General features: G+C 63.8%; 54 protein-coding genes and 1 tRNA gene (2 of these 55 cut by a window edge). 25 read left to right on the plus strand and 30 right to left on the minus strand.

Annotated features, from left to right (window positions below):
- The 10 genes from ehuA to JG743_RS10370 all read left to right on the plus strand — a co-directional run.
- Positions 1 to 643 carry the 3' portion of an ectoine/hydroxyectoine ABC transporter ATP-binding protein EhuA gene (ehuA, locus tag JG743_RS10325; RefSeq protein WP_274608530.1) on the plus strand. It extends 143 nt beyond the left edge of the window, so the window shows 643 of its 786 coding nt (coding positions 144-786); its start codon lies off the left edge, out of view; it ends in the stop codon at positions 641 to 643.
- Between the two features lie 123 nt (positions 644 to 766).
- Entirely contained in the window at positions 767 to 1,567 is an 801-nt protein-coding gene (gene ehuB / locus JG743_RS10330) for an ectoine/hydroxyectoine ABC transporter substrate-binding protein EhuB (protein WP_244673184.1), read from the plus strand.
- Between the two features lie 136 nt (positions 1,568 to 1,703).
- A complete protein-coding gene (gene ehuC, locus JG743_RS10335; RefSeq protein ID WP_202300098.1) occupies positions 1,704 to 2,363 on the plus strand; it encodes an ectoine/hydroxyectoine ABC transporter permease subunit EhuC in 660 nt (219 codons plus the stop codon).
- A 16-nt stretch (positions 2,364 to 2,379) separates the two neighbouring features.
- On the plus strand, positions 2,380 to 3,039 hold the full coding sequence (gene ehuD / locus JG743_RS10340; RefSeq protein ID WP_202300099.1) for an ectoine/hydroxyectoine ABC transporter permease subunit EhuD: 660 nt from the start codon (positions 2,380 to 2,382) through the stop codon (positions 3,037 to 3,039).
- Between the two features lie 5 nt (positions 3,040 to 3,044).
- Positions 3,045 to 3,824: an ectoine utilization protein EutA gene (gene eutA / locus JG743_RS10345; RefSeq protein ID WP_202300100.1), complete on the plus strand. Its 780-nt coding sequence runs from the start codon at positions 3,045 to 3,047 to the stop codon at positions 3,822 to 3,824.
- Positions 3,821 to 4,816, plus strand: coding sequence for a hydroxyectoine utilization dehydratase EutB (eutB, locus tag JG743_RS10350; protein WP_202300101.1), 996 nt, complete (start codon positions 3,821 to 3,823; stop codon positions 4,814 to 4,816). Before eutA ends, eutB begins: the two co-directional genes overlap by 4 nt.
- Entirely contained in the window at positions 4,813 to 5,805 is a 993-nt protein-coding gene (locus JG743_RS10355) for a cyclodeaminase (RefSeq protein ID WP_202300102.1), read from the plus strand. Before eutB ends, JG743_RS10355 begins: the two co-directional genes overlap by 4 nt.
- A gap of 38 nt (positions 5,806 to 5,843) precedes the next feature.
- The gene (gene doeA, locus JG743_RS10360) at positions 5,844 to 7,022 is read left to right on the plus strand and encodes an ectoine hydrolase DoeA (protein ID WP_202300103.1); all 1,179 of its coding nucleotides are present in this window, start codon (positions 5,844 to 5,846) and stop codon (positions 7,020 to 7,022) included.
- A 5-nt stretch (positions 7,023 to 7,027) separates the two neighbouring features.
- Positions 7,028 to 8,029: a N(2)-acetyl-L-2,4-diaminobutanoate deacetylase DoeB gene (doeB, locus tag JG743_RS10365; protein ID WP_202300104.1), complete on the plus strand. Its 1,002-nt coding sequence runs from the start codon at positions 7,028 to 7,030 to the stop codon at positions 8,027 to 8,029.
- 402 nt (positions 8,030 to 8,431) lie between these two features.
- Positions 8,432 to 8,788 (plus strand): hypothetical protein, encoded by a 357-nt coding sequence (locus JG743_RS10370; protein WP_202300105.1) that lies wholly within the window; start codon positions 8,432 to 8,434, stop codon positions 8,786 to 8,788.
- A gap of 304 nt (positions 8,789 to 9,092) precedes the next feature.
- On the opposite strand, the gene JG743_RS10375 is transcribed toward JG743_RS10370, so the two are convergent.
- The 4 genes from JG743_RS10375 to JG743_RS10390 form a co-directional block, all read right to left on the minus strand.
- On the minus strand, positions 9,093 to 10,919 hold the full coding sequence (locus JG743_RS10375; protein WP_202300106.1) for a patatin-like phospholipase family protein: 1,827 nt from the start codon (positions 10,917 to 10,919) through the stop codon (positions 9,093 to 9,095).
- 330 nt (positions 10,920 to 11,249) lie between these two features.
- Positions 11,250 to 12,065 (minus strand): oxidoreductase, encoded by an 816-nt coding sequence (locus JG743_RS10380; RefSeq protein WP_202300107.1) that lies wholly within the window; start codon positions 12,063 to 12,065, stop codon positions 11,250 to 11,252.
- Between the two features lie 67 nt (positions 12,066 to 12,132).
- Entirely contained in the window at positions 12,133 to 13,434 is a 1,302-nt protein-coding gene (fabF, locus tag JG743_RS10385; protein WP_202300108.1) for a beta-ketoacyl-ACP synthase II, read from the minus strand.
- Positions 13,435 to 13,480: 46 nt separating this feature from the next.
- On the minus strand, positions 13,481 to 14,059 hold the full coding sequence (locus JG743_RS10390) for a TetR/AcrR family transcriptional regulator (protein WP_202302557.1): 579 nt from the start codon (positions 14,057 to 14,059) through the stop codon (positions 13,481 to 13,483).
- Between the two features lie 132 nt (positions 14,060 to 14,191).
- On the opposite strand from JG743_RS10390, the gene JG743_RS10395 reads away from it, so the two are divergent.
- Both JG743_RS10395 and JG743_RS10400 read left to right on the plus strand, forming a co-directional pair.
- A complete protein-coding gene (locus tag JG743_RS10395; protein WP_446720906.1) occupies positions 14,192 to 15,256 on the plus strand; it encodes an efflux RND transporter periplasmic adaptor subunit in 1,065 nt (354 codons plus the stop codon).
- Positions 15,256 to 18,366 (plus strand): efflux RND transporter permease subunit, encoded by a 3,111-nt coding sequence (locus tag JG743_RS10400; RefSeq protein WP_202300110.1) that lies wholly within the window; start codon positions 15,256 to 15,258, stop codon positions 18,364 to 18,366. The genes JG743_RS10395 and JG743_RS10400 overlap by 1 nt, the downstream gene beginning before the upstream one ends.
- Positions 18,367 to 18,496: 130 nt before the next feature.
- On the opposite strand, the gene JG743_RS10405 is transcribed toward JG743_RS10400, so the two are convergent.
- Positions 18,497 to 18,573, minus strand: a tRNA-Met gene (locus JG743_RS10405).
- A gap of 235 nt (positions 18,574 to 18,808) precedes the next feature.
- Here JG743_RS10405 and JG743_RS10410 point away from each other — a divergent pair.
- The gene (locus tag JG743_RS10410; protein WP_202300111.1) at positions 18,809 to 19,774 is read left to right on the plus strand and encodes a Gfo/Idh/MocA family protein; all 966 of its coding nucleotides are present in this window, start codon (positions 18,809 to 18,811) and stop codon (positions 19,772 to 19,774) included.
- Between the two features lie 40 nt (positions 19,775 to 19,814).
- Here JG743_RS10410 and mnmA read toward each other — a convergent pair whose 3' ends face one another.
- The gene (gene mnmA / locus JG743_RS10415; RefSeq protein ID WP_202300112.1) at positions 19,815 to 21,005 is read right to left on the minus strand and encodes a tRNA 2-thiouridine(34) synthase MnmA; all 1,191 of its coding nucleotides are present in this window, start codon (positions 21,003 to 21,005) and stop codon (positions 19,815 to 19,817) included.
- A 260-nt stretch (positions 21,006 to 21,265) separates the two neighbouring features.
- On the opposite strand from mnmA, the gene sciP reads away from it, so the two are divergent.
- Positions 21,266 to 21,541, plus strand: a complete 276-nt coding sequence (sciP, locus tag JG743_RS10420) for a CtrA inhibitor SciP (RefSeq protein WP_006203587.1) — start codon at positions 21,266 to 21,268, stop codon at positions 21,539 to 21,541.
- A 68-nt stretch (positions 21,542 to 21,609) separates the two neighbouring features.
- On the opposite strand, the gene JG743_RS10425 is transcribed toward sciP, so the two are convergent.
- Positions 21,610 to 22,536 (minus strand): NADP-dependent oxidoreductase, encoded by a 927-nt coding sequence (locus JG743_RS10425; RefSeq protein WP_202300113.1) that lies wholly within the window; start codon positions 22,534 to 22,536, stop codon positions 21,610 to 21,612.
- An 89-nt stretch (positions 22,537 to 22,625) separates the two neighbouring features.
- Here JG743_RS10425 and JG743_RS10430 point away from each other — a divergent pair, with 89 nt between their 5' ends.
- The gene (locus tag JG743_RS10430; protein WP_202300114.1) at positions 22,626 to 23,030 is read left to right on the plus strand and encodes a winged helix-turn-helix transcriptional regulator; all 405 of its coding nucleotides are present in this window, start codon (positions 22,626 to 22,628) and stop codon (positions 23,028 to 23,030) included.
- Between the two features lie 60 nt (positions 23,031 to 23,090).
- On the opposite strand, the gene JG743_RS10435 is transcribed toward JG743_RS10430, so the two are convergent.
- The gene (locus JG743_RS10435; protein ID WP_126058593.1) at positions 23,091 to 23,468 is read right to left on the minus strand and encodes a flagellar export protein FliJ; all 378 of its coding nucleotides are present in this window, start codon (positions 23,466 to 23,468) and stop codon (positions 23,091 to 23,093) included.
- A gap of 450 nt (positions 23,469 to 23,918) precedes the next feature.
- On the opposite strand from JG743_RS10435, the gene ctrA reads away from it, so the two are divergent.
- The gene (ctrA, locus tag JG743_RS10440) at positions 23,919 to 24,614 is read left to right on the plus strand and encodes a response regulator transcription factor CtrA (protein WP_006203583.1); all 696 of its coding nucleotides are present in this window, start codon (positions 23,919 to 23,921) and stop codon (positions 24,612 to 24,614) included.
- Between the two features lie 79 nt (positions 24,615 to 24,693).
- Here ctrA and JG743_RS10445 read toward each other — a convergent pair whose 3' ends face one another.
- Together JG743_RS10445 and chpT are read right to left on the minus strand one after the other, a co-directional pair.
- Complete coding sequence (locus tag JG743_RS10445; RefSeq protein WP_202300115.1) at positions 24,694 to 25,062, minus strand: response regulator transcription factor; 369 nt, start codon at positions 25,060 to 25,062, stop codon at positions 24,694 to 24,696.
- Positions 25,063 to 25,311: 249 nt separating this feature from the next.
- Entirely contained in the window at positions 25,312 to 25,941 is a 630-nt protein-coding gene (gene chpT, locus JG743_RS10450; RefSeq protein ID WP_202300116.1) for a histidine phosphotransferase ChpT, read from the minus strand.
- Positions 25,942 to 26,302: 361 nt separating this feature from the next.
- Here chpT and JG743_RS10455 point away from each other — a divergent pair, with 361 nt between their 5' ends.
- The 3 genes from JG743_RS10455 (at position 26,303) to JG743_RS10465 (ending at position 28,538) form a co-directional block, all read left to right on the plus strand.
- The gene (locus JG743_RS10455; RefSeq protein WP_202300117.1) at positions 26,303 to 26,884 is read left to right on the plus strand and encodes a DUF1134 domain-containing protein; all 582 of its coding nucleotides are present in this window, start codon (positions 26,303 to 26,305) and stop codon (positions 26,882 to 26,884) included.
- A 151-nt stretch (positions 26,885 to 27,035) separates the two neighbouring features.
- Complete coding sequence (locus JG743_RS10460; protein ID WP_202300118.1) at positions 27,036 to 28,196, plus strand: hypothetical protein; 1,161 nt, start codon at positions 27,036 to 27,038, stop codon at positions 28,194 to 28,196.
- A 54-nt stretch (positions 28,197 to 28,250) separates the two neighbouring features.
- Positions 28,251 to 28,538, plus strand: coding sequence for a hypothetical protein (locus tag JG743_RS10465; RefSeq protein ID WP_202300119.1), 288 nt, complete (start codon positions 28,251 to 28,253; stop codon positions 28,536 to 28,538).
- Here JG743_RS10465 and JG743_RS10470 read toward each other — a convergent pair.
- The 6 genes from JG743_RS10470 to JG743_RS10495 all read right to left on the minus strand — a co-directional run bounded on the left by JG743_RS10470 (position 28,523) and on the right by JG743_RS10495 (position 33,423).
- Complete coding sequence (locus tag JG743_RS10470; protein WP_202300120.1) at positions 28,523 to 29,317, minus strand: TrmH family RNA methyltransferase; 795 nt, start codon at positions 29,315 to 29,317, stop codon at positions 28,523 to 28,525. The two genes, JG743_RS10465 and JG743_RS10470, sit on opposite strands and share 16 nt — an antisense overlap.
- A gap of 112 nt (positions 29,318 to 29,429) precedes the next feature.
- Positions 29,430 to 29,768 (minus strand): ArsR/SmtB family transcription factor, encoded by a 339-nt coding sequence (locus JG743_RS10475; protein WP_202300121.1) that lies wholly within the window; start codon positions 29,766 to 29,768, stop codon positions 29,430 to 29,432.
- Between the two features lie 159 nt (positions 29,769 to 29,927).
- Positions 29,928 to 30,704 carry a HugZ family pyridoxamine 5'-phosphate oxidase gene (locus tag JG743_RS10480; RefSeq protein ID WP_202300122.1) on the minus strand — a complete coding sequence of 259 codons (777 nt, stop codon included), beginning with the start codon at positions 30,702 to 30,704 and terminating at the stop codon, positions 29,928 to 29,930.
- Between the two features lie 39 nt (positions 30,705 to 30,743).
- The gene (locus JG743_RS10485) at positions 30,744 to 31,916 is read right to left on the minus strand and encodes a CaiB/BaiF CoA transferase family protein (RefSeq protein WP_202300123.1); all 1,173 of its coding nucleotides are present in this window, start codon (positions 31,914 to 31,916) and stop codon (positions 30,744 to 30,746) included.
- A 4-nt stretch (positions 31,917 to 31,920) separates the two neighbouring features.
- Positions 31,921 to 32,682, minus strand: a complete 762-nt coding sequence (locus JG743_RS10490; protein ID WP_202300124.1) for a 3-hydroxyacyl-CoA dehydrogenase — start codon at positions 32,680 to 32,682, stop codon at positions 31,921 to 31,923.
- A 204-nt stretch (positions 32,683 to 32,886) separates the two neighbouring features.
- Entirely contained in the window at positions 32,887 to 33,423 is a 537-nt protein-coding gene (locus JG743_RS10495; RefSeq protein WP_202300125.1) for a GNAT family N-acetyltransferase, read from the minus strand.
- A gap of 274 nt (positions 33,424 to 33,697) precedes the next feature.
- Between JG743_RS10495 and JG743_RS10500 the strand changes: the two genes are divergently transcribed.
- Entirely contained in the window at positions 33,698 to 34,687 is a 990-nt protein-coding gene (locus JG743_RS10500; RefSeq protein WP_202300126.1) for a glutathione S-transferase family protein, read from the plus strand.
- A gap of 2 nt (positions 34,688 to 34,689) precedes the next feature.
- Here JG743_RS10500 and JG743_RS10505 read toward each other — a convergent pair whose 3' ends face one another.
- Complete coding sequence (locus JG743_RS10505; protein ID WP_202302559.1) at positions 34,690 to 35,163, minus strand: NUDIX domain-containing protein; 474 nt, start codon at positions 35,161 to 35,163, stop codon at positions 34,690 to 34,692.
- A gap of 98 nt (positions 35,164 to 35,261) precedes the next feature.
- On the opposite strand from JG743_RS10505, the gene JG743_RS10510 reads away from it, so the two are divergent.
- On the plus strand, positions 35,262 to 36,197 hold the full coding sequence (locus JG743_RS10510; protein ID WP_202300127.1) for a metallophosphoesterase family protein: 936 nt from the start codon (positions 35,262 to 35,264) through the stop codon (positions 36,195 to 36,197).
- On the opposite strand, the gene JG743_RS10515 is transcribed toward JG743_RS10510, so the two are convergent.
- The 4 genes from JG743_RS10515 to leuA all read right to left on the minus strand — a co-directional run bounded on the left by JG743_RS10515 (position 36,187) and on the right by leuA (position 41,484).
- Positions 36,187 to 36,804 (minus strand): hypothetical protein, encoded by a 618-nt coding sequence (locus tag JG743_RS10515; protein WP_202300128.1) that lies wholly within the window; start codon positions 36,802 to 36,804, stop codon positions 36,187 to 36,189. The two genes, JG743_RS10510 and JG743_RS10515, sit on opposite strands and share 11 nt — an antisense overlap.
- Positions 36,805 to 36,879: 75 nt before the next feature.
- Positions 36,880 to 37,680, minus strand: coding sequence for an alpha/beta fold hydrolase (locus tag JG743_RS10520; protein ID WP_202300129.1), 801 nt, complete (start codon positions 37,678 to 37,680; stop codon positions 36,880 to 36,882).
- A 130-nt stretch (positions 37,681 to 37,810) separates the two neighbouring features.
- Positions 37,811 to 39,568, minus strand: a complete 1,758-nt coding sequence (locus tag JG743_RS10525) for a tetratricopeptide repeat protein (RefSeq protein WP_202300130.1) — start codon at positions 39,566 to 39,568, stop codon at positions 37,811 to 37,813.
- A 194-nt stretch (positions 39,569 to 39,762) separates the two neighbouring features.
- Entirely contained in the window at positions 39,763 to 41,484 is a 1,722-nt protein-coding gene (gene leuA, locus JG743_RS10530; protein ID WP_202300131.1) for a 2-isopropylmalate synthase, read from the minus strand.
- A 414-nt stretch (positions 41,485 to 41,898) separates the two neighbouring features.
- Here leuA and JG743_RS10535 point away from each other — a divergent pair, with 414 nt between their 5' ends.
- Both JG743_RS10535 and JG743_RS10540 read left to right on the plus strand, forming a co-directional pair.
- The gene (locus JG743_RS10535; RefSeq protein ID WP_202300132.1) at positions 41,899 to 43,065 is read left to right on the plus strand and encodes an ATP-grasp domain-containing protein; all 1,167 of its coding nucleotides are present in this window, start codon (positions 41,899 to 41,901) and stop codon (positions 43,063 to 43,065) included.
- 3 nt (positions 43,066 to 43,068) lie between these two features.
- Positions 43,069 to 43,845, plus strand: a complete 777-nt coding sequence (locus tag JG743_RS10540) for an esterase family protein (protein ID WP_202300133.1) — start codon at positions 43,069 to 43,071, stop codon at positions 43,843 to 43,845.
- Positions 43,846 to 43,962: 117 nt separating this feature from the next.
- On the opposite strand, the gene JG743_RS10545 is transcribed toward JG743_RS10540, so the two are convergent.
- The 4 genes from JG743_RS10545 to JG743_RS10560 all read right to left on the minus strand — a co-directional run bounded on the left by JG743_RS10545 (position 43,963) and on the right by JG743_RS10560 (position 46,853).
- A complete protein-coding gene (locus tag JG743_RS10545) occupies positions 43,963 to 45,051 on the minus strand; it encodes an AbrB family transcriptional regulator (RefSeq protein WP_202300134.1) in 1,089 nt (362 codons plus the stop codon).
- A 65-nt stretch (positions 45,052 to 45,116) separates the two neighbouring features.
- Positions 45,117 to 45,425: a putative quinol monooxygenase gene (locus JG743_RS10550; protein ID WP_202300135.1), complete on the minus strand. Its 309-nt coding sequence runs from the start codon at positions 45,423 to 45,425 to the stop codon at positions 45,117 to 45,119.
- A 145-nt stretch (positions 45,426 to 45,570) separates the two neighbouring features.
- Positions 45,571 to 46,344: an SDR family NAD(P)-dependent oxidoreductase gene (locus tag JG743_RS10555; protein ID WP_202300136.1), complete on the minus strand. Its 774-nt coding sequence runs from the start codon at positions 46,342 to 46,344 to the stop codon at positions 45,571 to 45,573.
- 71 nt (positions 46,345 to 46,415) lie between these two features.
- Positions 46,416 to 46,853: a DsrE family protein gene (locus JG743_RS10560; RefSeq protein ID WP_202300137.1), complete on the minus strand. Its 438-nt coding sequence runs from the start codon at positions 46,851 to 46,853 to the stop codon at positions 46,416 to 46,418.
- Between the two features lie 105 nt (positions 46,854 to 46,958).
- Between JG743_RS10560 and JG743_RS10565 the strand changes: the two genes are divergently transcribed.
- Entirely contained in the window at positions 46,959 to 48,041 is a 1,083-nt protein-coding gene (locus JG743_RS10565; protein ID WP_202300138.1) for a hypothetical protein, read from the plus strand.
- A 233-nt stretch (positions 48,042 to 48,274) separates the two neighbouring features.
- Entirely contained in the window at positions 48,275 to 49,207 is a 933-nt protein-coding gene (locus JG743_RS10570; RefSeq protein ID WP_202292791.1) for an IS110 family transposase, read from the plus strand.
- Positions 49,208 to 49,394: 187 nt separating this feature from the next.
- Here JG743_RS10570 and JG743_RS10575 read toward each other — a convergent pair whose 3' ends face one another.
- The 5 genes from JG743_RS10575 to JG743_RS10595 form a co-directional block, all read right to left on the minus strand.
- Positions 49,395 to 50,324 (minus strand): cation diffusion facilitator family transporter, encoded by a 930-nt coding sequence (locus JG743_RS10575; RefSeq protein ID WP_202302562.1) that lies wholly within the window; start codon positions 50,322 to 50,324, stop codon positions 49,395 to 49,397.
- A gap of 23 nt (positions 50,325 to 50,347) precedes the next feature.
- On the minus strand, positions 50,348 to 52,537 hold the full coding sequence (locus tag JG743_RS10580; protein WP_202300139.1) for an anthranilate synthase: 2,190 nt from the start codon (positions 52,535 to 52,537) through the stop codon (positions 50,348 to 50,350).
- 256 nt (positions 52,538 to 52,793) lie between these two features.
- The gene (locus JG743_RS10585) at positions 52,794 to 53,849 is read right to left on the minus strand and encodes a succinylglutamate desuccinylase/aspartoacylase domain-containing protein (protein WP_202300140.1); all 1,056 of its coding nucleotides are present in this window, start codon (positions 53,847 to 53,849) and stop codon (positions 52,794 to 52,796) included.
- A 100-nt stretch (positions 53,850 to 53,949) separates the two neighbouring features.
- Positions 53,950 to 55,329: an FAD-containing oxidoreductase gene (locus JG743_RS10590; protein ID WP_202300141.1), complete on the minus strand. Its 1,380-nt coding sequence runs from the start codon at positions 55,327 to 55,329 to the stop codon at positions 53,950 to 53,952.
- On the minus strand, positions 55,326 to 55,538 hold the 3' end of the coding sequence (locus JG743_RS10595; RefSeq protein WP_202300142.1) for a DUF4126 domain-containing protein. 249 nt of this gene lie beyond the right edge of the window; the window shows 213 of its 462 coding nt (coding positions 250-462); its start codon lies off the right edge, out of view; the stop codon is at positions 55,326 to 55,328. The genes JG743_RS10590 and JG743_RS10595 overlap by 4 nt, the downstream gene beginning before the upstream one ends.

Consider the following 55,538-nt stretch of genomic DNA (forward strand, 5'->3'; position numbering starts at 1 on the left):
GCGCATCCTGATGACGCTGGAGAAGATCGACGGCGGCCACATCCAGGTCGACGGCGAGCAACTCTACCACATGGAGCGCAACGGCCAGCTTCTGGCTGCCGACGAGCGCCATTTGGCGAAGATGCGCCAGAAGATCGGCATGGTCTTCCAGCTGTTCAATCTGTTCCCGCACAAATGCGTCATGGACAACGTAACGCTGGCACCGATGCTGACCAAGGGCGTGCCCCGCACCGCCGCCGAGAAGCGGGCGATGGAGCTGCTCGACATGGTCGGCATGGCCGACAAGGCCAAGGCGATGCCGGCCCAACTTTCCGGCGGCCAGAAGCAGCGCGTGGCGATTGCCCGCGCGCTGGCGCTGTCGCCGAAGATCATGCTGTTCGACGAGGTCACCTCGGCGCTCGATCCCGAACTGGTCGAGGAGGTGCTCAACGTCATGCGCAAGCTCGCCGCCGAGACCGACATGACGATGCTGCTCGTCACCCACGAAATGGGCTTTGCCCACGACTTCGCCGATCGGGTGCTGTTCTTCGACCGCGGCAAGATCGTCGAGGAAGGCAAGCCCGACGAGATTTTCCGCCATCCCAAACAGGAGCGCACGCAAGGCTTCCTGAAGAAGATCATCGCGGCCGGACATCGCGTCTGACCGCTTTGCAAAAGGCGACGCAGACGCCCCGAAGCAACGCAAACCAAGACAAGAAACAAGGACTTGGGAACAATGAAGAAGCTTGCCATTCTAGCCGGCGTCGCCGGCCTCGCGGTGACCACGATGCTGCTCGCCTCTGGCGCGCGTTCGGCCGACGACGCCAAGCTCGAGCAATTGAAGGGGCAGGGCTTCGCCCGTGTCGCCATCGCCAATGAGCCGCCCTATACCGCGGTGGCCGCCGACGGCAAGGTCTCGGGCGCAGCCCCGGACGTGGCGCGCGAGATTTTCAAGCGCCTCGGCGTCAACGACATCGTCGCCTCGATCTCGGAATACGGTGCGATGATCCCGGGCTTGCAGGCCGGCCGTTTCGACGTCGTCACCGCCGGCCTGTTCATGAAGCCGGAGCGCTGCGCGGCGGTCGCTTATTCCGAGCCGGTGCTTTGCGATGCCGAGGCGATGCTGGTCAAGAAGGGCAATCCGAAGGGCTTCAAGAGCTATGAGGACGTCGCCAAGGACTCGTCCGCAACCATCGGCGCGCCGGGCGGCGGCACCGAGGAGAAGCTGGCCCTCAATGCCGGCGTGCCGCGCGAGCGCGTCATCGTCGTGCCGGACGGCCAGAGCGGCCTGAAGATGCTGCAGGACGGCCGCATCGACGCCTATTCGCTCCCCGTCCTTTCGATCAACGACCTGGTCAAGAAGGCCAACGATCCGAACCTCGAAGTCATCGCCCCGGTCCAGGGTGCGCCGGTCTATTGCGATGGTGCGGCCTTCAAGAAGGGCGATGAGGCCTTGCGCGATGCTTATGATGTCGAACTGGCCAAACTGAAGAAGTCGGGCGAGTTCGCCAAGATCATCGAGCCCTACGGCTTCTCGGCCGCCGCCGCGATGTCGACGACGCGCGACAAGCTCTGCGCGGCGAAGTAGGCGCGTCCTTCCTTCTCCCCGTTCACGGGGGAGAAGGTGTCACGAAGTGACGGATGAGGGGCGGTGCCAGCATTCGAAGGTTAGTGCTGCCCCTCATCTGCCTGCCAAGACCCAACGTTTGGAAACATCTAGTTCAATGACCCAGTGGTCCGGCTATCTCGGCCTGATATTGCAGGGGGCGCTTGTCACCATCGAGCTGACGCTGATGGGGTCGGTGCTTGCGCTGATCATGGCCTTCCTGGCCGGCATGGGACGGCTGTCGCGCTTCTTCATCCTGCGCGCGCTCGCGACCGCCTATATCGAATTCTTCCGCGGCACCTCGATCTTCGTACAACTGTTCTGGGCCTATTTTGTGCTCCCCCTTGCCGGCATTTCACTGACGCCGCTGCAGGCCGGCGTGCTGGCGCTGGGCCTCAATGTCGGCGCCTATGCGGCGGAAGTGGTGCGCGGCGCCATCCAGTCGGTCGGCCGCGAGCAATATGAGGCCTGCATCGCGCTCAATCTCGGCCGCTGGCAGGGCATGCGCCATGTCATCCTGCCGCAGGCTTTGCTGGTCATGCTGCCGACCTTCGGCAACAACGCCATCGAATTGCTCAAGGCGACCTCGGTCGTCTCGCTGATCTCGCTCGCCGACCTGACCTTCCAGGCGCAGGTGGTACGCTCGCAGACCGGCAACACGCTGATGCCGTTCACCACCATTTTGATCATCTATTTCGTGCTGGCGCTCGTCATCTCCTGGGGTGTGCGCTCGCTGGAACGCCGCATGGCGCGCGGCATCGACGGAGTGCGTGTCTGATGGATTGGGCTCCGTAATGGATTGGGATTGGAATTTGGTCTGGGAAATCATGCCGACGCTGATCCAGGGTGTGAAGATCACCATCCTGGCGACGCTGCTCGGCTCGGTGCTGGCGGCGATCGTCGGTCTGGCCATCGCGCTGGCGCGGCGCTCGCCGAACCGGGCGGTATCGCGCTCCATCGGCTGGCTGGCCGAATTCATCCGCGGCACACCGCTTTTGGTGCAGCTCTATTTCATCTTCTACGTGCTGCCGGATTTCGGCATCCTGTTGCCGCCGCTTGTGGCTGGCGTCATCGGGCTCGGCCTGCATTACGGCACCTACACGGCGGAGGTCTACCGCGCAGGCATCGACAATGTGCCGCGCGGCCAGTGGGAAGCCGCCAAGGCCTGCAATCTTGGCGCCGGCCAAACCTGGACCCACATCATCCTGCCGCAGGCGATCCCGCCGATGATCCCGGCCTTGGCCAATTACTTCATCGCCATGTTCAAGGAGACGCCGCTGCTCTCTGCGATCACCGTGCTGGAGCTGATGAACCAGGCCAAGAGCGTCGCCAACACCTACTACCGCTATGTCGAGCCGATGACGCTGGTCGGCGCCTTCTTCCTGATTATCAGCCTTTTCTCGGTCGTGCTGCTGCGCTGGCTGGAACATCGCTACGGCAAGATCGAAAGGTAGTTTTGATGAAACCGCTGCCCGAAATCAGGCTGATGCCGACGAGGCCGACCCTAGACCTCCGCCCGCTGGAAAAGCGTGTCGGCCTGATCATCCTTGCCACCGACCACACCAGCGAACCGGATTTCCGCCGCATGGTGGCGAGCGACAAGATCGGCGTCTATGTCGCCCGCATCCCCTACAAGAACCCGACGACGCCGGAAAACCTGCGCAAGATGCAGCCTGAGCTGGAGGCCGCCGCCGCGCTCATCCTGCCGGACGAGTCGCTCGACGCCATCTGCTATTCCTGCACCTCCGCCTCGGTGGTGATCGGCGACGCCAAGATCGAGGCGGCGGTGCATGCCGCCAAGCCCAGCGTTGCAGTAGTGACGCCGCCGATGGCCGCCGTGCACGGACTGAAGGCGCTGGGCGCAAAAAGGATCAGCATCCTCACCCCTTACACCGCCGAGACCAGCCGGCCGATGGCGGCCTATTTCGCAGCGCGCGGCTTCGACATAATGAGCTTCTCTTGTCTCGGCTTTGAGGACGACCGCGAGATGGCCCGCATTGCGCCGGCCTCGCTCGTCGAACTGGCCGGCAAGGCAACCGATGCCGAGGCCGACGCGCTGTTCGTGTCCTGCACCGCGCTACGCTCGGCGCTCGCGGTCGCCGGCATGGAACGGGCCATCGGCCGCCCCGTCGTCACCAGCAACCAGGCCACTGCCTGGACCTGCCTGCGCCTCTGCGGCGACGCCACTCCACGCCCGGAATTCGGCCGCCTGATGACGCTGCCGCTGGGCCAGTCATGACGCGCGCCATCACCCTCAGCGACATCCGCGCCGCCCGCGAGCGCATTGCCGGCAAGGTCGAGCGGACGCCAACCCTGCAGTCGCAAAGCCTCTCGGATCGCGTCGGCCACCCCATCCACCTCAAGCTCGAGCACCATCAGACCACCGGTGCGTTCAAGCTGCGCGGCGCTTCCAACGCGATTGCTTCTCTGAGCCCAGAAGAAAGATCACGCGGCGTGGTCGCCGCTTCGACCGGCAATCACGGCCGCGCATTGGCGCATGCGGCGAGGCTCGAAGGCATCCGCGCCGTGATCTGCATGTCGCGGCTGGTGCCCGAGAACAAGCTCGACGCGATCCGTCGTCTCGGCGCCGAAATCCGCATCGTCGGCAACAGCCAGGACGATGCGCAGAAGGAGGTCGACACACTTGTCGCCGAACAGGGCCTGGTCATGCTGCCGCCCTTCGACCATGCCGACATCATTGCCGGCCAGGGCACGCTCGGTCTCGAGATCATCGAGCAGGTTCCGGACGCGGGTAGCGTGCTGGTGCCGCTGTCGGGCGGCGGGCTGGCGTCCGGTGTCGCCGCTGCCGTGAAGGGCGTCAGCCCCGGCACCAAGGTCATCGGCGTGTCGATGGCGCGTGGCGCCGCGATGAAAGCGAGCCTCGACGCCGGCCGCCCGGTTGAGGTCGAGGAACCACCGACGCTGGCGGATTCGCTCGGCGGCGGCATCGGTCTCGACAACCGGCTGACCTTTGGCATGTGCCGCGACCTGCTCGACGATGTTATTCTGCTTTCCGAGGACGAGATCGCCGCCGGCATCCGCCACGCCTATCAGGAGGAGCGCGAGATTGTCGAGGGCGCCGGCGCGGTCGGCATCGCCGCGCTGCTTGCCGGCAAGGTCGGCGTGAGCGGCCCAACGGTTCTCGTCCTCTCCGGTCGCAACATCGACATGGGCCTGCATCGCCGGATCGTTTGTGGTGAGAACCCCTCATTTGCGGAGCGTGCTGCATGAACCGGATGATGATCCTCACCGAGGCCGAACTGCGCAACATCGTTGCGCTGGATCTCGATGCCGTCGCCTGCGTCGAGAACGCCTTCCGAGCGCTTGCTACCTTGCCGGTGGCGATGCCGCCGATCTTGCGGCTCGACATTCCCGAGCATCACGGCGAGGTCGACGTGAAGTCCGCCTATGTGCCCGGCATCGACGGCTTCGCCGTCAAGATCAGCTCCGGCTTCTTCGACAATCCGAAGCTCGGCCTGCCAAGCGGCGGCGGCATGATGGTGCTGCTCTCGGCGAAGACCGGGCAGGTCGAGGCGCTGCTGCTCGACAATGGCTATCTCACCGACATCCGCACCGCCGCCGCCGGCGCGGTCGCGGCGAAACACCTGTCGCGGCCGGACTCCGCCGTCGCCGCGATCTTTGGCGCCGGCCTCCAGGCCGGGCTGCAGCTCGAGGCGCTGCGCCTCGTGCGGCCGATCGAAGAAGCCCGCATCTGGGCGCGCGATGCCGCCAAGGCCGAGGCCACCGCTGCCCGCCTGCGCGAGAAACTGGGCATCATGGTACGCGCCGAGCCGGACGCGGCAAATGCGGCTGGCGGCGCCGACATCATCGTCACCACCACGCCCTCGACCGAGCCGTTGATCAAGGCCGGTTTCATCGTGGCTGGCCAGCACATCACCGCCATGGGCTCGGACGCCGAGCACAAGAACGAGATCGCGCCGGCGATCCTGCGCATGGCGGATCTCTATGTCGCCGACAGCGCCAGGCAAACGCGGCGTCTCGGCGAACTGCATCACGCCATCGCAGCCGGCGTGATGGAAGCCGACGCCGATGTGACCGAACTCGGCCAGATCATCGCGCGCGATAAGCACGGCCGGCGCACGCCCGCCGACATCACCATCGCCGACCTCACGGGCACCGGTGTGCAGGACACGGCGATTGCCACGCTCGCCCGCGACCGCGCGCGGGCGGCCAAGTCTGGAACCATTCTCGAAAGCTGATGCTGGCCGCGGGGCCTAACAAACGAGGACCAAGAACAATGCAGCCTGCCTTGAAATTTTCGCGAGGGGAGTATGCGGAACGCCTCGCCAAGACCCGGAAAGCTATGGAGACCAAGGGCGTCGATCTTTTGATCGTCAGCGATTCCTCCAACATGGCCTGGCTGACCGGCTATGACGGCTGGTCGTTCTACGTCCATCAGGCCGTCATCGTGCCGCCCTCAGGAGAGCCCGTCTGGTATGGGCGCGGCCAGGACGCCAATGGCGCCAAGCGCACTGCTTATCTCGCCCACGACAACATCGTCGGCTATGCCGACCACTACGTGCAGTCGACCGAACGCCATCCGATGGATTACCTCGCCATTGTGCTTGCCGAGCGCGGCTGGGGCAAGCTGACCATCGGCGTCGAGATGGATAATTACTGGTTCTCGGCCGCCGCCTTCGCCTCGCTGCAGAAGCATCTGCCCAATGCCCGCTTTGTCGATGCCACCGCCCTGGTCAACTGGCAGCGCGCGGTGAAGAGTGCGACCGAAATCGACTATATGCGCAAGGCCGCCCGCATCGTCGAAGCCATGCACCAGCGCATCGTCGACAAGATCGAGGTCGGCATGCGCAAATGCGATCTCGTCGCCGAGATCTATGACGCCGGCACGCGCGGCGTCGACGGTATCGGCGGCGACTATCCGGCGATCGTGCCGCTGCTGCCCTCGGGTGCCGATGCCTCGGCGCCACATCTGACCTGGGACGACAGGCCGATGAAGTCGGGCGAGGGCACCTTCTTCGAGATCGCCGGCTGCTACAACCGTTACCACTGCCCGCTGTCGCGCACCGTCTTCCTCGGCAAGCCGACGCAAGCCTTCCTCGATGCTGAGAAGGCGACGCTGGAAGGCATGGAGGCCGGGCTTGCCGCGGCCAGGCCCGGCAACACCTGCGAGGACATCGCCAACGCCTTCTTTGCCGTGTTGAAGAGATACGGCATCGTCAAGGACAACCGCACCGGCTATCCGATCGGCCTGTCCTATCCGCCAGACTGGGGCGAGCGCACCATGAGCCTGCGCCCCGGCGACCGCACTGAGCTGAAACCCGGCATGACCTTCCATTTCATGACCGGCCTGTGGCTGGAGACGATGGGCCTCGAGATCACCGAATCCATCCTGATCACCGAGACCGGCGTCGAGTGCCTGGCCAATGTGCCGCGCAAACTGGTGGTGAAGGATTGAGCCCGATGTCCAGCCTTCGTCCCTCGCCGATCGCCCCGACCGTCGATTTCGACCGCGATGGCGTGCAGCACGGCTTCCTGCGCCTGCCCTACAGCCGCGACGATTCGGCCTGGGGTTCGGTGATGATCCCGATCTGCGTCATCCGCAACGGCAAGGGACCGACCGCCCTGCTCACCGGCGGCAATCATGGCGACGAGTATGAAGGGCCGCTGGCGCTCTACGACCTTGCCCGCACGCTCGATCTGAAAGAGGTCAGCGGCACGGTGATCATCGTGCCGGCGATGAACTACCCGGCCTTCCGTGCCGGCACCCGCACCTCGCCGATCGACAAGGGGAACATGAACCGCAGCTTCCCCGGCCGTCCCGACGGCACGGTGACGGAAAAGATCGCCGATTATTTCCAGCGCGAATTGCTTCCCCGCGCCGACCTCGTGTTCGATTTCCACTCCGGCGGCAGGACGCTGGATTTCGTGCCGTTCTGCGCCGCACACACGTTGCCCGACAAGGCGCTGGAGCAGAAAGCCTTTGACGCGGTCGCGGCATTCTCGGCACCGTTCTCGATGCGCATGATCGAGATCGACTCCGTGGGTATGTACGACACGGCAGCAGAGGAGATGGGCAAGGTCTTCGTCAGTACCGAACTCGGTGGTGGCGGAACATCTCGAGCCGAAACCGTGCGAATCGCACGGCGCGGCATTCTCAACGTGTTGCGCCATGCCGGCATCGTCGATGGTGCGGTCGAGAGGACTCAAACTCAGTGGCTCGATATGCCGTCCGGCGATTGCTTCTCCTTTGCCGAGGACGACGGAATGATCGAGACCATGGTGGATCTCGGGGAGACGGTGGAAGAGGGTCAAGTCGTGGCGCGCGTTCACTCAACCGGCCGCACCGGTAACGCTCCCCAGGAAATCAAGGCAAGACTATCGGGCCTGCTGGCCGCGCGTCACTTTCCGGGCTTGGTCAAAGCGGGGGACTGTGCCGCTGTGATTGGCGTTTTAGTCTCGTGATCATTTCGCCCTGTCCCAATTGCGCGCCAGTGCGCCGGCATCTCAGTTCCGGAACGAACTAGCTCCTCCGATCGCGCGCTGCCGCCGCGATTAACATGCGAAGAGCAAGATGGAGTTGTCTGCCAAGATTCTGGCAGACAACTCCATTGGTCTAGCTGGATGGCAACCAGGGCCTGGGCAACGACGGGTCAAGGTGCCCGGGCAGCCACGCCGTCGCCTCCAACCCCGACGCCCGCGCCAAGCTCATCGACAGGCCGCCGCCCGGCGTGTGGGAGGGGGCAGCTGCAGAGCGGATGCTTTTTGTCAGCAGACATGTGATCGCGTTGTAGTTCACCTCTGCGAACCGCTGCGCCGGTGCTACGGTGTGCCAGTATTCATGATCAGTCGGCAAGGATATGAGGCATGCCCAGAGTCACCCGCCGTACACTTCTTGCGTTCACCGCCGGTGCGTCTTTCGTTGAACCGACTTATGCTGAAGAGGAAGGTACCTCGCGCGAATTGCAGGCCCTGATCGCAACCCACGGGACCGCCTATGACGCGCTCCATAGGGTCGTCCACCAAGCGGACAGCAGCTGGCACGACCGCAAGAGTGCAGACCGAATTGAAGAGGAAGCACTGCTGGCCATCTGCTCCTATCCTGCGACCAGCCGAGGCGACCGCCGGGCCAAGGCCGAGTACCTGTTGACTGTTGAGTCACGGGGTGAACTCGACCTGCAAGAGCACATGCAGGCCATCTTGCACTCCATTGTGCGGACCTGATGGATCGCCCCTTCCCCGGTCAACCCGAAGGGCCGGGCAGGGGGGATCGAATGTGGGGCCCGATCATCCTCGAATGATTGCTCGTGGCGGATAGGAGCATCCTGTCGGTAGCGTCAGTCGTGCTGAAATTATTGAAAAATGTGGGGATTGGTAGCGGGAGACCGCTACATCGCGAGACCCAATATCGAAGAGGCATTCTTTTGCTATCGGAGGCACGCGGCTTAGTCGAAATTTTCCAATTTTGGGTACAGAGGTTAGCCGATAGCCTCCGTGAACCGCTTGAGCATAGTGGGACTGTGGTGCGCTAAGTATGTGCGTTACCGAGCACCGCCCGGAGCCCCGAGTCGTTCTGGCGGAGACGTTCCTCGATCCATTGCGCCGTGCGGTCGTAGGCCTCCGAAAACAACTCGGAATGCCGGCTCCAATCCATGAAGGTGCTCGAAACCTGCGGACAGACCAAGACATCCTCGTCGCCGACGGCAATGTCCTGCGGCCCGTGTGCCAGCATACTCGCAGCAATAACCTGAAGCATGCTCGGAACCTGCGGCAGGCGGGCACGGCCGAAAGGGTTCAGCAGGGCGACCGCCAGTTCCGATCTTCCGGGGATGCGGTCATAGTCGATGTGGTATTTTTGCGGTCCACTGGACCCAAAGCTCACGATGACATTGGGGCCGGTCTTGAGTTCCCTCATCTGTTCCAGCGGCAAATTGTTCATGATGGCGCCGTCCACCAGCATATCGCCGTCAGACGTAAAGAACGGCGGAAGGACACCCGGGAGCGAGCCGGATGCCCGAACGGCTTGCCAGAGTTTTCCACGACGGTGGACATGGGGCTGACGGCTGCTCAGATTGGTCGAAAGCGCAAAGAACGGAAGCCAAAGATCTTCGATCAGAACGTCGCCGTATTCCTCCCGAAGGGCTCGATCGAAGGCTTTGTGATCTAGAAGCGCGAAACGCGGCAAGGTGGGGCGCCGAAACGCCCGACTCTTGACAAATACGTTGTGCGTGCCGCGGTCGATCTGCTCCGCGTCCAACCCTCTTGCGAAGCCGGCCATCATCGCCGCTCCGGAACTCGTCCCGCCGAGATAGTCGAAGCGCCCGCCCGCCTCAACGAAGGCCTTGTAGACGCCCAGATGGGCGCTGCCCAGGGACCCACCCCCCGCCGCCACGAAGCCACGTGCTTTGCAGGAAATAAATCGGACCAGGCGCTGGATATCAGACGCGTCCTCCAGCGCAACATGATGATGCTGGCCGACATGGGGACGCTCATCGAGCCATGCAGAGGTGCCGGAGACCGCAGCCGAGCGATTGTCGTGAATCAAGACAAGCCGACCGGTCGATGGTGGATGGACCGATAGCGCCAATTCCTCGGATGTGTTCAAGCGAGGCGAGGAGGACGCGTTCGCTAGCAGCAGGACGGTATCGGCCTGGCGAATGCAGACTCGTGTCCATTCATTAGGTTCTTCATCGGCGACGTAGACAACGAATTCAGCTTGCGCCTCCAGTTCGTTCAACCAGTTAAGGACCGGCTGGTCGTCGATCGGACGACCTGCGAACTTCGCGTGGACGTCAAGCCGGGAAACGAACTGAGTGCGTGTGACCGCGCCGAACTCTTGCTGTAGGTGCCCGATGAAGACCGGTGAGATGCGACTTCCGCCGGCTGCGATGATGGCAAGCGTTCGGATCTTGGCAGGTTTCTGACGTGACAAAATCGGAGATTGCGTGGCGAACCGGCGCGCCAGAGATATTGTGACCGCCTCTCTCAGGTTCGGCAGAGCCTCGGCCGCCTTCTCGAAATGATTACGACTGATTTCAAGGACGATCGAATCGCGCGCTGCAAGTACAGTGGCCGTACGGGGCAGCCCTGCAAAGAAACCAATTTCGCCAACCAGTTCGCCCTGTGCGATCTCGGCGACCGAGCCAATCTGATCTCCTTTGTGTACCGTAAAGCGACCGGACAGCACGACGAAGAACCTGTCCGATGGATCGCCTTCGCGAACCAGGACCTCGCCGCGCCTTAGGACCCGACGGTCGGATTCGGCAGCCAAAGCCTCGAGCGCCAGCAACGACGCACGATCGAACATCAATGTCGCCGACAATAATCTCGCGGCGAGAGAATCGACGGAGGACATTTGAGCCATCCCGGGGACGCATTCGCTCCGGCAATTGTATCCCGTACCGCTCGTGTTTGCAGCGTCGCAAGGCCATGTCGCGTCCCATGTCGCACGGACTCGCCGATAGTCGCAGGAAACCCTTGGAAATCAACGGTAGCCAGTTGCGACATGCCGCGACATGAAATCAGCCGATCAGATGCATTCGATGGCACCTAAACGTCTGATTATTTTGAGAGAAATTTGGTAGCGGGAGCGCGCTACCGCCTTTCCCCCCACTCATCAGATCGGCGGTTCCGGCTCCGTTGTCTTGGATGAGGATTCATTGTGAATTGCCCGCAGCCGAAATCGTCAGACCGGCAGCCCGAGCTGCTTTCGAAGGCTTTTGTCGAATGCGGACGCGGGGACGAAGCGGCGCAGGAGACTGACCTGGCGCGCCATTTTGCCCGCCGCATAGCGCCTCTTGGGCGCGGGATCCGTCGCAGCCGCCAAAACGGTCTTGGCTACCACTTCGGGCGCATCGCCTTTCTCCATCGATTTCCGCACGGCTATGGTCATGCCAGCGCGCGCGGAGTCATAGACATCAAGCAACTGATCGGGGGCGGCCAGATTGTCCTCGAATGACGTACGGGTATAGGCGGGCTCCACCAACGACACGCGAATGCCGAACGGGCGCAATTCGTGATCGAGCGATTCGGAATAACCCTCAATGGCATGTTTGGTCGACGCGTAAAGCGCGAAATAAGGGGCGGGGATAAACCCCTGTACCGAGCTCAAATTAACGATTCTGCCCTTCCCTTGGCGTCGCATTGCCGGCAACACCGTGTTGGTCACGCGGAAAACGCCGAAGACGTTGACGTCGAACAGCGCCTGGGCCTGGGCGGTCGAGGATTCCTCCGCGCCGCCAAACAGACCCATGCCAGCATTGTTGACAAGCAGGTCGATGCGTCCGGCTTTGGCCAAAACGTCTTCAACCATTTTCGCAACGGACGCGTCGTCGGTCACGTCGCAGGTCAGCATGGTAACGCCGTCGGATTGTTTGGAGGCCGTGCGACGGCTGGTTCCGAATACGTGAAAGCCCGCGTTCCGTAGGGTGTTGGCGGTTGCGCGCCCGATGCCGGAGGACGCCCCTGTGACTAGGGCGACGCCAGGATTGGTCTTGTTCATGGAAATCATTTCCTTCTTTGCGTTGGATCGGGGTGGGAGAAAGCGTGAAAAGTCGGAGCAAAGGACGTCAGTCCTGACTGCCTCTGGCACTCGCGTCGGGCTGGTGGTTCCAGCGCCTGAACAAGGCGCTGGCATTCACGCCGCCAAAGCCGAAGCCATTGGAGATCGCGTACTCCATCTCCATTGGCCGGGGCTCGTTTGCGACGAAGTCGATGCCATCGGCGGCCGGATCGGGAGCGTTCAGATTGAGTGTCGGCGGCGCCACCTGGTCCCGGAGCGCCAGGATCGAGAAAATGGCACCAAGCCCGCCGGCCGCGCCCAGCAGGTGTCCGGTCGCGGATTTCGTTGCGCTGACAGCTATCGCGAAATCGCGCCCGAATACGCTCTTGATCGCTTCGATTTCACCCATGTCACCGACTGGCGTGGAGGTCGCATGCGCATTGAGATGACGAACCTCGCGCGCCGAAATCCCTGCCTGGGCAATCGCGATCTCCATGGCCCGGCGCGCACCGCCGCCGTCCTCGGGGCCAGAGGTGACGTGGTGGGCATCCGCCGTCGTGCCGTAGCCGACGAGCTCGGCGAACGGTTTTGCGCCGCGCGCCAGCGCATGGCTCAACGCCTCGATGACCAGCACGCCGGCTCCTTCGCCCATGACGAAGCCGTCCCGCGATATGTCGAAGGGACGCGAGGCTTGAGCCGGCGCCCAATTGAAGCCGGTTGAAAGAGAGCGTGCGGCAGCAAACCCGCCGAGACTGACTATGTTCATGCATGCTTCCGTGCCCCCGCACACGGCAATATCAGCCTCGTCCGCGCGGATGAGACGGGCGGCGTCGCCGATCGCCTGGATGCCGGCCGCACACGCCGTCACCGGTGCGCCCAATGGACCTTTGAAGCCATGACGGATTGAGATCTGGCCGGCTGCGAGGTTCACCAGGAAGGACGGCACCGTAAAGGGCGACAGGCGGCGGGCGCCACGCAGGTCGACAGTGCGCACCGCCTCGGTGATGGCGGGGAAGCCGCCAACCCCTGAGGCGATGATCGTTGCTGTGCGCAGGCGATCCGTTTCCAAGACAGGCTTCCATTTCGCCTGCGCAAGCGCCTCTTCCGCCGCCGCCAGCGCAAAGAGAATGAACCGATCTACCTTGCGCTGATCCTTCGCGGACAGGACGTCATCAGGATCGAAACCAGCGTCCGGATCTTCATCCAAGGAGGGAACCACGCCGCCGATCTTCGCCGGCAGGTCTCCCACCACATCGTCCGGAAGCCTACGGATGCCCGAACGACCGGCCAGCAGGCGCGACCATGAGGCTTCGACATTGGCAGCTAGGGGCGTGATCGCTCCCATGCCTGTAACAACAATCCGTCGCATCTATTCTCCTATCACTTGGGTGCGCCGACAGCGCTGCCCACGCCGTTCAAGCGGCGACTGCTGCGCGAACCTGATCGGTCGCCGCATCCAGAAAAGCCTGCGCAAGATCGGGATCGTTGACGACGCGCGAGAGGAGGACCGCGCCGACCATTGTCGAGAGAATGGCCTTGGCCTTGCCCCCGGCCTCATCATTGTCGGCCCCGCCAACCCAACTGCCGAGCATTTCAAGGTATTCCCTGATCCCGGCCTCGAATGACGCCTTCACCTCGGCGCCCTGTCTGGCAGCATCCGAGCCGAGCGCAACGACCGGGCAGCCGTCCATCCTTTCTCCGCGATGGCCCATGCTGAGATAGAATGAGGTCACTGCGTCGAGCGGATTCTCAGGGTTTGCCGCTGTTGCGGCCGACCATCGCTGGGTGGCGCTCTCCATCGCCCGCCTGGACGCCTGCGCGGCCAGATCCTCCTTTGACTCGAACTGCTTGTAAAAGGCGCCCTGGGTCAGCCCTGCACCCTTCATCAGATCCTTGAGGCCGATGCCGTCAAAGCCACGCTCCCGAAAAAGGCGGCTTGCCACATTGATCACGGTCTCGCGGTTTTCCGCGGCTTGAATTCGGCTCACGCGCATCATCGGTCTCCTTTTTTTTGATTGCGTTCGTAATCTATAATCGATATAGAAATCGAACGCAATCTAATTTGAGGCGAGGCGACGAGCGTGAAAAAGAGAACCGTTATCGTATTGGGATCGACCCTGACGGCGATGTCATGGGCGGCGGCATTCGCCACGTTTGCCACTCCCGCGCAGGAAGCCCCCTTGGTGACCGACCCAAGGCAGGAAGCGCCTTTCGTCAGACTTGTGTCGGCAGCGCCAGTGACCGGATCAGAGCGCGGCTTCACCGGCGTCATCGCGGCGAGGGTGCAGAGCAATCTCGGCTTTCGGGTTCCCGGCAAGATCGTGGAACGGTTGGTAGACGTCGGTCAGGAGGTCAAAGCCGGTCAGCCGCTGATGCGAATTGACGATACCGATCTGCGCCTCGCGCTTTCGGCGAAACGCAATGCCGTTGCTGCTGTGCGTGCAACAGTCGTTCAGACACAGCCGGATGAACGGCGGTACGCCAGTTTGCTCGCCAGTGGGTGGGTTCCAAGGCAGCGCTACGAGCAAGCGAAAGCTGCGTTGGATACTGCCCAAGCGCAACTTGCCGCCGCCGAAGCCGACGCACGGGTCGCCGAGAACGAGGCGGCCTATGCAGTTCTGTTGGCGGACGCGGATGGAACGGTGGTTGAAACGCTAGGCGAGCCGGGGCAGGTCATCGCTGCCGGCCAGCCAGTGATCCGGACCGCCAAGGCCGGCCCACGCGAAGCGGTTGTCGCACTTCCCGAAACGATCCGGCCGGCGATAGGCTCTGTAGCCGAGGCCAGCGTGTATGGTGGCGATGAGCGCCGCTATTCAGCGCATCTGCGGCAGCTGTCGGACTCCGCCGATGCCCAGACCCGCACGTATGAGGCGCGCTATGTGCTAGACGGCGAGGCTGCCACGGCACCGCTTGGCGCGACGGTAACCATTCGGCTCGCAAGCCAGGTGAAACAGCCGGAGGTTCAGGTGCCACTGGGAGCCGTGCTTGATGACGGCCGGAAGACCGGCGTTTGGGTGTTGGACAGCGCCACCTCAACCGTACACTTTCAGCCCGTCCAGCTTGTTCGTGTTACCAGCGAAACCGCCGTGATCTCCGGATTGAACTCCAACGTTCCTATTGTGTCGCTCGGCGCCCACCTCCTGCAGGAAGGCGCTCGCGTCCGGACTGAGTCCGAAAGTGGGAGCAACTGATGAGCTTCAATCTTTCCGCGATCGCTGTTCGCGAACGCGCCGTCACCTTGTTCTTCATCCTTCTGCTGGTGGCTGCCGGCGCCTACGCCTTCCTGATGCTCGGCCGGGCGGAGGACCCTAGCTTCACCATCAAGACCATGACGGTCACGACGGCGTGGCCGGGCGCGACGGCGCGCGAGATGCAGGACCTGGTCGCCGAACTGTTGGAGAAGCGCCTTCAGGAGCTGACTTGGTACGACCGGGTGGAGACGACCACACGGCCAGGTTATGCGTATATGACGATCACGCTCAAGGACAGCACACCGTCATCAGCCGTGCAGGAGGAGTTCTACCAGGCTCGCAAGAAGCTCGGGGATGAAGCCCGCAACCTGCCGCCCGGCGTCTTCGGCCCCTTCGTGAACGATGAATATTCGGATGTGAGCTTCGCCCTTTATGCGCTGAAGGCCAAAGGCATGCCGATGCGGGAACTGGCGAGGCAGGCGGAGGTGATCCGCCAGGATCTCTTGCACGTGCCCGGCGTCAAGAAGATCAACATCCTTGGTGAACGTCCTGAACAGATATTCGTGGAGTTTTCCTACGCCAAGCTGGCAACCCTCGGCGTGTCGGCACAGGACATCGTCGCTGCCTTGCAGCGGCAGAATACCGTCACGCCCGCAGGCTCGATCGACACCCTGGGGCCGCGCCTCTTCATTCGGGTCGACGGCGCCTATGACAGCGTTCAGGCGATCGCCGACACGCCGATTGTCGCTGGGGGGCGGACGCTGAAGCTCTCCGACATCGCAGAGGTCAGCCGCGGCTATGAGGACCCTCCCACATACCTCATCCGGCGCCAGGGCGAGCCCACCATCATGCTCGCGGCAGTTATGCAGGAGGGCTGGGATGGTCGTGCGCTCGGCAAGGCCCTAGAGGAGAGGACTGCCGCGATCACACAGACACTGCCGCTCGGCATGACGCTCGACAAGGTAAGCGACCAGGCCGTGAACATCACCTCGGCGGTCGACGAATTCATGTTGAAGTTCGCGATGGCGCTCGGCGTCGTGCTGCTGATCAGCCTGCTCAGCATGGGCTGGCGCGTCGGGATCGTCGTAGCGGCTGCCGTCCCTCTGACGCTCGCCGTCGTGTTCCTCATCATGCTGGAAACAGGCCGGTTCTTCGATCGCATCACGCTCGGCGCCCTCATCCTGGCGCTTGGTCTTCTCGTGGACGACGCCATCATCGCCATCGAGGTGATGGTGGTGAAGATGGAAGAGGGCATGGACCGCATCAAGGCGGCGGCCTATGCATGGAGCCACACTGCGGCGCCGATGCTATCGGGAACCCTGGTGACGATTGCCGGATTCGTGCCGGTGGGTTTTGCGCGCTCGACGGCCGGCGAATACGCCGGCAACATCTTCTGGGTCGTGGGGTTCGCCCTCATCGTCTCATGGATCGTAGCAGTGGTCTTTACGCCCTATCTCGGCGTCAAGATGCTGCCCGCGATCAAACCGGTCGAAGGCGGTCACCACGCTATTTACGACACGCGTAATTATCGACGTTTGCGGCGGGCCATCACGTTTGCCGTGCGCCATAAGTTCGTAACCTGCGGTATCGTTGGCATCGCCTTCGCGCTTTCGGTCGTCGGGATGGGCGCCGTGAAACAGCAGTTCTTCCCGACGTCCGATCGCCCCGAAGTGCTGGTGGAGGTTCGCCTGCCGGAAGGTGGTAGCATCGAGACAACGACCGCAGCCGTCGAGAAGCTCGAAAATTGGCTGGACAGCCAGCCCGATGCCAAGATCGTCACGAGCTATGTCGGTCAGGGCGCTCCGCGCTTCTTCTTCGCGATGGCCCCGGAGCTTCCTGATCCCGCCTTCGCCAAGATCGTTGTGCTGACCCCGGACGCCGAGGCGCGTGAGGCGTTGAAGAACCGGCTCCGGGAGGCGGTGGCGCAGGGTCTGGCGCCCGAGGCGTATGTCCGCGTTACGCAGCTCGTGTTCGGCCCCTACACGCCGTTCCCGGTCGAGTTCCGGGTCATGGGACCCGATTCCACGCAACTCTACAGCATTTCCGAAAAGGCCCTCGACATCATGCGGAGCGTTCCGGATGTGCAGCAGGCCAACCGCGACTGGGGCAATCGCACGCCCGTGCTTCGCTTCGTCCCGGATCAGGATCGGCTGAACCTCATCGGCCTCTCGCCGGCGGAGGTGGCACAGCAACTGCAATTCCTTCTCACCGGCATCCCCGTTACGCAGGTTCGCGAGGACATCCGCAATGTCCCCGTCGTGGCACGCAGCGCCGGTGGCGAGCGGCTGGATCCGGCGCGTCTGGCGGACTTCTCACTCGTGAGCCGAGACGGCCGCTCGATTCCGCTCGACCAGATCGGGCATTCGGAAATCCGTCAGGAAGAGCCAATCCTGAAGCGCCGCGACCGCACGCCCGTTGTCACGATCCGCGCGGACATCAATGAGGCGACCCAGCCTCCGGAGGTCTCCAAGCAAATCATGAAGGCCCTTCAGCCGCTGATTGCGTCCCTTCCGGTCGGCTATCGCATCGAAATGGGCGGCTCAATCGAAGAGGCTGAAAAGGCCAACACCGCGCTGGGCAAGGTCTTCCCAGCTATGATAGCCGCCATGTTGATCGTCATCATGCTGCAAGTGCGATCCTTCTCGACGATGTTCATGGTCATGCTGACGGCACCGCTTGGCCTTGTCGGCGTCGTACCGATGCTGCTCACCTTTCACCAACCCTTCGGGTTCAACGCCATTCTGGGCATGATAGGACTGGCTGGCATCCTGATGCGCAACACGCTGATCCTGACCGAACAGATCAAGGAGAACCGTGCTGCCGGCATTGATGACTATCACGCTGTCATCGAGGCCACGGTGCAACGCACACGGCCCGTCATTTTGACCGCACTTGCCGCTGTGCTCGCCTTCATCCCCCTCACGCACTCCGTCTTCTGGGGATCGATGGCCTATACGCTGATCGGGGGAACGGCGGCCGGCACGGCGTTGATCCTGCTCTTCCTTCCCGCGCTCTACACCGCGTGGTTCCGAATCAAGCCGACCGCGGATGAGATCCAGGAGGTTTCGACGGAGGAACCGGAACAGCGACTAGCGATGGCTGCCGAGTAGGGCACTGTTGTCGAGCCTCGTTTGTCTGCACGGGGCGACTGGCGGATACGTGTTGTCGATGTGAGTGAGAGTAATCAGTGTGGCTGACGGTAGCGGATGTCAACGTAACTGGTTGATCTTGTTGACCAAATGGTAGCGGGAGAGGGACTTGAACCCCCGACCCCAGGATTATGATTCCCGTGCTCTAACCAACTGAGCTACCCCGCCAGGGCGGCGACAGGCCCGAAATCTGCCTCAAATCGCAAGGCATTCAGGACGTTCACCAAGGTCGGCGCGGATATAAGGTTGGCAGGGCAAGCCTGTCAAGCTTCGATACGATCGCCCGGCATATTCGCGCAACCGCAAAAGCTTTGCCGGGCAGGCATCTGATCTGGGGCAGCGGGGTTGAGTTCGACCGGGCACGTCGCTATGTCTCGGCCACGAAATTCAAGAGTTTGAACGAATGAAGCCGCGCATTGCAGTCCTCGGATGCGGATACTGGGGCAGCAACCACATCCGCACCCTCAAGGCGCTGGGCGCCTTGCACGCGGTTTCGGATCTCAACCGCGCCCGCGCGGAGGGCTTTGCCAGCGAGCAGGACTGCCTGGCGATCGAGCCGGAGCAGTTGTTCACCCGCGACGACGTCGACGCCATCATCATGGCGCTGCCGCCGCAGCTCCACGCCGACATGGCCGTGCGCGCCATCGAGGGCGGCAAGGACGTGCTGGTGGAGAAGCCGATCGCGCTGACGGTGGCCGACGCCGAGCGTTCGGTTCAGGCGGCCAAGGACAACGGCCGCGTCTTCATGGTCGGCCATGTGCTGCGCTTCCACCCCGCCTTCGAGACGCTCAAGGGCCTGATCGACAATGGCGAGCTCGGCGAGGTGCGCTACATCCATTCGCACCGCCTCGGGCTCGGCAAGTTCCATACCGAGAACGACGCGCTGTGGGACCTTGCGCCGCACGACCTGTCGATGATCCTGGCGATCACCGGCACGGAGCCGATCGAGGTCAGAGGCGAGGGCGCGGCGCTGCTCGACAATCTCAGCGACTTTGCGCATCTGCACATGCGCTTTCCCAACGGACTGCGCAGCCATCTGTTCGCCTCGCGGCTCAATCCCTATCGCGAGCGGCGGCTGACGGTTGTCGGCACCAAGGCGATGGCGGTGTTCGACGATGTCGAGCCTTGGGAGCGCAAGCTGGCCGTCTATCGCCACGCGGTGTGGCAGGACAGCGGCCAGTGGGCCTTCACCACCAACGAGCCGTCCTATGTGGCGGTCGGCGAAGGCATGCCGCTGACGCGCGAACTCGCGCATTTCATGCAGTGCATCGAGACGCGGGCCGAGCCGCGCACCAGCGGCGAGGAAGCGATCAGGGTGCTGCGCATCCTGACGGCGGGCACAGTCACCCACACCGGATCTTCATCCTGAGCCTGGCTTAAAACCGTCCAGAGGATCGCGGCGATGCGCGCTATTCGGCGGGGATCTGCGCCGGGCGGGCGGCAAGCCGTGTCAGCATGGCCTCGGCCTCGGCGCCGCGCTCGGAACGTCCGATGAAGCCGCCGCCGAACACGCGCGCCTCGTTGCCGTCGTCGGAATAGAGCACGCAGGCCTGGCCGGGCGCGATGCCCGACTCGCCGTCGACCAGCTCCACCGAGGTGACACCGTCGCGGTGATGCAGCACCGCCGGGCGTGGCGGACGCGTCGACCGAACCTTGGCGAACAGTTCCAGCCCGCCGGCGGGCACGTCGGACAGCGGCCCGTCGCCCAGCCAGTTCATGTTGCGCAGATAGATCTTGTGCGTCTCCAGCGCCTCGCGCGGGCCGACGATGACGCGGGCCCGGTCGGCGTCGAGATGAACGACATAGAGCGGCTCGCCCGAGGCGATGCCGATGCCGCGGCGCTGGCCGATCGTATAGCGCAGGATGCCTTCGTGGCGGCCGAGCACGCGCCCGTCTATATGGACGATGTCGCCGGGATTGGCGGCGGCCGGCTTCAGCTTGGCGATGATGTCGGAATACTTGCCCTGCGGCACGAAGCAGATGTCCTGGCTGTCCTGCTTGGCGGCGACCGTCAGCCCCATCTCCTCGGCGATCGCGCGAACCTGCGGCTTGGACAGGCCACCGAGCGGAAAGCGCAGATAGTCGATCTGCGCCTGGGTGGTGGCGAACAGGAAATAGCTCTGGTCGCGGTCGGCATCGACCGGGCGGTAGAGCGCGCGATGGGCGCCATTGGCATGGGAGCGGATGTAGTGGCCGGTGGCGAGCGCGTCGGCGCCAAGGTCCTGCGCGGTTGCCAGAAGGTCGGCGAACTTCACCGTCTGATTGCAGGAGACGCATGGGATTGGCGTTTCACCAGCGACATAGCTCTCGGCGAAGGGGTCGATGACCGCCTTGCGGAAGCGCTCCTCATAGTCGAGCACGTAGTGCGGAATGCCGAGCGTCTCGGAAACGCGGCGGGCATCGTCGATATCCTGGCCGGCGCAGCACGAGCCGGCGCGATGCGTCGCCGCGCCATGATCATAGAGCTGCAGCGTGACGCCGACAACGTCATAGCCTTCGCGCTTCAGGAGGCCGGCAACGACTGAGGAATCGACGCCGCCCGACATGGCGACGACGACGCGGGTGTTTTCGGGGCGTCCGGGAAGGTCGAGGCTGTTCATGGTTCTTTCGTTCTGCGTGGCGTCTGAATGCCAATGGCCGGAATATAGGTCAAGCACCCGCGTGGCGCCAGCGTCTCCCGGCCCGGCCGAATTTTGCCAGCAAAATCAATATCCGGCGGCACATGTTTCAAATGCCAGCGAAAAGGCTAACGCGGCGTTCATGATCCTTACCTAGCTATTAGGGTTCGCTTAGGCAATTTTTAAAGCTGTGGCGGTACTGTGGCGGGGATTGGGTCTTTGAGTTTTTAGTAGAGAGTACGATGACCGATCTGGTTAGACCGCGAGTCAAGTATGTTATCGGGCCTGACGGCAGCCCTCTTACGATTGCCGATCTGCCGCCGACGAACACACGGCGCTGGGTTATCCGGCGCAAGGCGGAAGTGGTGGCTGCGGTGCGCGGCGGACTGCTAAGCCTCGAAGAGGCTTGCCAGCGCTACAAGCTCACCACCGAGGAATTCCTGTCCTGGCAGGCATCGATCGACGAATACGGCCTTGCCGGGCTGCGCACGACGCGCATCCAGCAATACCGGCACTGAGTCCGGCTTCAACGAACAAAAGGGCGCGGTAAGCCGCGCCCTTTCTGTTTTGCCGAAGCCATAGCCGGTCAGATGGCCAGCACCACCTTGCCGATCGGCCTGGTGGAAAGGAAGGCATGAGCCGCACCCGCCTGCGCAAGCGGAAAGGTCTGCGCCACATGCACGGCGAGTTTCCCGGCGTCGACCAGCCTGCCCAGTTCCACCAGCCCGTCGCGATCCGGCACCACCGACATGCGCTCGACGCGGATGCCGCGCGCTGTGGCCTTCGCCCTGGTGGCGTCGTGGACGTTGAGCAGCGACACAAGCACGCCGCCGTCACGCACGACCTGCAGTGACCGGTCGGCATGGTCGCCGCCAATCGCGTCCAGCACCAGATCGACGTCGTCGACCTTTTCGGCGAAATCACCCGCGGTGTAGTCGATGACCTCGTCGGCGCCGATAGAGCGGACGAAGTCGAGCTTGTCGGGGCTGGCGGTGGCGATGACATGGGCGCCATGGGCCTTGGCGATCTGCACCGCCAGATGGCCGACACCGCCCGCCGCCGCGTGGACCAGCACGCGCTGACCCTCCCTCACACCGCCATGGCGGACAAGACCTTGCCAGGCCGTCAGTCCCGCCAGCGGCAATGCGGCGGCATGGGCATGATCGATGCCTTCGGGTTTCGGTGCGACCTCCTTGGCCGGCGCGGCGACGAGCTCGGCATAGGCGGCCGCCTGCTTGGGAAAGCGCGGCATGCCGAACACCTGATCGCCGATCTTGAGGCCGTTCACATCGGGACCAAGCGCCTCGACGGTTCCGGAAATGTCCCAGCCGAGGATGAAAGGCGGCTCGCCGAGCAGCGGGTAGTTACCGGCGCGCACGGCGCCGTCGACGGGATTGATGCCGGCTGCGCTGACACGGACGAGGATTTCGCCGGCCTTCGGCGCCGGGTCCGGCTGATTGGCGATAGTGAGGACGTCGGGTCCGCCGACGGCATTTTGGGTAACGGCACGCATGAGAGGCTCCTCGATGTTGGTGTGCCGCTATCATTTGGATAGTAATATTCTGTTGTCTAGTATGTACCTTTTCTATATATAGGCACCTCATGGATAGTGAAAGCAACTGCCCCTTTGGCTACGACGCGTTCCGGCGGACCTGCCCTTCGCATACCGTGCTCGAAATGCTGGCCAGCAAATGGGTGTATCTGACCGTCTGTGCGCTGCGCCGGGGGCGGATGCGCAATGGCGAGCTGGCGCGCAAGCTCGAAGGCATCACACCGAAAATGCTGACCCAGACGCTGCGCGTGCTCGAGCGCGACGGGCTGGTGCGGCGCGAGATCTTTCCGGTGATCCCGCCACGGGTCGAATATGAGCTGACCGATCTCGGCCGCAACCTTGCCGGGCTGCTCCATCAGATACGGTCCTGGTCGGAAGAGCATGCGCCAGACATCAAGCAAGCCCGTGCCCGGGCAACAGGGGGCGGCCAGGCTGAGCTTGTGACGCTGGACTGAAACTGCCGGCCGCTTGCACCGGCCGGCTTGCGCCGCGGGAAGGGCCCGCAGGCCAGGGGTTTACCCGATCATGGCGCTGCGCCCGCCGAGCTCGGCGTCGCGAATCTTGGTGTCGCGCGATTCCAGCATCTCCGCCTTGGAAAGCTCCGCTTCAGCTTCGCCGAGTAATGATTCGGCTGTGCTTCGCTGCTGGGCGAGGTCGCTCTGGGAATTCCTAAGGTTGTCGCGGCGCAGGCGTGCCGCTTTGGCGAAGGTCGGATAGGCAAAATGGTTGATGTCGGTGATGCCGGCCTTCTTCTCCTCGGCGGCGATCTGCACCTCCAGCTCGACGGCCATGCGTTCGAACTCGGCGATCATCATGTCGAGCTGCAGCAGCTGCCGCCGCTTCTCATTCACCTGAAACTGTTTCAGCCGAACGAGGTTTTCACGTGACTTCATGATTCGGTACTCCCGGAAACGCACACCCGCACATATCGTCCAAATCCGCCCGGAAAGGCCCAAGCGCTGCCCGTATCCCCTGGCTTTCCCCCCACTATAGGAAACAAACTCCTAAAGTTTTTTGCCGTTGGTAACCATTCGTTTACGGGCATTGTTAATCATACGGCCGAGGACTTAAGGCCGGGTAAAAATTCCGGCTTTCGACGGGAAGCCGACCAGCGAGTCCCTGGAGTCACTTAGGCTGACTTATTAATGTGGTGCGTTAGCGGTTTTGGTCTGTGATTCGTTATTAGATTCAAGAGGGTGTAGAAAGGGGTTAAAAAATCTGGTATCGTCCTCGGCACGAAATTAGGTTTTGTTAACCATTCGATGGCACCTTCTGTTCAGGCAATCACTGCTCCGGTCCCGGACGGGTCGTGACATGGTCCGGCAGCAGAAAAGGGGAATGAAATGCGTGTTCTGCTGATAGAAGATGACAGTGCAACCGCACAAAGCATCGAATTGATGCTGAAATCGGAAAGCTTCAACGTCTATACGACCGATCTCGGCGAAGAGGGTGTCGATCTCGGAAAGCTCTACGACTACGACATCATCCTTCTCGACCTCAATCTCCCGGACATGTCGGGCTATGAAGTCTTGAGAACGCTTCGCCTGTCCAAGGTGAAGACGCCCATCCTGATCCTGTCCGGCATGGCCGGCATCGAGGACAAGGTACGCGGCCTCGGCTTCGGCGCCGACGACTATATGACCAAGCCATTCCACAAGGACGAGCTGGTGGCGCGCATCCACGCCATCGTGCGCCGTTCCAAGGGCCACGCCCAGTCGGTCATCACCACCGGCGACCTGGTGGTCAACCTCGACGCCAAGACCGTCGAAGTCGGCGGCCAGCGCGTCCACCTGACCGGCAAGGAATACCAGATGCTGGAGCTGCTCTCGCTGCGCAAGGGCACCACGCTGACCAAGGAAATGTTCCTCAACCACCTCTATGGCGGCATGGACGAGCCGGAGCTGAAGATCATCGACGTCTTCATCTGCAAGCTGCGCAAGAAGCTCGACGCGGCCTCCGGCGGCCAGAACTACATCGAGACCGTCTGGGGTCGCGGCTATGTGCTGCGCGAGCCGGAAGACATCCGCGTCAGCGCCTGACAGGCTCGTTCGATCGTTTTCAAACAAAAAACCCGGCTCAGGCCGGGTTTTTTGTTGAATGGCTGATCCTGGCCGGCCGTCAGGCGGCGATCTTCAGGACGCGGAAGCGTTCCAGCAATTGCGGCCGGTTGAACGGCTTCAAGAGGTAGCCCTGGGCGCCGGCTCGCTTCGCCCGCATGATCGATGCGACATCGACCTCGACCAGGGAAATCAGGATCTGCGGCTTGACCTCGCTTTCCATGGCGCGCACCCGGCGGATGAAGTCGACCGCCTGCATATCAGGCAGGCCGCCATCGACGACGATGACGTCCGGCATTTCGGCAGCGCACACCTCGACGGCATCAAGTCCGCTGGCAGCTTCGACCACGGTGAAATCGGAGCCGCCAAGGATGCGTTTTGCGACTTTCCTGATGACGCTCGAATCGTCGACGAACAGGCAGCGTTTCATTTCCGGGTCCTCTTTGCCATTCCGGCGAACCGGCAACCTCCGGGTAACCGTGGCCACCATAGGGCAATCTGGTAAAGAAGCGGAAAAGCCGTTAGGTAAAGTTTTTGCAAAGACGCGCCCTGTCCGCTTTTTCGTCGCGAACCCGACATGGATTGGCCAGTAAAACTTTCTTCGCCCGAATTTCGGGTTCCATCGCAAATATTATCTGCAATAAATACTTGATCTGTTCTTGCCGATGGAAAAAGGCAGTCAGGCCGCCGACAGCACGATTTCCTCGGCCGTCGCGTGGATCGATATCGTCATGTTCGCCTCGCGCGCCAGGAGCAGCGTGTAGTAGGGCTGAACCGAATGGGCGTCGATCGGCTCCTCGGGCTTGTGACCGGAATGCAGCTCCAGGAATTTCGGCGGCACGCGCAGCATCGGGCCGCTGGCCGACAGCGCAAAACGTGGCTCGGCGTCGAGATTCTCGAGCGTGACGACAAGCCTGCCGCCGCGTGGAATGGCGGCGTTGGCGACAAGAATGAGGTTGAGCAGCAGCTTGACCTTGTTTTTTGGCAACAGTGCGCGGGTACCGTTCCAAACCAGGTCCGGCTTCTCGTTCTTCAGGAAGGCGATGGCGACAGCCTCGGCGTCGCCGGTGTCGATCATCATGCCGGCGGAGCCGGCGGCGCCGAAGGCTATGCGGGCAAATTGCAGCCGGGCCGAAGCGTTCTTGGCGCTCTGGCGGATCAGCTTCATGGCGTCTTCGTCGGCACCGCCCTCATCGAGCAATTCAAGGCCGTTGTTGATCGCGCCGACCGGCGAGATGATGTCGTGGCAGACCCGGCTGCAGAGAAGCGCGGCTAGGTCGGGTGCGGAAAGGGTGAAAAGCTCGGCCATAGGCGAAGTCCCTGCTAAAGTTCACGTATTCACGGCCGAGCGATCAGTCGTTGCGCCCCGCCACACGAATCACGCGCTCTCCCTGGGCACTCTGAATACACAGCGCCTGTGCGTGCAGCAACAAATCCAAAATTGTCAGCGGCGAAAATGGTGCTTTCGCGCAGAAAGGCCCGGCCTGCGCGGCGTCTCGTGCCCGGAGGTGGGGCTTCCCGGCCTTCGAACCGCCATCTTCATGTGAGAGCTTAATGGTTGAAAAAGGATTACGGCATAGTTTGCCCGTGATAGTCACCTTAAGCGGCCGCCAAGAGCCGTAGGGGGTGCGAGGCGTCGGCGAAAGTGCTCCCTGACGGAGATTGGAAGCATGTTTTCCCGATACTACGACCGGAATCTCTTCCGCGTCATTTCCATGGCGATTGCCCTCATGGGCGTTCTCGTCTTCTCAACCTCCGCGCTGCGGGCCCAGGAATATACCGCTCAGGAGATCGTCGATTCCGGCCATAAGTTCTTCGGCGCGACCTCCGGCGGCCTGGCCACGGTCGTCGAGAAGATCTTTGCGTCCTACGGCCTGCCGAATGGTTACCTGCTTGGCGAGGAAGGGTCCGGCGCGCTGATCGGCGGCCTGACCTATGGCGAGGGCACCCTCTACACCAAGAATGCAGGCGACCATAAGGTGTTCTGGCAGGGCCCTTCGCTCGGCTGGGACTTCGGCGGCGAGGGATCGCGCGTCATGATGCTCGTCTACAACCTCGACGACATAAACAATCTCTACAACCGGTTCGGCGGTGTCGCCGGTTCCGCCTATGTCGTGGCTGGCGTCGGCTTCAACGTGCTGCAGAACAACAGGGTCCTGCTCGTCCCGATCCGGACCGGCGTCGGCGCCAGGCTCGGCGTCAATCTCGGCTATCTGAAGCTTACGCAACGGCCGACCTGGAACCCGTTCTGACAAGGTCATGGCGGCGCCAATCCGACAACAGTGCATCGGCCTGTTGCAGGTCCTGCCGCGGCATGCTCTTGCCGCGGCACTGGATTTCCGTCATGCCAAGGTGGCAAAGTCGAGCTTTGGCGGTCGCCGCCATCCATAGCGGATAGTCACCTTGGTTCAGTCGATCCTGTTTTTCGCCCTCGGCTTTCTTTGCGCCGGCTTCCTGGCACTGCTGGTCGCCCCGGCCATCTGGCGCCGGGCGGTGGCGCTGACGCGTCGGCGGCTCGAGGCTTCGATGCCGCTGACCCTGGCCGAAATCCAGGCAGACAAGGATCAGGTCAGGGCCGAGTTCGCGATGTCGACGCGACGGCTGGAGATGACGGTCAAGGCCCTCCAGGAGAAAGTCGCCGAGCAGTTGGTCGAGATCGGCCGCGGCCGCGAGGCGCTCAAGGGGCTGGCGGTCGAGCGAAAGGACAAGAACCAGGCGCTTTCCGACCTCGAGGCGAGGACCGGGGAGCTACACCAGCGCGAGGAGCAGTTGCACCAACTGTCCGAGAAACTGGCGCAGATGGAACGCATGCTCGAGAAGCGCGCGCTCGAGCTCGAAAAGCTGGAACACATGTATGACGACGCCAGCTTCGCCTCCAGCAACCGCCAGATCGAGCTGGTGGCGCGCGAATCCGAGCTGGACAAGCTCGCCAATGACATCGCCGTATTGCGCGCCCAGCGCAAGGAGGCGGACAGGCGCAGCCAGGAGACGGCGGCCGAAAGCAAGGCCGCCCGCGAGGCCCTGAAGGCGGAGACGAAGAGAACCGGCGACCTGGACAAGAAGGTCGAGCGGCTGCTCGCAACGCTTGCCGATCGCGAGGAGAAGCTCGACCGCCGCGAGAAGGAACTGGCGCGGCTTCGCGAGCGGGCGAAGGGCGAGGCCGCAGCGCCAGTTGCCGTCGCGTTGACGGTCGACGCTAGCGGCAACGACATCGACAAGGCGATCGCCAGGCTCGACGGTGACCGCGAGCGGCTGGAGGCGCGGCTGATGACGCTGGCACGCGAGAACAAGCGCCTCAAGATCGACCTTGCCGCCCGCGAAGCATCGAAGTCCGGTGCGGGCAATGATGCACGCAACGCAAGCGCTGCCTTGCGCGACCAGATGAACGAACTGGCGGCCGAGGTCGTCAGCCTGACGATGAAGCTGGATGGACCGGATTCGCCGATCGCCAAGGCGCTCGCCGCTCCGCCGCGCGAAGGCCGGCCGGCGAATGGGGAAAGCGTCACCAGCCTTGCCGATCGCGTGCGGGCGCTGCAAAAGGCGCATTCGCCGAACGGAAACTAGAGCGCGCCGGCACCCTGCTTGCACCTATGGCCGGGCATCACCACGTTTGGTGCCATGGTCCTCTACGCCGTCCTCGCAATTTGCCTGCTGGCTGCCTGGCACTTCCATCCGGTGCTTTTTGCGCTGTTGGATGCCGCGACGTCGCTGTGGAGCGCCACGGAAATAGCTGGCGACGCGCGATCGAAGGCCACCGGTGCTCCGGTGCCGCTGGCCGACGATATGGAGGCCTTCAGGATGGACGTCGCGCCGAGTGAGACCGGCACGACGCGCTTTGTCGGGAAACCAGTTCAACCTTCGATCAGGCTCACCCCTGCAGGCGAGACGCATCAGCGCGAGAAATGATGCAGCGCGATGGCCGAGGCGGCGGCGACGTTGAGGCTGTCGAAGCCTTGCGCCATGGCGATCCGCACGGTGCGCAGGCGGGAGAGCAGGCCTGCGGGCAGGCCCTCGCCTTCGGTACCGAGATAGAGCGCCAGCCGGGCGGTCCTCGGCGCATCGCGAATATCGGTCTCGCCGCGTGGCGACAGCGCGAATTGGCCAAAGCCCAGCCGGTCGAGCAGGGCGGTGAAGGTGGCTGTGTCGTCAAAGGATGCGAAGGGGACTTTCAGCGCCGCGCCGACCGACACGCGAATGGCTTTTCGGTACAGCGGATCGCAGCAGGTGGCGTCCATAAAGACCGCATCGGCGCCGAAGGCGGCGGCGTTGCGGAAGATCGCGCCCATATTGTCATGGTTGGCAATGCCGACCAGAACGACGATCAGCGCGCCGGCGGGCAAGCTGTCGAGCAAGGCCTCGGCGGACTGCACCTGGCCCCTGCTGCCGATCGCCAGTATGCCGCGATGCATGTGGAACCCGGCGATCCTGTCGATGATCTCGCCGGTGGCGACATAGACCGGAAGGTCGGCCGGGGCCTTGCGCAAGGTGCTGTCGAGACCGGCCAGCCGGTTTTCGAGGACCAGCACCGATTCGGCACCGAAGCGGCCGGCCGAGAAAAGCAGGTCGAGCACCACCTTGCCTTCGGCGACGAAACGGCCGTGACGGCCAACGAGATCGCGCTCGCGGATATCGAGATAGGCGGCGACACGCGGGTCGCCCGGATCGTCGATGCGGATAAGGTCCATGCGCTGCCCAGCCGATGATCAAATTGCCAGCGCGCAGCTCGTGCGTCCGTACGGACCCACAAGCTGCGCCCTGGGGATAGTCAGCGAGGTAAGGGGCGATCGGGCCTGCCGGTCAAGCCCCGGCGCGCCGCAGGCGATGGGCCATCTGGGACAGATCGCCGTCGCCGAAGATACCATCCAGCATGCGAAGCAGCTCGCGCGCGGCTTCGGACTTGCAGGAATAGTAGATCATCTGCCGGTCGCGGCGGGTCTCGACAAGGTCAAGTCCCCGCAGCTTCGCCAGATGCTGAGACAGGGCGGACTGGCTCAGCTGGACCCTTTCGGCGATGGCGCCGACCGACATTTCACCGTCGACCAGATAGCTCATGATCAACAGCCGTTTCTCGTTGCCCATGAGCGTCAGAAACGTGGCTGCCGATTCGGCGTTTGCGATTAGCTTGCTCGAGATCATCGATGCCCCATGTTTTTCAGCTCATCCAGACGCTATGGGGGCAATAGCGCCTGATTCCAAGAGTTCACGTATGGATGCGCGCTGCTGAATCAGCGCCACACCAAAGGGTAGAACATTTCTTCCAAATCTCAAGACTTGCTTTTGATTCAAGTCGATTAACTACCGTCCTTGTGAATAGCCGGCTGCGCGACCGGTCCTTGCCATGTCGACAAGGACCGGCCGCAACTCACGCGCGGCCTGCAGTGGCTCAGGAAAGAAGACCCGGCACACCGCATCTCCAGCCGCGAGATCCATGCCCTCGACGTCGAATCCGGTGGCAATCCAGCCGTCACCTTCGGCTTTTGCGAAGTGGCGCGCATAGACGGCGATCGCGTCGAGATGGTCGGCATTCATGTGGTCGAGTGCCGATTGCTCGCCATCGGCCAGTTCCTCGACAACCGGTCCGGCGATGATGAGGTCGGCACGGTCGAGCAGATAGGCCTTGCCGAAGCCGCCATTAAGGCTGGCGCGCTCGGGTTCGAGACGGAAAATCGAGAAGTCGCCGAGCCCGACGTAAAGTTTCGCCTTGGGGTTGCGATTGAGATAACGCCGCTCGGCGCGCGTATGTTCGGCCGAACCGCGCTCCAGCCGCCGTGCCCTGCAGATCAGCGTCAAACGCGGATGCGCCAGCGGATCGCCCTTGCCGGGTTCGCCGACGAGCAGCGAGCAGCGCGGGTCTGCAAGGATCGCGCCGGTGTGCGCCGACAGCATCGAGACCAGGATCAGCGGCGCGCCGTCACTGTCGGTGGCGACGCCGACCCGGCTCGCCAGCGGCGCTCCGGTCTCACGGTCGATCACCGCAAGGGCGCCGAAACGGGCGCTGCGGATCAGCGTCCCGGCCAGCCTGACCGCCTCGGCGTCGGTCTCGCGGATGACGTCTTGTTTCCGATTGACCAAAAGCGCTCCCCGTTTAAGCTGATTTTTCTGCTCCGCTTATCATCCGATCACACCGGATTTGACAAGGGCGGCAATCTCGCTCTCAGCCATGCCGAAGCGTTTCAGTACGGTCTGCGGCCGGCGATCATGATCGGCCGGCGCGGCGGCGACCGTCGAGGGTGTTTGCGAGAAACGCGGGGCCGGGGCAGGGCGCTCCAGGGTGCCTGATTTCACAAAGGCGCCGCGGGCGCGATTGCGCGGATGATCCCTCGCCTCCAGCAAGGACAGTACCGGCGCGACGCAGGCATCGCTCGCGGCGAAAAGCGCCTCCCAGTCGCTACGCGTCTTCTGTTTCATCCGCCCGGCGATCTCGGCGCGCATCGCCGCCCATGTCGTCCTGTCGTACTGGCCGTGCACGAAGCGCTGGTCGAGCGGCAGCAGCCTGGCGAATTCGGCGAAGAAACGCGGTTCGAGGCAGCCGACCGCGACATGGCGCGCGTCCGCCGTCTCGTAGGTGTCGTAGAAGGGCGCGCCGGAATCGAGCAGGTTCTCGCCGCGTGCGTCGCTCCACAGGCCGGCCGCCATGAAGGCGTGCACCGGCGTCGCAAGCATGGATGCGCCTTCGACCATGGCGGCGTCGATCACCTGGCCTTTGCCGGAACGCGAGCGCTGGAACAGTGCGGCAAGCACGCCGGCAATCAGCATCATGGCGCCGCCGCCATAGTCGGCGACGAGGTTGAGCGGCGGAACCGGCGGGTTTCCCCGCCTGCCGATGGCGTGCAGCAGGCCGGAATAGGCAAGGTAGGTGATGTCGTGGCCGGCACGATCCGAAAGCGGCCCGTCCTGGCCGAAGCCGGTCATGCGGCCGTAGATCAGCGCCGGATTGCGCGCCAGCGCCGTGTTTGGCCCGAGGCCAAGCTGCTCCATGACGCCAGGGCGATAGCCCTCGATCAGCATGTCGGCCTTTTCGGCTAGACCGAGCAGCAGTTCGGTGCCTTCGCCGCGCTTCAGATCGACACGCAGGATGGAGCGGCCGTGACGGTCGAGATCGTATTCGGCCGGCAGGTTCAGCAAAGCCGGACCGGAGCCGGCGCGCTCTACGCGCAGGACCTCGGCGCCCATTTCCGACAGCATCAGCCCCGCCAGCGGCACCGGGCCCAGGCCGGCCATCTCGATCACCGTCAGGCCGGCCAGCGGACCGGTCTTCCCGGCAGCGGGGATGCCGGCGTCCATCGGGCTATTTGGGCGCCATGCGGATGGCGCCGTCGAGGCGGATGGTCTCGCCGTTCAGCATCTGGTTCTCGACGATATGGAGCGCAAGTGCCGCATATTCGGACGGCTCGCCGAGGCGGGATGGGAACGGCACCGCGGCACCAAGCGAATCCTGCACCTCCTGCGGCATGCCGGCCATCATCGGCGTCCGGAAGATGCCGGGCGCTATGGTGCAGACGCGTATGCCGGAGCGGGCGAGGTCGCGGGCGACCGGCAGCGTCATGCCGACCACGCCGCCCTTGGAGGCCGAATAGGCGGCCTGGCCGATCTGGCCGTCATAGGCGGCGACCGACGCCGTGTTGACGATGACGCCGCGCTCGCCGCCTTCCAGCGCATCGAGCTTCGCGGCGCGGTCGGCGACAAGGCGGATCATGTTGAAGGTGCCGATCAGGTTGATCTCGATCACCTTGCGGTACTGGTCGAGCGGATGTGGGCCGTCTTTGCCGATCGTCTTCACGCCGATGGCGATGCCGGCGCAATTGACGAGGATGCGCGGCTCGCCAAGCTTCTGTGCCACCTCAGCGACCGCGACAACGCCGCTGGCGTCGTTGCTGACGTCACACTGGACGGCGATGCCGCCAATATCGGCCGCCACCTTTTGCGCGCGCTCGACGCCGACATCGAGGACGGCGACGCGAGCGCCCCTGGCGGCAAGGGCGCGAGCCGTCGCTTCGCCGAGGCCGGAGCCGCCGCCGGTGACGATCGAAATCTGGCCATTCGGGTTCATGCGGCGTCCTCCACGCTTTTCCCGGTCATGCTACGAAGGACGTCACGACGGCGCAACGGGAGACAGGATTAATCGAGGCTTCGATTGATCGGGATCAATCGAAAGTTCGATCGAGCGGGATCAATCGTCGCCGATTGACCCTTGGATCAATCGGCATGCGCCGACTGACCGGGATCAATCGGCATGCGCCGATTGACCCTTGGATCAGGCCATTGCCGGAACTTGCTCGGACACACGCGCCTGATCCGCATGGCCGACCTCGCCCACGAATTTGGCCACGGCGCCGGGTGTGATTTCGTGGTGAAGCAGCCTGTCGAGGTCGACCGGGCGCGGCATGGAAATCTGACCGCGCGGGAACCGCTTGAAGCCGAGCGGGCGATAATAGGGCTCGTCGCCGACAAGGATCACCGCCGGTGCTCCGGCCTTGACGGCGGCGTCGAGCGCAATCGCCACGAGCCGGCGGCCGATGCCGAGATTCTTGAAGGCGGGGCGCACGGCCAGCGGTCCGAGCATCATGGCGCGTCCGGCGCCGGCGGCGACGCGTGTCATGCGCACCGAGGCAATGACGGTATCACCGTCGACGGCGACGAAGGACATTGCGCGTTCGTGCCCTCCCGCCTCGCGGATCTTGTAGGCGGCAAGCACGAAACGGCCCGGCCCGAAGGCTTCGTCGTTGATGGCTTCGATTTCGGGATCATGCCCCGGGGTTTCCGGCAGGTATTGGACGTCGGCAAGGCTCATGGTCTTCGCGTTCCGGTATGCGAGGAAAGGTTTGCTGCAAGCGGCAGCGTTCGCCAGTCAGCGCTTCATCAAGCGCGGGCGCCCTTTCGTCGTCGGTCGAACCGGATCATGGCAAAGTCAAACATGCGGAGTTCCCGCTAGCATCAATTTCCACCCGCTGCAATCCGCCGTTTTTGTCGACCGTTCCGGTCGAGTGACGGTCTGTTCAGCACATCGCGCCTTCGCGATCGCAACCCCGCGCCTACATTGGCGCCAGGGCGTGAAGGAGATTTGCATGGGATTGCTTGTCGAAGGCAGGTGGCAGGATCGCTGGTACGACACGGCCGACAATGGCGGCAGGTTCGTGCGGGCCCAGTCGCAATGGCGTGACTGGATCACGCGCGACGGCGCGCCGGCGGAAGGCCGGGCGCGCGGCTTCAAGGCCGAACCTGGCCGCTACCATCTTTATGTCTCGCTGGCCTGCCCGTGGGCGCATCGGACACTGATCTTCCGGGTACTGAAGAAGCTGGAAGATGTCATTTCGGTCTCGGTGGTGCATCACTTCATGGGCGCGCACGGCTGGACCTTCCTGCCGCAGGAGGGCGCCACCGGCGATACGCTCTACGGCCTCGATTTCCTGCACCAGATCTACAGCAAGGCCGATCCTGCCTATTCGGGCCGGGTGACGGTGCCGGTGCTGTGGGACAAAAAGGAAGAGACGATCGTCTCCAACGAATCTTCCGAGATCATCCGCATGCTTAATTCGGCCTTCGACGAATGGGGCGACAAGAGTCTCGATTTCTATCCCGAGGCGCTGCGCGCGGAGATCGACCGCGTCAACGCGCTGGTCTATCCGGCCATCAACAACGGCGTCTATCGCGCCGGCTTCGCCACCACGCAAGTCGCCTACGAGGAGGCGTTCGGTGAATTGTTCGCAGCACTCGATACGCTGGAGGAGCGGCTGTCAGAACAACGCTATCTCGTGGGCGACCGTATCACCGAGGCGGACTGGCGGTTGTTCACCACGCTGGTGCGCTTCGACCCGGTCTATGTCGGGCACTTCAAGTGCAATCTGCGCCGCATTGCCGACTATCCGAACCTGTCGAACTATCTGCGCGACCTTTATCAGGTGCCCGGCGTCTCCGGCACGGCCAACCTGCACCACATCAAAGCGCACTATTACGGCAGCCACAAGACGATCAATCCGACGGGCATCGTGCCGGTCGGACCGGAGCTTGACTATGGCGTGCCGCACGACCGCGCGCGGTTCGGGAAAGCCGCCTAGGGTTACCAGTAGGGCGAGATATCAGCGCCCGAAAAAACTTCGGCGATGCGCCGCAGCGTTGCCGGCGTCGTCGCTTCCGGCAAGCGGTCGAGCGGGAAGAAACCGGCTTCGGCGATCTCGTGGTCCGGCAGCTTTGGCGACGCCTGGCTGAAATTCTCGATCAGATAGAAGCCGACATGATCGCGGTTGCTGGAGCGGCGGTTGAAATGCACCGACTTCAGCACTGGCGGCGCCGCCATGGTGATGTTGCCCTCCTCGGCAAGCTCGCGCGCCAGCGCCTCGACCAGCGTTTCGGCGACCTCGACGCCGCCGCCCGGCAGCTGCCAGCCGGGCACATAGGTGTGGCGGATCAGGAAGATGCTGTTGGCGGCGCGGTCGTAAACCAGGCCGCGCGCACCGAGCGTCATCGGCCGCCTGAGCAGGAAAAACAGATGGAACAGCCGTGCCCTGAGGCCCGGCCAGCCGGTCTGACGCATGGCCTGTTCGGGATCGAGTGGTTCCGTCACCGGGAGAACCGCCAGCGGGGGCAAAACCATGAGTGGAAAGCAGGCACGGGCTCGCTTATGAAAGAGCAATGTTCAGGCTCGCGCATATTTCCGATGTCCATCTGGGGCCGCTTCCCGGTGTAACCTATCGCGAACTCGCCTCCAAGCGCGTGGTCGGCTATGTCAACTGGCAGCGCAATCGCCGCCGCCACATGCACGATGCGGTCATCGACACCATCGTCGCCGATCTCAAGGCTAGCCAACCGGACCACCTCGCGGTCACCGGCGATCTGGTCAATCTGGCGCTCGACGGCGAGATCGAGATGGCCAGACACTGGCTGGAGACGCTGGGCTCGCCCGATGACGTGTCGGTCGTCCCCGGAAACCACGATGCCTATGTGCCGGGCGCCTTCGACAAGGCCTGCCGATCATGGGCGGCGTGGATGACCGGCGACGGCGTCAGCGGGCCGGTCGACCGCAACGCCTTTCCCTATCTGCGCGTGCGCGGCAATGTCGCTCTGATCGGCGTCTCGACGGCGCGCGCCACCGCTCCTTTCATGGCCAACGGCTTTTTCAGGGCAGGCCAGGCGCGACGGCTCGGCAAGATACTGGACGCAACGGCCGGCAGCGGTCTGTTTCGGGTAATCATGATCCACCATCCGCCGGTGCGTGGCGCTGTTTCCCCATACAAGAGGCTGTTCGGCATCGAGCTCTTCCAGCGGACCGTAAACCGGCATGGCGCCGAGCTTGTCCTGCACGGTCATTCGCATGACCCGACGCTGTTCTTCATCGGCCGGCGCGGCGTCAGGATCCCGGTCGTCGGCGTCGCCGCGGCGGGGCAAGGGCTTGGCGGCAGGCACCCGGCGGCGCAGTACAATCTCATCGATATCGACGGCGCAAGAGGCGACTGGCTGGTCCGTTTGACGCGACGCGGCCTGACCGGCCCTGCGATGCCGCCTTCGGACCTGCAGGTGCTTGAACTGGGGGCCGATGCCGAGGCACCGCGCCAAATGGTCAGAAGCTGACCTTGATGGCCGCGAGGCGGTCCCAGAACAGCACCAGCGACACGGCAAGCCCAACCAGCGCGCCGGCGGCGATCAGGCCCAAACCGGACAGGACGGCCGACCAGGCCTTGCCGCGCCGAGCCGCCCGCAGCGGCGGATCGGCCTCCGCCACCAAGGCGCGCTGCAGCCTCGGAACGGCATGCTCGACGCCGCCTTCCATCATCCGCTGGCGCTCGACGACACGCTCGGCCACATAGCGCGTCACCTGATCGGCGACGATCTTCATGTCGACCGATTCGGCGAGCACCACGCGGCCGATGCGCGTATCCTTGAGGAAGCGGTAGGTGCGGCGGTCCCGCCCCATGGCGACGTGGCTGACGGCGTCAATCCACAGGCGCGGCTGCAGGCCGGACGAAACGGCGAAGTCGAAATTGTCCATGTCGGCGGGCACCTCGGCGAAGACAGGCGCGAGCTCGGCGGCGAGTAGATCGAGCCGCATCCGATGCGCCTCGCGCATATCGACGACGACATCGTCGCGATCGGCAAAAGCGTTCTTCACGTCGCGGATGGCATCGGACAGTTTGTGCGATTGTTCGATCGGGGTGGTTTTCTCGCCTACGTCCTTCATTGGCGCTGCCTCGCGTTGGTTAACAGCGAGTTAACACAGTCGCCGGCAAAATGCACTGGCGAGATGGTGTCGAGGTCAGCTCGCCGCCGCGCCAAGCAGCGGACGCGCGCGCCTGCCACGGCGCCTCGTGTTTCGGCGCACGATGTCGGCGATCAGGTCGGGCGCCTCCTCGACGAGCATGTGGCCAGCTTCCAGCACATGGTGGAGGTGGAAATGCGCGGGCAGGTCGTCGGCTTGGGTGAATGGCAGCATGGCATCGTCCGTCCCCCAGACCACCATCACCGGCATGGCGAGTGTGTCCAGCTGTTCGCGCGGAATGGCGCCTTGCCGATCGTCCCTGGTCATGGCGGCGGCGATCTCGACGAGTTTCTGCAATTGTCCGGGGCGTTCTCGCATCTCAGCAAGCGTGTCGACGATGTCTTCCGGGGGCAGTCCCCCTGGCCCGGACATGGCTGCCATGCAGGTGCGGATCTCGTCTCTATCGGCGGCAGCGGCATAGCGGCGCAACAACGGCCCATTGATCTCCGTGCCGAATCCACCCGGAGCCAGAAGTGTCAGCGAGGCCACCGTATCAGGCTCGCTCAACGCCATCAGGGTCGCGACCGCGCCGCCCATCGAATGGCCGACGAGATGCACCTTTTTCCTTCCGCGTGTCGCCAGGTCGGCGAGGATCGCCTTGGCCGCGGCCCTGGCTGATGTGCCTGGGACGCCAAGCGAAAGCCCGTGGCCGGGAAGATCGTAGGCAATCGTCCGCATGCCTGGTGGCAGCGTCGAGATCACCTCGCGCCAGATATCGCGGCACCCGCCAAAGCCGTGCAGGAATACGACAATCTTCGAGCCGGCGCCCCGTTCGGCGGCGTAAAGGGATGGATCCATGAGTTTAATGAGTTACCGCATGCCCCGGCGACCGGACGGCCGTCCAGCGACAGATTGTGGCTGAAATGCTCTTTGTCCAGAGCAACGGCCAGTAAAGTTTTTGCGATCAGCCGCGCCGTTCCAGTAAAGTTCAGCTGGCGTTGCCCAGGCCTGCTGCACGCAAGGCCTCGACCAACCTGTCGGTGAGATCGGCGGGGTATTTCCGGTCGACGAAGGTCGCGCGCGGATTGGCGGCGAATTTCGGGAATTTGGCGACGAGCTCATCGGCCAGCTGGCCGGCCAACTGGTCGCGGCCGGCAGCCTTGGCGCCGATCAGGCGCGCGGCCAGATAATGCGACTTGGTTGCAGTCGTGCGCAACGATTCACTGGCAATGGCGGCCTGCCGCGTATCGCCCAGCATGAATGCGCCGACAAACAGGCCGTAGTCCCACCATGTCGGGTGGCCGCTGAAGGTTTCGACGGCGTGCGCCATGATGGGGGTGCCTTCGCTGTACCTGCCAGCGAAGATCAGCCCATAGCCGTAGGCCGCGGCCATGCCGAGATCGTAAGGATTGAGCTCGTGGGCCTTACGCATCCAGCGGATCGCTTCATCCGTGTTGCCGAGGCGCGAATTGAGATAGCCGTAGGCGCGATGCGCGTAGGGGCTGGTCGGCCCGATCTGCACGGCGCGGTGGGCAAACGACATCGCCTGTTCGATCGTTGCCCCGGAAGGGTAGGCGTAGTGATCGGTGACGGTCTCGAGATGCAGGGACGCGAGTTCGGAATAGACGAGCGACGATTTCGCGCCCTGGTTGGCAAGTTTCTCGAGGCAGCGATAGGCAGCCTCATGCGTCGCTGCGCTCTGATCGAGATAGTATCTGTCGTTGAGCGCCAGGCACTCAGTCAGGCCGGTGCCGATGCCGCTTTGCTCGATGTAGCCGTAGATCGGTCCGGAGGCCGGAATGGTCGAGGTCAATATGTTGGCGATGCTGTCCTCGACCGCGTCGGGCGCACTGTCCTCGGCCGTCAGGTTGCGTGATAGGAGCACCCGGCCGGTGGCGACATTTTGCAGTTCGATCGTGACGTCGCTTGGCGCGGGTCCGGGCAAGATGTCGAATACGAAGCTGGTGGCGTCGGCGGCCGGATCATGCGTGCCGTCGGCGTCGCGCCCGATGAAGTCTATCGTGTCGAAACCGGCAAGGCCGGTGCGCAGCGAGGCAGCCACGCGTGCCGCCTCGGGACCACTCGCCTTTGTGGCGATGTAGATCAAGGGCAAGGTCTCCACCGGTGGCGACGCGATGCTGCCCGTCGCGGCCCCTGTTTCGACCGCCGAGGCCGCATCCCCGCCGCCGAGCAAGACATCGCCGCCCTGGCGGAGGATGAGCACGCCCAGCATGGCGATGACGACGGCGATCGCGCCCCAGAAGAACAGCAGATGGCGGGTCAGCGACGGGCCAGGAGCCGCAGACGCGGCCGGCGACATCAGCGGCGCGGACTGTGCGGAAGCGGGCTCCTCCGGCAATCCGGGCGCAACGATGGCCGGCTGCTCGCCGGCCGGCAGGCGAATTGCGTTCAGCTCATAGGATGGAACATAGCCGCCGCGCGGAATGGCGATACGCACTGGTTCGGCAATGCCTTCATTGGCGAAATAGTGCTGCAGAAGCTCGCGCAGCCTGCCCGCCTGAACCCGGACCACGGCATCGGTCGACGGATCGAAATCGCCGTCCCGGCCGAAAACATCCATTGCGATGGAGAAGCCCTTGAGCCGGTCGGCTTCGCCGGCCTGCTCGCGCTCGACCAGATAGCGCAGCAGCTTTCGGGCACGCTCCGAGCGTCCGAACGTTTCGCTGGCAAGCAGTCGCTCAAGTGTCTCGCGCACTGCGGGGGCGGCAGGCGTGGCATGCTGCAAGTGTCGATCCTCTCGAATTCGGCACAGGTTGAGGCGCGATAATATAGCGATGGCACTGCCGCACAAGCGTACTTGTATTATGCGATCGCGTAAGCCACCGGATAATTGCCCATGGTTAATGCGCGAAGGCCGGAATCGCAATGCATGCAGGGCGTCCTGGAGCGCCGCGGACGGGCGCTCCAGGCCAGAGAGGATCAGCCGGCCTTGCGGCCGACGATGCGGTTGGCGGCCGAAACAACCGCTTCCAACGAGGCGGCGACGATGTTGGTGTTGATGCCGGCGCCGAACAGCTTGCCGCCCGGATATTCCATCTCGACATAGGAGATCGCCGAGGCGTTCGAACCGCGCTGGAGCGAATGTTCGGAATAGTCGAGCACGGACATCTCGACGCCGACATGGCGTGACAGCGCGTCGACGAAACCGTCGATCGGGCCGGTGCCGGTGCCGGTGATGGTCATTTCCTTGCCCTTGTCGAGGATCACCGCCTCGATCACGCGCCGGCCTTTCACCTCAGTGTCGGGATAGGTGTGATGGTCGATGAATTTCATCCTAGCGCCGGGCTGGTCGACATAGGTCTCAAGGAAGCGCTCATGGATGCGCTTGACCGGCACCTCCTTGCCCTCGGCGTCGGTGATGGCCTGGATCTCCTGGCTGAACTCGATCTGCAGGTTGCGCGGCAGATTGAGGCCGTAGTCGGCCTGCAGCACATAGGCGATGCCGCCCTTGCCGGATTGCGAGTTGATGCGGATGATCGCCTCGTAGGTGCGGCCGACATCGGCCGGGTCGATCGGCAGATAGGGCACTTCCCAGAGCGGCTTGTTGGCCTTCTTCAGCGCCTTCATGCCCTTGTTGATGGCGTCCTGGTGCGAGCCGGAAAAGGCCGTGTAGACCAGTTCGCCGACGTAAGGGTGGCGCTCGGGGATCTTCAGCTGGTTCGAATACTCGTAGACGTCCTTCATCCGGCTGATGTCTGAGCAGTCCAACTCGGGATCGACGCCTTGCGTGTACATGTTGAGCGCCAGGGTGACGATGTCGACATTGCCGGTGCGCTCGCCATTGCCGAACAGTGTGCCTTCGACGCGGTCAGCGCCGGCCATCAGGCCGAGCTCGGTGGTGGCGATGCCGGTGCCGCGGTCATTGTGCGGGTGCAACGAAATCAACAGGTTCTCGCGGTTGTCGAGGTTGCGGCACATCCATTCGATGCGGTCGGCATAGATGTTGGGCGTCGACATCTCGACCGTCGAGGGCAGGTTGATGATCAGCTTGTTGTCGGGCGTCGGCTTCACGATCTCGGTGACGGCGTTGCAGATTTCCAGCGCGACTTCGAGCTCGGTGCCGGTGAAGCTCTCCGGCGAATATTCGAAGCGGTAGCCGCCGCCGGCCCTGGCCGCCATGTCGGTGATCATCTTGGCGGCATCGGTGGCGATGCGCTTGATGCCGGCGACGTCCTTCTCGAAGACGACGCGGCGCTGCAATTCGCTGGTCGAGTTGTAGAAATGCACGATCGGGTTGGTGGCGCCCTTCAGCGCCTCGAAGGTGCGTGTGATCAATTCGGGACGGCACTGCACCAGCACCTGCAGCGAGACATCGGCTGGCACGTTGCCTTCCTCGATGCACCAGCGGGCGAAATCGAAATCGGTCTGCGAGGCCGACGGGAAGCCGATCTCGATCTCCTTGAAGCCCATGTCGAGCAGCAGGCCGAACATGCGCGCTTTGCGCTCGTGGCCCATCGGGTCGATCAGCGCCTGGTTGCCGTCACGCAGGTCGACCGAGCACCAGATCGGCGCCTTGTCAATGACCTTCGACGGCCAGGTGCGGTCGGTGAGGCCGACGGTCGGGTAGGGCTGGTATTTGCGGGCGGCGTCCGACATGCCCTTCGCGGCATGATCGGCGCCGATGTCTTCTCGTGCGTTCATCGTCGTCTCTCCCGGCGGCTCGCGGACCCGCCTTCAGGCGGATTTGGTGCCGAGCGGCGCCTTTACCAAAGTTTCGTTCGCTTGATGTGACTTGCCAATTGGCCAAGGAGCGTGCGCGTCAGCGGCGTTTCGACCGCCGGGCGCTCCTTCAGCGAACCCGGCGATCGCCGATAAGGCCGAGAAGAAGCAGGGTCGAATGCAGCGCGCGCACGGTCTCGCCGGCAAAGCCAGCCGGACGGGAAGCGACGGAAGAGGCGCGCGTGTTCATGGCGGCTCTCATACAGGAGCGGCCTCCCCGAGGCAAGTGGGCCGTGCCTTGGCCTGCGGCAGGTGTCCTCTTTCGCGCAGGCTGCAAATGCGCCAAAGTTGAGGTTCGACGGGGCCGCAGTGCCTCGCTGCAGGGGGAGGTCGTCCGTGAATTTCGTGTTCTTCTCGCCGCATTTTCCCGCCAACGGCGCCGATTTCTGCGACCGGCTGAAGAAGGCCGGCGCCACCGTGCTCGGCGTCGGCGATGCGCCCTATGAGGCGCTGAACGGAAAACTGAAGGTGGCATTGTCGGAATATTACCGTGTCGCGGACATGGAGGACTACGATGCCGTGTTCCGGGCCATGGGCCATTTCATCCACAAATGGGGGCGTATCGACCGTTTCGAGTCGCTCAACGAGCACTGGCTGGAGCTGGAAGCCAACATCCGCACCGATTTCAACATCTTCGGCACGAAGCTCGATTTCGTGAAGAACCTGAAGCGCAAGAGCCGCATGCGCGCCTTCTTCCGCAAGAGCGGCGTCGAGACCATTCCGCAGCGCAAATGCTCCGACCGCGCCGGCGCCATGACCTTCATCCGCCGCGTCGGCTACCCGGTGGTGGTGAAGCCGGATTCGGGCTCCGGCGCCTCGAACACGTTCAAGATCTCCAACGCAAAGGAACTCGACCAGTTCTTCCGCGACAAGCCGGAGGACGTGACCTTCGTCATGGAGCAGTTCATCGAGGGGCTGGTGGTGACCTTCGACGGGCTGGTCAACCGCGCCGGCGAGGTGGTGCTGGCGGCCAGCCACCGCTACGACCAGAGCATCATGGAGGCGGTCAACCACGACCGCCACATGAGCTACACCTGCTTTCCCGAGATCACCCCGGCGGTGGAGGAGGCGGGCCGCAAGATCCTGAAGGCGTTCGACGTGCGCGAGCGCTTCTTCCACATCGAACTGTTCGAGACCAAGGACAAGCGCATCATCGCGCTCGAGGTCAACATGCGCCCGCCCGGCGCCTGGATGACCGACGCCATCAACTATACGTTCGACATCGACGTCTATGCCGCATGGGCCGACATGGTGGTCAAGGATGCCGCCGGCGGACCTTACAAGGGCAAGTATTTCACCGCCTATGCCAGCCGCAAACGCCACATCGACTATTTGCACAGCCATGAGGACGTGCTAGCCGCCCACGGCGACAAGATCGTCCACCACCAGGCCATCGAAGAGGTTTTCAGCCGCGCCATGGGGAACTACGCCTATCAGATGCGCTCGAGGGACCAGAAGGCGTTGCGCCAGGCGGTCGACTACATCCACGCGGAAAAGGCCTGAGCGATGGACGTCTCCTATCACAAGGGGTTTGCCCGCAATCTCGGCCGCGACATGGAGTACAAGCGCTACGGCCATGCCGGCCGGCCGGTGGTGGTGTTCCCGACCTCGCAGGGGCGCTTCTACCAGTTCGAGGATTCCGGCGGGGTTGGCGCTCTGGCCGACTTCATCGACACCGGCCGCATCCAGCTGTTCACGCTCGACGGCATCGATTCGGAATCCTTCTTCGACAAGCATGGCGATCCGGCGCACCGCATCGGTCGCCACGAAGCCTATTTCCGCTATGTGCGCGAGGAAGCGCTGCCGGAACTGCAGGCGGTCGCCGCCAAGGCCAATGGCGGACGCAATCTGAAGCCGCTGTTTTCGGGCTGTTCGATGGGCGGCTACCACTCGTCGAATTTCGTCTTCCGCTTTCCGGAACTGGCGAGCGGCGTGATTGCGCTGTCGGGCGTGTATTCGACCCGCGATTTCTTCGGCCGGACGCTCGAGGGCAACATCTTCTTCAACTCGCCGCTCGACTATCTGCCGGGCATCGTCGACCAGAAGCTGCTCGGCCGGCTGCGGGCGCTACGGCTGATCTTCTGCTGCGGGCAGGGCGCATGGGAGGAGCGCATGCTGGTCGAAACGCGCGAGCTGGAACAGGTGCTGCGCGACAAATCGATTCCGGCCTGGGTCGACTATTGGGGCGGCGACGTCAGCCATGACTGGCCGTGGTGGCACAAGCAGCTGGTCTATTTCTTCGGCCGCTGGCTGGACGAGGACCTGATGAAGCGGCTGGACTAGGATGCGTTGATATTCGGGTGATGCCGGCCTGCCACCTTGTTGACGAGCAGATCGACAGGGCCGAGCCTAACCGCCGCGCACTTTTCCTGGAATTGCTTTTGCATTGGATATCAAAAATCAGTCCCTGACGTTTCTAGCCACCAGCCTGGCTATGCTTGGCCCAATGAGCAGCACGACGAGGAAGCGTGCCGACTGCAGCGCCATGACGAAGGAGATGTCGACGTTCTGCGCCGCGGCGGCGATGATGGCGACACTGTCCATGCCGCCGGGGCTGGTCGCCAGATAGGCCGTGAGCGGATCGATGCCGAGCACGCGGCTGATTACGAATGCCATGCCGCCGCAAAAGGCGATCAGCGCCACGATCGAGCCGACGATCTGCGGCAATGCGCGGGTCGCATGGCGCAGGATCGGCCGGGTGAAGTTCAGTCCGATCGACCAGCCGATCAGGCCGTAGCTGACGGCCAGCAGCCATTGCGGCAACTGCATATCCACGCCGAAGCCGAGATGGACGATGGTGCCGAGGATGAAGGTGCCAAGGAAGAACGGCGACGGCAGCCGGCAAAGCCGGCCGAGCAGGCCGCCGACCACCGCCACGCCGAGCATGGCGGCAAAGGCGGTCCATTCGATCGGCGGGAACCAGACGATGGTTGGGGATTCGACGCCCGACGTGTCGACCCACATGCGCGCGATCAAGGCAGCGGTCATCGAGACGAAGATGACGCGCAGATACTGCATGAAGGCGACGAGCCGTTGATCGGCGCCGAAGGCGCCGGCCATCAGCACCATAGCGGTGGCGGCACCCGGCGAGGAGCCCCAGACCGCCGTCGTGCCGGGCAGGATGCGCCAGCGGCTGATCAGCCAGCCTAACAGGCTGGAGGCGGCGACGGTCGCCATTACCGCGCCAAGGAACAGCGGCCATTCCTTGTAGAAGACGGGAAAGATGTCGGCGGAGATCGAGGCCGCAACGAGACAGCCGACGACGGCCTGCGCCGAGCCGAACAATGGGCGCGGCACGCGCACCGTGGCCCCGTTGGTGCCGGCGAGGATCGCCGCCAGCATCGGGCCAATCAGCAGCGCCGCCGGCAAGGCGGCGACTTCCAGCGCGCCGGCGAACAGCAGCGAGAACACCAGCAGCACCAGCCACTGCCGGGGCCGACGCAGTCGCGCCATGCGTTCAACGGGCGGTTGTTCCGTTGGGGAGTCCATATCCGGCTCTTAGACCGGGCACGGGCAAATGCGAACCCGCCTTGTGGAGAAAATGATTGGCGTCTTCAGCCAGCCTTTTCGGCGGGCAGGCCGAAGCCGCCGACAGGATGGGTCTCGACCTGGAATTCGAAGCCGGCGATGAAAGGCCGCGCCTTGGCGATCGCCGCCTGGACTTCCGGCAATTGCAGCGAAGCCTTGTGGCTCGCCTGATCGGTCCACACTTCGGTGACCCAGATGGCGTCGGCGTCGGCCGGGTCGGTGGCAATGATGTAGTTCAGGCAGCCGGGGAGCGCGGCGGTGCTTTCGCGCAGCACGTCCATGACCGCGTCGCGTTGGCCGCGCGCCGCCCGCATCTTGCCGATCAGTCCGTACATTCCTTGTCTCCCCTCTCAGCGTTTGGCGTTTGACCAAACGCCAAGCGCTTCAGATCTCCGTTTGTGCATGTCGTCGTCCCCAAAACCGCTGCGCACTTTTGGGCGACATGCCTAGGTTGCTCGACCAGAGTATGCAGTCGGCGCGTCACGGCATCAACTGGCCGCCATTCACCTCGATCACCTGGCCGGTGATGTAGCCGCTGAGCAGGTCGGACGACAGGAACAGATAGGCGCCGACGCAATCCTCGGGCGTGCCGGCGCGGCCCTGCGGAATGGTGGCGACCATGCCCTTGATCTGCTCTTCGGTCGAATAGCGCTCGTGGAAGGGGGTCAGGATGGTGCCGGGCGCCACGGCGTTGACGCGGATGCCGAAGCCGATCAGCTCCTTGGCCATGCCGCGCGTCACGTTGGAGACGAAGGCCTTGGCCGAGCCGTAGAGGCCGGCGCCGCCGCCGGCGCCGTTGCGGGCGGCGATGGAGGAGGTGTTGACGATGAAGCCGCCCTGGCGCTTCAGCCACGGTATCGCCTTGCGCGAGGCGGTCAGCACGGATCGCGCATTGAGGTCCATCACCGCATCGTAATGCGCCTCGGTCTGGTCGGCATAGGCAACCCGGCCGAGCATGCCGCCGGCATTGTTGACGAGACCGTCGAGCCGGCCAAAATGTTCGGCACTTTCCTCGACGACGCGCTCGACATCGGTGGGCTTTGAGAAGTCGCCCTGGGTCAAGAAGATCTCGCCGCCGCTGTCGCGTATGGTTCCGGCAAGCTTTTCGGCGGCCTCACGGCTTGAATTGTAGTGCAGTGCGACGCGGCATTTCTGCGCGGAATAGGCGCGGGCAAGCGACGCGCCGATCCCGGTCGACGCGCCGGTGACGAGCACCGCCTTGCCGGCGAGGTCGGGAATGACAAGTGTCGTCATGTTGGCTGGTCTCCGAAATCCCCGCGCCTTTCGTAGGCCATCGGCGCCCAGGCGTTCAAGCCCGATCGCCGTCAAGGCCGGAGATAGACGTAACCCTGGCGCTGCAGTTCGGCGAGCTTGACGACGCCGCCCTTGTCGGCGACTTGGAAGCCGTCGAGCAGGTCGGCCAGTGTGATGTCCATGCCATGCATGGTGTTGCCGCAGGCCTGCGGAACGAGCCCCTGCTGGACAAGGCCGGCAAAGCGGCTGGACGTCGCGCCGGAAGCGGCTTTCGCCTTGAAGGCCGCAAGGGCCGGCCCATGCACGACAAGCACGATGTCGACATTGTCGCCGGTGCCTTCATAGTGGTTCTTGATGTTGCCGAGGACGAAATTGACCTTGTCGACGTCGCTGAGGTGATAAGCGACCTTCAGCCTTTCTTCGTCCGTGGCGGCCGCTTTGACCTGGCGCAAGCCGACGAGGCCTGCGGCTCCGGCCAGGCCGGCGCGGAAAATATCACGGCGCAGCATCGCATCCTCCTCGATCCGGCGGCTCCCGCAATTTTGCATGGTCCGGACTTCGCGCCTAGACTAGCATAAGTTGCGTCAGCGTCTTGCGGTGCGAGGAGGGATCACATGACGTCGAGGATGGTGGTGGCCATTGCTGCGGGTGCTGCGTTGTTCCGCGTCGGCGCGGCGCTTGCCGACGATGCCCCCAAGCTTCCCGAACTCAGCCCCAACGGCGCTGATGCCTGCTTTGGGCGTGTCTACGATGCCGCCCATCTCAAGGCGCATCCGAAGCAGAAGGTGGCGCGGATCTTCTTCTTCTATGGCCACGACCCGGTCAGCCGTCCGAACGAGGAGCCCATGGCAAACGCCGACACCTCCTACAACGGCTTTCTCACCACCACGGTGCGCGGCGCCAAGAAGCCGGAATGGGCCGCCGGCTGGTGCAACAAGGAGGATCCGAGCGACAAGGCGAGCGGCATCCGCTGCGGCATGGAATGCGACCGCACGCTTGCTTCACTGAAGGTCGACGACAAAGGGCGGCTGATCGTCTCCAACGTGCAGCCCGATGTCTATCTCGACGCGGGCGCCGAGGAGGATCTCGGCACGGCGCAATACAACAAGCAGGCGCTGGGCAGCGAGGACGACAATTTCCGCCTGGACCCGATGCCGGCCGCGACCTGCAAGGCGGAGTTCGCGCGCATCGATCCGATCGATCCGGCGCTCGGAGCCCCGCTGCGCGAGCGGCTGAAGCCCGACCAGCCCTTCTGCTACGGCCGCGACTACGACGCCGCGCATCTCGCCTCGCATCCCGACCAGGTGACGCAGTCGATCCGGGTCTTCCGCGGACCGGTTGAGCTGGCCTCCTTTGCTGCCGGCGGCGACGTGGCCAACTGGCCCGATGGCGCCGACATCGCCGTTTCGGTGACGACCAGGCAAAAGTCGGGCAAGGTCACGCAGACCTATGCCTGCCAGGGCGAGGCCGACCAGTGGCGCTGCTCGGCAAGCTCGAAGATGAGCGACTTTTCCTGCGACATCTCGCAGAAGGAGATTTTCCTCAAGCGCGGCGCCAATGGCACCATGATGTTGGCCAACCCCAACAGCGCGCTTGCCATCGTCGACCTCTGTTCGAAGGCAGCTGAGGGCAAGACGACGTCCGACGACAAGGTTTATCGGCTGAATCCGATGCCGCAGTCGGCCTGTTCGCCGTAACCAGCGCTTCGTCATTCTATGGCGGAGCAAGGAGCGAAGCGACGCGGCGCAGACCGTAGAATCCTGTGTGTTTGCTCAGTCCTATGGTTGAAGTGGGAAGGAGGCCGAGAGGATCCTGGTCGTCCCTTCGAGGACAGGCCGCGGCATGGCTCGGTCCCTTCCCACCAATGAACCATCAACCTGAACAGTTGCACGGGGCTGTCTTCAGCAGACCCCGCACCACAGGAAGAGGCATGGCCATGATAGTGCAGAACTATGTCGGCTGCGACATCTCCAAAGCGAGGCTCGACTTCTTTGATGAGGCAAGCGGCCGCTACCAGCGGATCGCCAACCAGGCTGAAGCGATAGAAGCCTATGTGGCAGGCCTTTGCGCTGGTCGTGACTTCGTTGTCATGGAGGCGACCGGGGTCCATGACCGGCTGCTGCGCCATGCGCTGGGCAAGGCCGGCATTGCGTTCTCGCGGCACAATCCGGCGCACACCCACCACTACGCGAAGTCGGCGACCCAGCGCGCCAAGACCGATCGTCTCGATGCCCGGATGCTGAGCAGCTACGGTCGTCGCTACCAGCCTGCGGCCGAGGCGGCACCTTGCGAGAAAGGCGAACGCCTTCAGTCGCTTGCCCGCCACCGCGACCATCTTGTTGAGATCCGGGCAAGGTTGAAGAGATATCTCAGCGAGGCCTTCGATGAGGACGTCATAACCGAGACTGAAAGTCTGATCGCCGACTTCGACACACGCATCGATGCACTCGAAAGCCGGATTGCCAAAGCCATTCGCGAAGCCGAGGACACCGCTCTCGACTACACGCTGATGGTCTCTGTACCAGGCGTCTCCACCATCACCGCGCTTTCGCTGCTGGCCCACATGCCCGAGCTCGGCCGGCGCTCGCCCAAGTCGATCGCGGCACTTGCAGGCCTTGCCCCGCTCGACAACGAGAGCGGCAAGGCCAAGCGCAAGAGCAAGATCAGCGGTGGCCGCCCGCGCGTGCGCCGCGCCCTCTACATGGCGGCGCTGGGCGCCATCCGCGCCAACGATCGCTTCAGAACTTTCTACACTGCGCTCGCCGCGCGCTCCGGATCGAAGAAACTTGCCATCGTCGCTGTCGCAAGGAAGCTCCTAGTCACTCTCAATGCCATCATTCGAGACAAAACGGCCTTCGCATGAACACAGTTGCCATGCCGTGACTTCGAAGCGTTGCGGCGGTGCAGAATTCTGCTCCGTTGCATTCCTTGGCGAAGGTAACGGCATGGATTCTAGGGTCTTCGCGACGGAGCTTCGCTCCTGCTCCGCCCTAGAATGACGAAGTTGGAAGGCTTCGTCGAAACTTCCAAGGCTGCGATATGAAATCGCCTTACGCGAAAGGCACCGCCGTGGTGCCTTTCGGCAGCTTCGCCTCGTCGTCCGGCTCGACATGGATGGTGACGCGGACCGAGGGGATTTCGGCCTTCAGCGCGTCCTCGATGCGGTCGCAGATGACATGGCTGTCGCCCACCGTCATATCGGCGTCGACGACCATGTGGAATTCGATGAAGGTGGCGCGGCCGGCGATGCGCGTCTTGAGGTCGTGGACCTCCAGCGCGCCCTTCGAATTGGCCGAGATGATGTCGCGGATGCGCATATGCTCCTGCGTATCCACGGCACGGTCCATGAGGCCGCTCAGCGATTCTCCGGTGAGCTTCCAGCCCTGGTAGAGAATGTTCAGGGCCACGAGAAGCGCAAGCAGCGGGTCGAGGATGTGCCAGCCGGTCATCACCGCGGCAACAAGGCCGACGATGACGCCGACCGAGGTCAGCACGTCGGTCATGATGTGCTGACCGTCGGCGACCAATGCCGGCGATCGTTCGGCGCGGCCGTTGCGGATCAGCACCAAGGCCCATGCGGCGTTGACCACAGCAGCGCCGCCGTTGATCATCAAGCCCTGCCAGGGCTGTTCGATCGACGCCGGGTTCTGCAGCGACTGCCACACCTTGGCGATGATCAGCATGGCCGCCACGACGATCAGCACGCCCTCGAGCACCGCGGAAAAATATTCGGCCTTGTGATGACCGAACGGATGGTCGCTGTCGGCTGGTTTATGGCTGATGCGGATCGCCCACAGAGCGGCGGTCGCGGTGATGACGTTGACGATCGATTCCAGCGCGTCGGAGTAGAGGGCAACGGAGCCGGTGATATGCCAGGCGACAAACTTCAGCCCCATCACCAGGAAGGCGATGACGATCGACCAGAAGGCAAGGCTGGCGACCTTGCGCTTGGCTGCGGCTTTTGCCGCGGCCGCCGTCATGTCTTCCGTTGCGGCCATCGCTGCTAGGCTGCCTTTTCCTTGGCCTTGCGCGGCAGGTGCGCGACGATGTTCTCGATGATGCGCATGCCGGCATTGTGGCCGAGCGTCATGATCGATTCCGGATGGAACTGCACGGCGGCGATCGGCTCCTTGCGGTGCTCGAAAGCCATGATGATGCCGTCCTCGGTCTCGGCGGTGACCAGGAAATCGTCGGGCAGGCGCACCGGATCGGCAAAGATCGAGTGATAGCGGCCGACCGTCACTTCCTTGGGCAGGCCGGAGAAGATGACGCCCGGCTTGGAGACGCGGATGCGCGACGGCTTGCCGTGCATCGGAATGTGCAACTGCCGGAGCTCGCCGCCATAGGCTTCGGCCAGGGCCTGCAAGCCGAGGCAGACGCCGAAGATCGGCAGGTCGCGGGCTCTGGCCTTCTTGATCGTCGCGGCGCAATCAAAGTCCTTCGGCGTGCCGGGTCCGGGCGAGAGCACGACGAGGTCCGGCTTCAGCCGCTCGAAGACCTCTTCCGGCACCGGCGTGCGCACGGTGGAGACATTGGCGCCGGTCTGGCGGAAATAGTTGGCCAGCGTGTGGACGAAGGAGTCCTCGTGGTCGACCAGCAGGATGTTGATGCCGTCGCCGACGCGCGCGGCGGTGCGTTCGGCACCGGCCGCATTGCCGGTCTTGGCGTCGCGGATGGCGGAGAGCATGGCGGATGCCTTCAGTTCGGTTTCGGCTTCTTCTTCCTCGGGGACGCTGTCGAAGAGCAGGGTGGCGCCGGCGCGCACCTCGGCGATGCCGTCCTTGATGCGGATGGTGCGCAGCGTCAGCCCGGTGTTCATGTCGCCGTTGAAGTTGACCATGCCGATCGCCCCGCCGTACCAGGCGCGCGGGCTCTTCTCGTTCTGCTCGATGAAGCGCATGGCCCAGAGCTTCGGCGCGCCGGTGACGGTGACCGCCCAGGCATGCGACAGGAAGGCGTCGAAGGCATCCATGCCTTCGCGCAGCCGTCCCTCGATGTGGTCGACGGTGTGGATCAGCCGCGAATACATCTCGATCTGGCGGCGGCCGATGACGCGCACCGAGCCCGGATCGCAAACACGCGACTTGTCGTTGCGGTCGACGTCCGAGCACATGGTGAGCTCGGATTCGTCCTTCTTCGAGTTGAGCAGCTTCAGGATCTGCTCGGAGTCTGAAATGGCGTCGTCGCCGCGCTTGATCGTGCCGGAGATCGGGCAGGTCTCGACGCGGCGGCCGTTGACGCGCACGAACATCTCCGGCGAGGCGCCGATCAGATACTCGCCTTCGCCGAGGTTGATGAAGAAGGAATAGGGCGAGGGGTTGATCGCCTTCAGCTTGCGCGAGATCTCGGAAGGCTCGGTTTCGCAACGTTCGTAGAACATCTGGCCGGGCACGACCTCGAACAGGTCGCCGCGCTTGAAGCTTTCCATCGCCCGGCGCACCAGGTTGGCATATTCGCCGGGCTCATGGTCGCCGCGCGGCGGGATGCGGTCGGCGGTCCCGAACGGCTCGACGGCGGCGTCGCGCGGCAAACCCTCTGTCGAGAAACCCTCGCCGGAATAGTCGTAGCGGTCGGTCCAGGCCTTGGTCGAATAGTGGTCGACGACCAGGATCTCGTCAGGCAGGAACAGCACCAGATCGCGCTGGCTCTCCCTGCGCTCGAGCTTGTAGTCGACCGGGTCGAACTGGAAGGCGAGGTCGTAGCCGAAGGCGCCGTAGAGGCCGAGATTGGCGTCTTCCTCGGTCTTGAACAAAGCGGTGATGGCGCGCAGCACCGTGAACACCGAAGGCACGCGGCTGCGCTCTTCTTCGGTGAAGACGCGGCCGGGCTTGGCAACCTCGAGGCGGATGAGCTTTTTCGACGTCTCGACGATGGAGACCTCGGCAAGACCGTTCAACGCCTTGCCGATCACCGGCAAAAGCACTTCGCCGCGCCCGTTCAGCGCCTCGATGCGCATGGCGCGGCCGCGCGCGGAGATCACCAGCGGCGGATCGATGATGGCGGTGTCCCAGCGCGTGTAGCGGCCCGGATACTCGTAGTTCGAGGAAAACACGGCGCCGCGGCGGGAATTCAGCCCGTCGACATAGGCGTCGATGGCGCCTTCATAAGGCTGCTCGTGGCGCTCGCGGGTGATCGCGACGCCACCTGCCGTGACGAAGCGCTCGGCCCCGTTGTCCAGAACTCTTGTCGTCATTGCCGTCTCCATCAGCGTCTTGCTATTTCAGCTTCTTGGGGCAACGGACCCGGGGATGGCTTCAAAAAACAAATGGCCGCCCGGACATTCCGTTGCGGCCACCCTCTCTTTTCACGCGCACGCGTTCGAACAGGCCGCTGTCAGCGAGCCCACCACCAAATGGTCTTGTTCGAGCGCATGTTCATGGCGATTCCCATAGCGGCGATTGATCTGATCGGCAAGCGGATTCCACGCAGGTGGTAAAGCCGAAGGCTCTCTAGTCCTCCAGCGTTCCCGAGCGCGCATCGTCGCTCCTTTTGTCGCCGACCAGCTTCAGGAGATCCTCGCCGGCGCGGATGATACGGCGCGAGCGCCGGGTCAGGATGAGGCCGGCCTGTGGCGCGAACACTTCCGTGCGGCCGCCGGCTTCACCCGGCGCATGGACGATTGTCGCAAGCCGCGCCCCCTTGGCGACGCGGTCGCCGGGCTTCACGTCGTAGAGGATCGCGCCGCCTTTCGGCGCCGGCATCATGTCGATGTTCTCCAGCGGCGCCACGGTGCCGGCGAAGGTGCCGGGCGCGGCCATGGCGGGATCGGCGACGGCGCCGCGCGCCACCAGCAGCCGGTAGAGCCCCTCGGCATCGGAAACGGCCAACGCGCCGTCGACGTCGAGTATGCCGCGATATTCGACCGTGGTGGCAACGCGCCGGTCGAAACGCGCCACATCCGCCGGGACATTCTGATAGGGCATGATCGAGGCGCCCTCGAACGTGCCGGTGGCATCTTCGCTCCACAGCAGCACCGCATCGACACCCATGGCGGCCGCGCAATCGGCCATCGCCGGCCACAGGCTGGTGTGGATGTAGAGGTAGGGCAGGCCCTCGTCGTCGCAATGCAGGTCGAGCACGATGTCGTGGCCGAGCGATAGCTGCAGCAGCCTGGCCTTCAGTCGCTGGTCGGGCGTGCCGAGCCCGGTATCGGGCAAGAGCGAGGGGTCGGGCGCTGCAAGCAGCGGGAAGGCGCGGTTGAAGTTGGTGCGGGTGCCGAGATGGAAACGGCCCTGATGCTCGCCGAAATGGTATTGGGCGCGGCCGATCGGGTTGGCCCAGGGCACGATGGTGATGGCGCCGCTGATGCGGCCCTCGGCCTCGGCCCTGGCGAGCATCGGCATCAGCGCGTCGATGGCGACCACGCCCGGCAGCTCGCCGGCATGGAGCGCCGCCTGCAGATAGGCCGAAGGCGCCGCCCTGTCGGTCCCCGCAAAGCGGATCACCGGAAATTCGTAGGAAATGCCCTCGCCGTCGCCGGCGATGCGCTCGATCGTCTTCTGCATGGAGGCCTCCAGGAAAGGCCGAACACATGCACTTTTGCGATGGCGCTGTCGATTGGTCCAGGCCGAGGCGCTATGGGCGCAAACCACGCCGACGGCGGCCCTAGGCCAGCGGCTTGAGCTCCTGGGCGATGGTCGGCAGAAGCTCGGAAACGTTGGGGTGGATGTGCATGGCACGCGCCAGCGTCGATATCGGCGCCTTGGCATACATCAGGTCGAGCACCGAGTGGATCACCTCGTCACCGCCCGGACCGAGTACCGAGCAGCCGAGGATTTCGCCGGTGTCGGCGTCGGCGAGGATTTTCATGAAGCCTTGCGTCTCGCCCTTTTCGACGGCGCGGCCGACACGGGTCATCGGTCGCTGGCCGACCAATGCGCGGCGGCCGGACTTCTTCACGGCCGTCTCGGTCATGCCGCAGCGGCCGAGCGGCGGATCGATGTAGAGCGCGTAGGCCTCGATGCGGTCGCTGACCTTGCGCGGATCGTTGTCGAGCAGGTTGGCGGCGACGATCTCGAAGTCGTTGTAGGACGTATGGGTGAAGGCGCCCTTGCCGTTGCAGTCGCCCATCGCCCAGATGCCGGGAACGCTGGTGCGCAACTGGTCGTCGACGACGATGAAGCCGCGCCTGTCGACTTCGACGCCAGCCTTGTCGAGGCCGAGATCGTCGGTATTGGGGTTACGGCCGAGCGCCAGCAGCACATGCGAGCCGACCGCCGGCGGCTGGCCGGCGGAAAAGGTGACGGCGATGTCGCCGCCGCCCTGTTTTGCAAAACCTATGTCGTCTGCGCCGAGATGGACGGTGATACCCTCGTTTTGCAGGATCGATAGGATGGCGGCCGAGACGTCATCGTCCTCGCGGCCGGTCAGCCGAGGCGCCTTCTCTATGACAGTCACTTCCGAGCCGAAGCGACGGAACATCTGCGCGAATTCGAGCGAGATGTAGCTGCCGCCGACGACGATCAGATGGCCGGGCAGCACGTCGAGATCCATCATCGAGGAATTGGTGAGGTAGGGCACCTCGTTGACGCCGGGCAGGTCGGGAACGGCAGCGCGGCCGCCCGTATTGAGGAAGATCTTCGGCGCGGTCAGCAGTTCGTCGCCGACACGCACGGTGTTGGCGGACTCGAAGCGCGCATGGCCGCGGTAGAGCGTGCATTTCTCCATGCCCGCGATCCAGGTTTCCAGCCCTGTGCGGGAAGCGCCCGACACCTTGTCCTTGCGCGCCTTGATCGCTTTGTAGTCAACGCCGACCGAACCGGAAAGGGTCACGCCGTAGTCGGCGGCGCGGCGGGCGAGATGGGCGGCGTAGGCGCTCGCCACCATCGTCTTGGTCGGGATGCAGCCGGTGTTGACGCAGGTGCCGCCGACCAGTTTGCGCTCGACCAGCGCCACGCTCATGCCGGCCGCGTTCAGCCGGCCGGCGAGCGGAGTGCCTGCCTGTCCGGCGCCGATGATGATGGCGTCGAAAGCTTTCGCCGTCATGCCACGGCCGCCACGATCAGCAGGCCGCCGATGATCGCCACGGCGTCCTCGATGAAGGCGGCGGGCGGGTCCTTGCCGAAAGCGACCGCCAGCCGGCCGCGGAACTCGGCGCCGCCGAGCGTGCCGATCACAGCGCCGATGGCGCCGGCGATCAGGCCGCCGATGGTGGCGCCGCTGCTCGCGCCGAGCACCGCGCCGCAAAAGGCGCC

It is taken from the genome of Mesorhizobium sp. 131-2-1 (assembly GCF_016756535.1).
Lineage (GTDB): Bacteria > Pseudomonadota > Alphaproteobacteria > Rhizobiales > Rhizobiaceae > Mesorhizobium.

Bases quoted from the DNA above. Each gene is read 5' to 3' on its own strand.
- JG743_RS10380 (WP_202300107.1), bottom strand. From the start codon at position 12,065: ATGAACAAGACCAATCCTGGCGTCGCCCTAGTCACAGGGGCGTCCTCC.
- JG743_RS10495 (WP_202300125.1), bottom strand. From the start codon at position 33,423: ATGAGCCTTGCCGACGTCCAATACCTGCCGGAAACCCCGGGGCATGAT.
- chpT (WP_202300116.1), bottom strand. From the start codon at position 25,941: ATGGCCGAGCTTTTCACCCTTTCCGCACCCGACCTAGCCGCGCTTCTC.
- leuA (WP_202300131.1), bottom strand. From the start codon at position 41,484: ATGAACGCACGAGAAGACATCGGCGCCGATCATGCCGCGAAGGGCATG.
- JG743_RS10505 (WP_202302559.1), bottom strand. From the start codon at position 35,163: ATGCGTCAGACCGGCTGGCCGGGCCTCAGGGCACGGCTGTTCCATCTG.
- JG743_RS10455 (WP_202300117.1), top strand. From the start codon at position 26,303: ATGTTTTCCCGATACTACGACCGGAATCTCTTCCGCGTCATTTCCATG.
- JG743_RS10465 (WP_202300119.1), top strand. From the start codon at position 28,251: ATGGTCCTCTACGCCGTCCTCGCAATTTGCCTGCTGGCTGCCTGGCAC.
- ctrA (WP_006203583.1), top strand. From the start codon at position 23,919: ATGCGTGTTCTGCTGATAGAAGATGACAGTGCAACCGCACAAAGCATC.
- JG743_RS10540 (WP_202300133.1), top strand. From the start codon at position 43,069: ATGGACGTCTCCTATCACAAGGGGTTTGCCCGCAATCTCGGCCGCGAC.
- JG743_RS10425 (WP_202300113.1), bottom strand. From the start codon at position 22,536: ATGCGTGCCGTTACCCAAAATGCCGTCGGCGGACCCGACGTCCTCACT.
- JG743_RS10590 (WP_202300141.1), bottom strand. From the start codon at position 55,329: ATGACGGCGAAAGCTTTCGACGCCATCATCATCGGCGCCGGACAGGCA.
- JG743_RS10375 (WP_202300106.1), bottom strand. From the start codon at position 10,919: ATGTCCTCCGTCGATTCTCTCGCCGCGAGATTATTGTCGGCGACATTG.
- doeA (WP_202300103.1), top strand. From the start codon at position 5,844: ATGCAGCCTGCCTTGAAATTTTCGCGAGGGGAGTATGCGGAACGCCTC.
- JG743_RS10400 (WP_202300110.1), top strand. From the start codon at position 15,256: ATGAGCTTCAATCTTTCCGCGATCGCTGTTCGCGAACGCGCCGTCACC.
- JG743_RS10555 (WP_202300136.1), bottom strand. From the start codon at position 46,344: ATGACGACACTTGTCATTCCCGACCTCGCCGGCAAGGCGGTGCTCGTC.
- JG743_RS10515 (WP_202300128.1), bottom strand. From the start codon at position 36,804: ATGAAGGACGTAGGCGAGAAAACCACCCCGATCGAACAATCGCACAAA.
- JG743_RS10545 (WP_202300134.1), bottom strand. From the start codon at position 45,051: ATGGACTCCCCAACGGAACAACCGCCCGTTGAACGCATGGCGCGACTG.
- JG743_RS10575 (WP_202302562.1), bottom strand. From the start codon at position 50,324: ATGACGGCGGCCGCGGCAAAAGCCGCAGCCAAGCGCAAGGTCGCCAGC.
- JG743_RS10550 (WP_202300135.1), bottom strand. From the start codon at position 45,425: ATGTACGGACTGATCGGCAAGATGCGGGCGGCGCGCGGCCAACGCGAC.
- JG743_RS10370 (WP_202300105.1), top strand. From the start codon at position 8,432: ATGCCCAGAGTCACCCGCCGTACACTTCTTGCGTTCACCGCCGGTGCG.
- JG743_RS10490 (WP_202300124.1), bottom strand. From the start codon at position 32,682: ATGAACCCGAATGGCCAGATTTCGATCGTCACCGGCGGCGGCTCCGGC.
- JG743_RS10570 (WP_202292791.1), top strand. From the start codon at position 48,275: ATGGCCATGATAGTGCAGAACTATGTCGGCTGCGACATCTCCAAAGCG.
- JG743_RS10355 (WP_202300102.1), top strand. From the start codon at position 4,813: ATGAACCGGATGATGATCCTCACCGAGGCCGAACTGCGCAACATCGTT.
- JG743_RS10470 (WP_202300120.1), bottom strand. From the start codon at position 29,317: ATGGACCTTATCCGCATCGACGATCCGGGCGACCCGCGTGTCGCCGCC.
- JG743_RS10410 (WP_202300111.1), top strand. From the start codon at position 18,809: ATGAAGCCGCGCATTGCAGTCCTCGGATGCGGATACTGGGGCAGCAAC.
- JG743_RS10395 (WP_446720906.1), top strand. From the start codon at position 14,192: ATGTCATGGGCGGCGGCATTCGCCACGTTTGCCACTCCCGCGCAGGAA.
- JG743_RS10560 (WP_202300137.1), bottom strand. From the start codon at position 46,853: ATGCTGCGCCGTGATATTTTCCGCGCCGGCCTGGCCGGAGCCGCAGGC.
- JG743_RS10445 (WP_202300115.1), bottom strand. From the start codon at position 25,062: ATGAAACGCTGCCTGTTCGTCGACGATTCGAGCGTCATCAGGAAAGTC.
- JG743_RS10585 (WP_202300140.1), bottom strand. From the start codon at position 53,849: ATGCAGAAGACGATCGAGCGCATCGCCGGCGACGGCGAGGGCATTTCC.
- sciP (WP_006203587.1), top strand. From the start codon at position 21,266: ATGACCGATCTGGTTAGACCGCGAGTCAAGTATGTTATCGGGCCTGAC.
- JG743_RS10565 (WP_202300138.1), top strand. From the start codon at position 46,959: ATGACGTCGAGGATGGTGGTGGCCATTGCTGCGGGTGCTGCGTTGTTC.
- ehuD (WP_202300099.1), top strand. From the start codon at position 2,380: ATGGATTGGGATTGGAATTTGGTCTGGGAAATCATGCCGACGCTGATC.
- JG743_RS10510 (WP_202300127.1), top strand. From the start codon at position 35,262: ATGTTCAGGCTCGCGCATATTTCCGATGTCCATCTGGGGCCGCTTCCC.
- ehuC (WP_202300098.1), top strand. From the start codon at position 1,704: ATGACCCAGTGGTCCGGCTATCTCGGCCTGATATTGCAGGGGGCGCTT.
- mnmA (WP_202300112.1), bottom strand. From the start codon at position 21,005: ATGAACAGCCTCGACCTTCCCGGACGCCCCGAAAACACCCGCGTCGTC.
- eutB (WP_202300101.1), top strand. From the start codon at position 3,821: ATGACGCGCGCCATCACCCTCAGCGACATCCGCGCCGCCCGCGAGCGC.
- doeB (WP_202300104.1), top strand. From the start codon at position 7,028: ATGTCCAGCCTTCGTCCCTCGCCGATCGCCCCGACCGTCGATTTCGAC.
- JG743_RS10520 (WP_202300129.1), bottom strand. From the start codon at position 37,680: ATGGATCCATCCCTTTACGCCGCCGAACGGGGCGCCGGCTCGAAGATT.
- JG743_RS10435 (WP_126058593.1), bottom strand. From the start codon at position 23,468: ATGAAGTCACGTGAAAACCTCGTTCGGCTGAAACAGTTTCAGGTGAAT.
- JG743_RS10430 (WP_202300114.1), top strand. From the start codon at position 22,626: ATGGATAGTGAAAGCAACTGCCCCTTTGGCTACGACGCGTTCCGGCGG.
- JG743_RS10475 (WP_202300121.1), bottom strand. From the start codon at position 29,768: ATGATCTCGAGCAAGCTAATCGCAAACGCCGAATCGGCAGCCACGTTT.
- fabF (WP_202300108.1), bottom strand. From the start codon at position 13,434: ATGCGACGGATTGTTGTTACAGGCATGGGAGCGATCACGCCCCTAGCT.
- JG743_RS10390 (WP_202302557.1), bottom strand. From the start codon at position 14,059: ATGCGCGTGAGCCGAATTCAAGCCGCGGAAAACCGCGAGACCGTGATC.
- JG743_RS10580 (WP_202300139.1), bottom strand. From the start codon at position 52,537: ATGACGACAAGAGTTCTGGACAACGGGGCCGAGCGCTTCGTCACGGCA.
- JG743_RS10485 (WP_202300123.1), bottom strand. From the start codon at position 31,916: ATGGACGCCGGCATCCCCGCTGCCGGGAAGACCGGTCCGCTGGCCGGC.
- JG743_RS10500 (WP_202300126.1), top strand. From the start codon at position 33,698: ATGGGATTGCTTGTCGAAGGCAGGTGGCAGGATCGCTGGTACGACACG.
- eutA (WP_202300100.1), top strand. From the start codon at position 3,045: ATGAAACCGCTGCCCGAAATCAGGCTGATGCCGACGAGGCCGACCCTA.
- ehuB (WP_244673184.1), top strand. From the start codon at position 767: ATGCTGCTCGCCTCTGGCGCGCGTTCGGCCGACGACGCCAAGCTCGAG.